This window comes from Pseudoalteromonas sp. ND6B (assembly GCF_000764215.1).
GTDB classification, from domain to species: Bacteria; Pseudomonadota; Gammaproteobacteria; order Enterobacterales; family Alteromonadaceae; genus Pseudoalteromonas; species Pseudoalteromonas tetraodonis.
In genome coordinates, this window is sequence record NZ_JQFL01000062.1 from 1 (window position 1) to 56,868 (window position 56,868).

Annotated in this window: 48 protein-coding genes; 29 read left to right on the plus strand and 19 right to left on the minus strand. The window is 40.5% G+C overall.

Annotation, left to right across the window (positions count from 1 at the left end; genetic code table 11):
• The first annotated feature begins 269 nt into the window (after positions 1-269).
• From pdhR to ND6B_RS04670, 9 genes are all read left to right on the plus strand, one after another.
• Positions 270-1,019, plus strand: coding sequence for a pyruvate dehydrogenase complex transcriptional repressor PdhR (gene pdhR, locus ND6B_RS04710; protein WP_008114937.1), 750 nt, complete (start codon positions 270-272; stop codon positions 1,017-1,019).
• 84 nt (positions 1,020-1,103) lie between these two features.
• Positions 1,104-3,770, plus strand: coding sequence for a pyruvate dehydrogenase (acetyl-transferring), homodimeric type (aceE, locus tag ND6B_RS04705; protein WP_033103965.1), 2,667 nt, complete (start codon positions 1,104-1,106; stop codon positions 3,768-3,770).
• A 10-nt stretch (positions 3,771-3,780) separates the two neighbouring features.
• The gene (gene aceF, locus ND6B_RS04700; protein WP_033103966.1) at positions 3,781-5,691 is read left to right on the plus strand and encodes a pyruvate dehydrogenase complex dihydrolipoyllysine-residue acetyltransferase; all 1,911 of its coding nucleotides are present in this window, start codon (positions 3,781-3,783) and stop codon (positions 5,689-5,691) included.
• 163 nt (positions 5,692-5,854) lie between these two features.
• Positions 5,855-7,282 carry a dihydrolipoyl dehydrogenase gene (gene lpdA / locus ND6B_RS04695; protein WP_033103967.1) on the plus strand — a complete coding sequence of 476 codons (1,428 nt, stop codon included), beginning with the start codon at positions 5,855-5,857 and terminating at the stop codon, positions 7,280-7,282.
• A 338-nt stretch (positions 7,283-7,620) separates the two neighbouring features.
• Positions 7,621-8,307, plus strand: a complete 687-nt coding sequence (locus ND6B_RS04690) for a tRNA-uridine aminocarboxypropyltransferase (RefSeq protein WP_033103968.1) — start codon at positions 7,621-7,623, stop codon at positions 8,305-8,307.
• An 842-nt stretch (positions 8,308-9,149) separates the two neighbouring features.
• The gene (locus ND6B_RS04685; RefSeq protein WP_033103969.1) at positions 9,150-10,154 is read left to right on the plus strand and encodes an extracellular solute-binding protein; all 1,005 of its coding nucleotides are present in this window, start codon (positions 9,150-9,152) and stop codon (positions 10,152-10,154) included.
• Complete coding sequence (locus ND6B_RS04680; RefSeq protein WP_033103970.1) at positions 10,154-11,785, plus strand: ABC transporter permease; 1,632 nt, start codon at positions 10,154-10,156, stop codon at positions 11,783-11,785. Before ND6B_RS04685 ends, ND6B_RS04680 begins: the two co-directional genes overlap by 1 nt.
• A complete protein-coding gene (locus tag ND6B_RS04675; RefSeq protein WP_033103971.1) occupies positions 11,786-12,838 on the plus strand; it encodes an ABC transporter ATP-binding protein in 1,053 nt (350 codons plus the stop codon).
• A gap of 39 nt (positions 12,839-12,877) precedes the next feature.
• Complete coding sequence (locus ND6B_RS04670; RefSeq protein WP_013465923.1) at positions 12,878-13,777, plus strand: Dyp-type peroxidase; 900 nt, start codon at positions 12,878-12,880, stop codon at positions 13,775-13,777.
• 57 nt (positions 13,778-13,834) lie between these two features.
• Here the strand turns inward: ND6B_RS04670 and argR are convergent, their stop codons facing one another.
• A complete protein-coding gene (argR, locus tag ND6B_RS04665) occupies positions 13,835-14,302 on the minus strand; it encodes a transcriptional regulator ArgR (protein ID WP_008114955.1) in 468 nt (155 codons plus the stop codon).
• 215 nt (positions 14,303-14,517) lie between these two features.
• Here argR and mdh point away from each other — a divergent pair, with 215 nt between their 5' ends.
• Complete coding sequence (gene mdh, locus ND6B_RS04660) at positions 14,518-15,450, plus strand: malate dehydrogenase (protein WP_013465922.1); 933 nt, start codon at positions 14,518-14,520, stop codon at positions 15,448-15,450.
• Between the two features lie 75 nt (positions 15,451-15,525).
• Here mdh and ispB read toward each other — a convergent pair whose 3' ends face one another.
• Complete coding sequence (gene ispB / locus ND6B_RS04655; protein WP_033103972.1) at positions 15,526-16,497, minus strand: octaprenyl diphosphate synthase; 972 nt, start codon at positions 16,495-16,497, stop codon at positions 15,526-15,528.
• Between the two features lie 423 nt (positions 16,498-16,920).
• On the opposite strand from ispB, the gene rplU reads away from it, so the two are divergent.
• From rplU to ND6B_RS04620, 7 genes are all read left to right on the plus strand, one after another.
• Positions 16,921-17,232 (plus strand): 50S ribosomal protein L21, encoded by a 312-nt coding sequence (gene rplU, locus ND6B_RS04650; protein WP_004587921.1) that lies wholly within the window; start codon positions 16,921-16,923, stop codon positions 17,230-17,232.
• 16 nt (positions 17,233-17,248) lie between these two features.
• Entirely contained in the window at positions 17,249-17,506 is a 258-nt protein-coding gene (rpmA, locus tag ND6B_RS04645) for a 50S ribosomal protein L27 (protein WP_008114963.1), read from the plus strand.
• 154 nt (positions 17,507-17,660) lie between these two features.
• Positions 17,661-18,812, plus strand: a complete 1,152-nt coding sequence (gene cgtA / locus ND6B_RS04640) for an Obg family GTPase CgtA (RefSeq protein WP_013465920.1) — start codon at positions 17,661-17,663, stop codon at positions 18,810-18,812.
• Between the two features lie 71 nt (positions 18,813-18,883).
• Positions 18,884-19,375, plus strand: coding sequence for a type 3 dihydrofolate reductase (gene folA / locus ND6B_RS04635; protein ID WP_024601745.1), 492 nt, complete (start codon positions 18,884-18,886; stop codon positions 19,373-19,375).
• An 82-nt stretch (positions 19,376-19,457) separates the two neighbouring features.
• Positions 19,458-19,832, plus strand: coding sequence for a DUF3718 domain-containing protein (locus ND6B_RS04630; RefSeq protein WP_013465918.1), 375 nt, complete (start codon positions 19,458-19,460; stop codon positions 19,830-19,832).
• A 183-nt stretch (positions 19,833-20,015) separates the two neighbouring features.
• Positions 20,016-21,956, plus strand: a complete 1,941-nt coding sequence (locus ND6B_RS04625) for a methyl-accepting chemotaxis protein (protein WP_013465917.1) — start codon at positions 20,016-20,018, stop codon at positions 21,954-21,956.
• A 74-nt stretch (positions 21,957-22,030) separates the two neighbouring features.
• Positions 22,031-22,504 (plus strand): peroxiredoxin, encoded by a 474-nt coding sequence (locus ND6B_RS04620; protein WP_013465916.1) that lies wholly within the window; start codon positions 22,031-22,033, stop codon positions 22,502-22,504.
• A 73-nt stretch (positions 22,505-22,577) separates the two neighbouring features.
• On the opposite strand, the gene ND6B_RS04615 is transcribed toward ND6B_RS04620, so the two are convergent.
• Positions 22,578-24,707: a S8 family peptidase gene (locus ND6B_RS04615; protein WP_033103974.1), complete on the minus strand. Its 2,130-nt coding sequence runs from the start codon at positions 24,705-24,707 to the stop codon at positions 22,578-22,580.
• Between the two features lie 307 nt (positions 24,708-25,014).
• On the opposite strand from ND6B_RS04615, the gene ND6B_RS04610 reads away from it, so the two are divergent.
• The gene (locus ND6B_RS04610; RefSeq protein WP_008113243.1) at positions 25,015-26,199 is read left to right on the plus strand and encodes an NAD(P)/FAD-dependent oxidoreductase; all 1,185 of its coding nucleotides are present in this window, start codon (positions 25,015-25,017) and stop codon (positions 26,197-26,199) included.
• A 62-nt stretch (positions 26,200-26,261) separates the two neighbouring features.
• Here the strand turns inward: ND6B_RS04610 and ND6B_RS04605 are convergent, their stop codons facing one another.
• The 5 genes from ND6B_RS04605 to coaBC form a co-directional block, all read right to left on the minus strand.
• Positions 26,262-27,185, minus strand: a complete 924-nt coding sequence (locus ND6B_RS04605) for a Fic family protein (RefSeq protein WP_051686706.1) — start codon at positions 27,183-27,185, stop codon at positions 26,262-26,264.
• A gap of 175 nt (positions 27,186-27,360) precedes the next feature.
• Positions 27,361-28,437 (minus strand): GGDEF domain-containing protein, encoded by a 1,077-nt coding sequence (locus ND6B_RS04600; RefSeq protein WP_033103976.1) that lies wholly within the window; start codon positions 28,435-28,437, stop codon positions 27,361-27,363.
• 248 nt (positions 28,438-28,685) lie between these two features.
• Positions 28,686-31,433 (minus strand): S9 family peptidase, encoded by a 2,748-nt coding sequence (locus ND6B_RS04595; protein ID WP_033103977.1) that lies wholly within the window; start codon positions 31,431-31,433, stop codon positions 28,686-28,688.
• Positions 31,434-31,827: 394 nt separating this feature from the next.
• Positions 31,828-32,415, minus strand: coding sequence for a nucleoid occlusion factor SlmA (gene slmA, locus ND6B_RS04590; protein ID WP_008113236.1), 588 nt, complete (start codon positions 32,413-32,415; stop codon positions 31,828-31,830).
• 224 nt (positions 32,416-32,639) lie between these two features.
• On the minus strand, positions 32,640-33,833 hold the full coding sequence (gene coaBC, locus ND6B_RS04585; RefSeq protein WP_033103978.1) for a bifunctional phosphopantothenoylcysteine decarboxylase/phosphopantothenate--cysteine ligase CoaBC: 1,194 nt from the start codon (positions 33,831-33,833) through the stop codon (positions 32,640-32,642).
• Positions 33,834-33,974: 141 nt separating this feature from the next.
• Between coaBC and radC the strand changes: the two genes are divergently transcribed.
• The 3 genes from radC (at position 33,975) to rpmG (ending at position 35,327) form a co-directional block, all read left to right on the plus strand.
• On the plus strand, positions 33,975-34,649 hold the full coding sequence (radC, locus tag ND6B_RS04580; protein WP_008464109.1) for a RadC family protein: 675 nt from the start codon (positions 33,975-33,977) through the stop codon (positions 34,647-34,649).
• A gap of 274 nt (positions 34,650-34,923) precedes the next feature.
• Positions 34,924-35,160 (plus strand): 50S ribosomal protein L28, encoded by a 237-nt coding sequence (rpmB, locus tag ND6B_RS04575; protein WP_008464111.1) that lies wholly within the window; start codon positions 34,924-34,926, stop codon positions 35,158-35,160.
• Positions 35,161-35,171: 11 nt separating this feature from the next.
• On the plus strand, positions 35,172-35,327 hold the full coding sequence (gene rpmG / locus ND6B_RS04570; RefSeq protein ID WP_004587947.1) for a 50S ribosomal protein L33: 156 nt from the start codon (positions 35,172-35,174) through the stop codon (positions 35,325-35,327).
• A 452-nt stretch (positions 35,328-35,779) separates the two neighbouring features.
• Here the strand turns inward: rpmG and ND6B_RS04565 are convergent, their stop codons facing one another.
• The 7 genes from ND6B_RS04565 to lptD form a co-directional block, all read right to left on the minus strand.
• Positions 35,780-37,795, minus strand: coding sequence for a methyl-accepting chemotaxis protein (locus ND6B_RS04565; RefSeq protein WP_033103979.1), 2,016 nt, complete (start codon positions 37,793-37,795; stop codon positions 35,780-35,782).
• 304 nt (positions 37,796-38,099) lie between these two features.
• Entirely contained in the window at positions 38,100-38,918 is an 819-nt protein-coding gene (locus ND6B_RS04560) for a symmetrical bis(5'-nucleosyl)-tetraphosphatase (protein WP_033103980.1), read from the minus strand.
• Positions 38,919-38,933: 15 nt separating this feature from the next.
• Positions 38,934-39,323, minus strand: a complete 390-nt coding sequence (apaG, locus tag ND6B_RS04555) for a Co2+/Mg2+ efflux protein ApaG (protein ID WP_033103981.1) — start codon at positions 39,321-39,323, stop codon at positions 38,934-38,936.
• On the minus strand, positions 39,307-40,113 hold the full coding sequence (gene rsmA, locus ND6B_RS04550) for a 16S rRNA (adenine(1518)-N(6)/adenine(1519)-N(6))-dimethyltransferase RsmA (RefSeq protein ID WP_008113221.1): 807 nt from the start codon (positions 40,111-40,113) through the stop codon (positions 39,307-39,309). Before rsmA ends, apaG begins: the two co-directional genes overlap by 17 nt.
• Positions 40,110-41,102, minus strand: a complete 993-nt coding sequence (pdxA, locus tag ND6B_RS04545) for a 4-hydroxythreonine-4-phosphate dehydrogenase PdxA (RefSeq protein ID WP_033103982.1) — start codon at positions 41,100-41,102, stop codon at positions 40,110-40,112. The genes rsmA and pdxA overlap by 4 nt, the downstream gene beginning before the upstream one ends.
• Before the next feature lie 2 nt (positions 41,103-41,104).
• Complete coding sequence (gene surA / locus ND6B_RS04540) at positions 41,105-42,400, minus strand: peptidylprolyl isomerase SurA (RefSeq protein WP_008464120.1); 1,296 nt, start codon at positions 42,398-42,400, stop codon at positions 41,105-41,107.
• Positions 42,401-42,496: 96 nt separating this feature from the next.
• Positions 42,497-44,743 carry an LPS assembly protein LptD gene (gene lptD, locus ND6B_RS04535; protein WP_033103983.1) on the minus strand — a complete coding sequence of 749 codons (2,247 nt, stop codon included), beginning with the start codon at positions 44,741-44,743 and terminating at the stop codon, positions 42,497-42,499.
• Positions 44,744-44,837: 94 nt separating this feature from the next.
• Between lptD and ND6B_RS04530 the strand changes: the two genes are divergently transcribed.
• From ND6B_RS04530 to djlA, 3 genes are read left to right on the plus strand one after another with little or no spacing between them, the layout of a single operon-like run.
• Complete coding sequence (locus ND6B_RS04530; protein WP_033103984.1) at positions 44,838-45,839, plus strand: aminoglycoside phosphotransferase family protein; 1,002 nt, start codon at positions 44,838-44,840, stop codon at positions 45,837-45,839.
• Positions 45,836-46,492: an N-acetylmuramate alpha-1-phosphate uridylyltransferase MurU gene (gene murU / locus ND6B_RS04525; protein ID WP_033103985.1), complete on the plus strand. Its 657-nt coding sequence runs from the start codon at positions 45,836-45,838 to the stop codon at positions 46,490-46,492. Before ND6B_RS04530 ends, murU begins: the two co-directional genes overlap by 4 nt.
• 33 nt (positions 46,493-46,525) lie before the next feature.
• On the plus strand, positions 46,526-47,383 hold the full coding sequence (gene djlA, locus ND6B_RS04520; protein WP_033103986.1) for a co-chaperone DjlA: 858 nt from the start codon (positions 46,526-46,528) through the stop codon (positions 47,381-47,383).
• Here djlA and ND6B_RS04515 read toward each other — a convergent pair.
• Together ND6B_RS04515 and rluA are read right to left on the minus strand one after the other, a co-directional pair.
• Positions 47,366-48,295, minus strand: a complete 930-nt coding sequence (locus tag ND6B_RS04515; RefSeq protein WP_033103987.1) for a DUF3530 family protein — start codon at positions 48,293-48,295, stop codon at positions 47,366-47,368. The genes djlA and ND6B_RS04515 overlap by 18 nt on opposite strands.
• Positions 48,296-48,388: 93 nt before the next feature.
• Positions 48,389-49,042: a bifunctional tRNA pseudouridine(32) synthase/23S rRNA pseudouridine(746) synthase RluA gene (rluA, locus tag ND6B_RS04510; RefSeq protein ID WP_081844637.1), complete on the minus strand. Its 654-nt coding sequence runs from the start codon at positions 49,040-49,042 to the stop codon at positions 48,389-48,391.
• A gap of 136 nt (positions 49,043-49,178) precedes the next feature.
• On the opposite strand from rluA, the gene ND6B_RS04505 reads away from it, so the two are divergent.
• Both ND6B_RS04505 and ND6B_RS04500 read left to right on the plus strand, forming a co-directional pair.
• Positions 49,179-49,406, plus strand: coding sequence for a ribbon-helix-helix domain-containing protein (locus ND6B_RS04505; protein WP_033103989.1), 228 nt, complete (start codon positions 49,179-49,181; stop codon positions 49,404-49,406).
• Entirely contained in the window at positions 49,406-49,693 is a 288-nt protein-coding gene (locus ND6B_RS04500; RefSeq protein ID WP_033103990.1) for a type II toxin-antitoxin system RelE/ParE family toxin, read from the plus strand. The genes ND6B_RS04505 and ND6B_RS04500 overlap by 1 nt, the downstream gene beginning before the upstream one ends.
• Positions 49,694-49,880: 187 nt before the next feature.
• Here the strand turns inward: ND6B_RS04500 and rapA are convergent, their stop codons facing one another.
• Positions 49,881-52,775: an RNA polymerase-associated protein RapA gene (gene rapA / locus ND6B_RS04495; protein WP_033103991.1), complete on the minus strand. Its 2,895-nt coding sequence runs from the start codon at positions 52,773-52,775 to the stop codon at positions 49,881-49,883.
• A gap of 299 nt (positions 52,776-53,074) precedes the next feature.
• On the opposite strand from rapA, the gene ND6B_RS04490 reads away from it, so the two are divergent.
• The 3 genes from ND6B_RS04490 to ND6B_RS0119400 all read left to right on the plus strand — a co-directional run bounded on the left by ND6B_RS04490 (position 53,075) and on the right by ND6B_RS0119400 (position 56,274).
• Positions 53,075-54,436, plus strand: a complete 1,362-nt coding sequence (locus ND6B_RS04490) for a PhoH family protein (protein WP_033103992.1) — start codon at positions 53,075-53,077, stop codon at positions 54,434-54,436.
• Positions 54,433-55,815, plus strand: coding sequence for a PhoH family protein (locus ND6B_RS04485; RefSeq protein WP_008464132.1), 1,383 nt, complete (start codon positions 54,433-54,435; stop codon positions 55,813-55,815). Before ND6B_RS04490 ends, ND6B_RS04485 begins: the two co-directional genes overlap by 4 nt.
• A gap of 192 nt (positions 55,816-56,007) precedes the next feature.
• Positions 56,008-56,274 (plus strand): hypothetical protein, encoded by a 267-nt coding sequence (locus ND6B_RS0119400; protein WP_235420561.1) that lies wholly within the window; start codon positions 56,008-56,010, stop codon positions 56,272-56,274.
• Positions 56,275-56,277: 3 nt separating this feature from the next.
• On the opposite strand, the gene ND6B_RS04480 is transcribed toward ND6B_RS0119400, so the two are convergent.
• A partial coding sequence (locus ND6B_RS04480) for an IS982 family transposase (RefSeq protein ID WP_033103245.1) occupies positions 56,278-56,868 on the minus strand: 591 nt, incomplete at its 5' end.

Below are 56,868 nucleotides of genomic sequence, written 5' to 3' on the forward strand. Positions count from 1 at the left end.
TCCGAAAACCCAAATTAGCTGGTCTGACCATTTGTTTTTCATCTTATTAACCTTTCTTTATCCTCTTCATTCTGTGTATTATTTGAACTTTGTTTAAATTAACTTACGCTGGCCTTAGGGCTTTAAAACTGCTGTAAATTGACAGTAATTACGGTTTTTGATAACGTATGGCAAAATTTGGTATGACCAATTTACCTTTTGGTCAGGTCATTCAGTTAAAAGCCTTATTTAATGGGCTGTTAGCATTTATACAACGCGGACGTTGATTGATGTCTTTAAAAATTAAAGCGGCAAAATTATCTGATGTTATTTTACAACAACTTGAGAACATGATTCTTGAGGGGTCGTTAGCACCAGGAGAAAAGTTACCACCGGAGCGTGAACTCGCTAAGCAGTTTGAAGTGTCGCGTCCGTCGTTGCGTGAAGCCATTCAAAAGCTTGAGGCAAAAGGGCTCGTAACCCGTCGTCAAGGTGGTGGAACGTATGTAAAAAATCAATTGGAAGAGGGGCTGACTGATCCGTTGTTTGATTTGATCAGTAAACACCCCGAATCGCAATTTGATTTATTAGAATTTCGTCATGCGCTAGAGGGAATTGCGGCTTATTACGCAGCACTTCGCGGAACAAGCAACGATTTTGCAAAAGTAAAACAGAGCTTTGATCAGATTGCATTAGCTAAAGATGAATTAAAGCAAAAAGCCAAAGCGATTAATGACTTTCATTTTTGCATTGCTGAGGCGTCTCATAACGTAGTGTTACTGCATTTAGTAAGAGGGATGCAAAGCTTACTTGAGCAAAATGTTTTACAAAATTTAACGGTGTTACTTAAAAAGTCAGATATAAGCAGCCAATTAGCTGAGCATAGACGCTTATTAATGGATGCAGTGATTGACGGTAATCCTGAACAAGCTCGCTTAGCGAGTAATGCGCATTTAGCCTATATTGAAGAAGCATTGCTTGAAGCGGGTAAAGAGCACTCGCGAATTGAACGTAGTTTAAGACGCACCAAACAAAATTAAGCAAGTACATTCACTGTTAACTTGAGTTAACAGTGAAGTATTCAATACATAAAATTAGTATTTTAAACATAAGGAAACCTCCATATGTCTGAAGTCAATAAAATTGACGTAGACGCGCTAGAAACACAAGAGTGGTTACAAGCTCTTGAATCAGTTGTGCGCGAAGAAGGTGTTGAACGAGCTCAGTTTTTACTTGAGCAAGTGTTAGAGCAAGCCCGTTTAGACGGTGTTGATATGCCAACAGGCATTAACACAAACTACGTTAATACGATTCCGGTTGATCAAGAACCTGCCTACCCTGGTGATGTAAATCTTGAGCGCCGTATTCGTTCAATTATTCGTTGGAACGCGATTATGATTGTATTGCGTGCATCGAAAAAAGATCTCGACTTAGGCGGCCATATGGCGTCTTACCAATCGTCTGCTGCATTTTATGAAGTATGTTTTAACCATTTCTTTAAAGCGCCAAATGATGTTGATGGTGGTGATTTAGTTTATTACCAAGGTCATATTTCTCCGGGTATTTATGCGCGTGCATTTGTTGAAGGGCGTTTAAGTGCCGAACAGCTTGATAATTTCCGTCAGGAAGTAGATGGTAAAGGCTTACCTTCTTACCCTCACCCTAAATTAATGCCAGAGTTTTGGCAGTTCCCAACGGTATCTATGGGCTTAGGTCCAATTTCTTCAATTTACCAAGCGCGTTTCTTAAAGTACTTAGATGGCCGTGGATTAAAAGACACTAAAAACCAACGTGTATATGCGTTTTTAGGTGATGGTGAAATGGATGAGCCAGAATCACGTGGTGCTATTTCTTTTGCTGCCCGTGAAAAGCTAGATAACCTATGTTACTTAGTTAACTGTAACCTACAGCGCTTAGACGGCCCAGTAATGGGGAACGGTAAAATCATTCAAGAGCTAGAAGGGCTATTTAAAGGCGCTGGCTGGAATGTTATTAAACTTGTTTGGGGCAGCGGTTGGGATATTCTGCTTGCTAAAGACACCACAGGTAAATTACTACAGTTAATGAACGAAACTGTTGATGGTGATTACCAAACATATAAAGCAAAAGATGGCGCGTACGTACGTGAACATTTCTTTGGTCGTTACCCAGAAACAGCGGCACTTGTTGCTGATATGACGGATGACGAAATTTTTGCGCTTAAGCGTGGTGGTCACGAATCTTCAAAACTTTATGCCGCATTTAAAAAGGCAGAAGAGACGAAAGGTCGTCCAACAGTGATCCTAGCTAAAACTGTAAAAGGTTACGGCATGGGTGAAGCAGCTGAAGGTAAAAACATTGCGCACCAAGTTAAGAAAATGGATATGTCGCATGTGGCTCACTTACGCTCACGCTTAGGCTTAGATGACTTAGTATCAGAAGAGCAACTAAAAGAGCTACCTTACTTAGAGCTTGAAAAAGATTCACCTGAGTACAAGTATCTACATGCTCGTCGTGATGCATTACAAGGTTACACGCCAACGCGTATCGCTAAGTTCTCTGAAAAGTTACAGTTGCCAGAAGTTGACGCATTCAAGCCATTACTTGAAGAACAAAAGCGTGATATTTCAACGACTATGGGCTTTGTACGTGCTCTTAATATTTTATTAAAAGATAAAGGCATTGGTAAAAACATTGTGCCTATTATTGCCGATGAAGCTCGTACCTTTGGTATGGAAGGTTTATTCCGTCAAATCGGTATTTACAACCCACACGGCCAAAACTACACGCCTCAAGACCGTGACATCGTTTCTTACTACAAAGAAGCAACGTCAGGGCAAGTACTACAAGAAGGTATTAATGAGCTAGGTGCAATGTCGTCATGGGTTGCTGCTGCAACATCTTACAGCACCAACGACTTACCGATGATCCCATTCTACATTTACTACTCTATGTTTGGTTTCCAACGTGTTGGTGACATGGCGTGGATGGCAGGAGATCAACAAGCACGTGGCTTCTTATTAGGTGCTACAGCGGGTCGTACAACGCTAAATGGCGAAGGCTTACAGCACGAAGATGGCCACAGCCACATTCTTGCAAACACGGTACCTAACTGTATTTCTTACGATCCTACTTATGCATTTGAAGTAGCGGTTATCGTGCAAGACGGTATTCGTCGTATGTACGGTGAAGATCAAGAAAACATTTACTACTACCTAACGTTAATGAACGAAAACTACCATCAGCCAGCAATGCCAGAAGGCGCTGAAGAAGGTATTCGTAAAGGTATCTACAAGCTAGAAAGCTACGAAGGTAAAAAAGCCAACGTACAGCTATTAAGCTCAGGTACTATCATGACTGAAGTGCGTAAAGCTGCGGCAATTTTAAGCGAAGAGTTTGGTATTGCGTCTGATGTTTACTCAGTAACTTCATTCAATGAACTTACGCGTGATGGACAAGATGTTGAACGTTTCAACATGCTTAACCCAGAAAGCGAGCAAAAAACGCCATACATCACTAGCGTATTAAACGATTCAGTAACTGTTGCTGCAACGGATTACATGAAAAACTACGCAGAACAAGCGCGTTCATTTATTCCAAGCAATAACTACAAAGTATTGGGTACAGATGGTTACGGTCGTTCAGACAGCCGTGAAAACCTACGTCGTCACTTTGAAGTTAACGCAAGCTACGTGGTAGTTGCGACATTATCTGAACTTGCTAAACGTGGTGAAGTTGAAAAGTCAGTGGTTGTTGAAGCAATTAAAAAATTCAACATCGACACTAACAAACTAAATCCACTGTACGCATAAGAGGTTTGCAATGAGTATTGAAATTAAAGTACCTGATATCGGTGGCGATGAAGTAGAAGTAACCGAAATACTAGTGAGCGTTGGCGATAAAGTTGAAGTTGACCAATCACTATTAAGTGTTGAAGGTGATAAAGCTGCGATGGAAGTACCTGCTGAACAAGCCGGTACGGTAAAAGAAATTAAAGTAAATGTGGGTGACACTGTTACCACAGGCACTTTAGTGTTCATCTTTGAAGGTGAAGCGCAAGACTCTGCTGCTGACTCTAAAGAAGTTGAAAAAAACGAGGAAGCAGCACCTGCTGCGTCATCGGCTTCATCAACTAAAGAAGTCACTGTGCCAGATATTGGTGATGACGAAGTTGAAGTAACTGAAATTATGGTTGCAGTTGGTGATAGCGTAGAAGAAGAGCAATCTATCTTAAACGTTGAAGGCGACAAAGCGGCAATGGAAGTACCAGCACCCTTTGCCGGTACAGTAAAAGAAATTAAAGTAAATACTGGTGACAAAGTGAAAACGGGTTCATTAGTATTTGTTTTTGAAGTGTCAGGTGGTGATAACCAAAGTGCCCCTGCAGCTGATTCAAAAGCACAAGAGAAGCCTGCTGAACAAGCATCGGCATCAAGCACTAAAGAAGTTAGCGTGCCTGATATTGGTGATGACGAAGTTGAAGTAACAGAAGTTATGGTTGCGGTTGGCGATAGCGTAGAAGAAGAGCAATCTATCTTAAACGTTGAGGGCGATAAAGCTGCTATGGAAGTACCGGCGCCGTTTGCTGGTACTGTAAAAGAAATTAAAGTAGCGACTGGCGATAAAGTTAAAACGGGTTCCCTGATTTTTGTATTTGAAGTGGCGGGTAGTGCACCAAGTGACGCGCCTGCAAAACAAGACGAGCCAAAGGCTGAATCTAAGCCAGCGGCTCAAGCAGAGTCAAAACCAACTGCTGCGCCTGAAAAAGCAAGTGCCGAAAGCTTTGAAAACAACAGCGCTTATGCTCATGCATCGCCAGTTGTTCGTCGTTTAGCACGTGAGTTTGGTATTAACCTTGCGAACGTAAAAGGCACAGGTCGTAAAAACCGTGTTGTTAAAGAAGACGTGCAAAACTATGTTAAGCAACTGGTTAAGCAAGTTGAATCTGGTCAAGTACCTGCAGCTAAAGGCAATGCCGGTGGCGGTGAGCTTGGATTAATTCCGTGGCCAAAAGTTGATTTTGCTAAGTTTGGTGAAATTGAAGAGAAAAAACTCTCTCGTATTCAAAAGCTATCAGGTAAAAACTTACACCGTAACTGGGTGCAAATCCCCCATGTTACCCAGTTTGATGAAGCGGATATCACGAGCCTTGAGCAGTTCCGTAAAGAGCAAAACGCGCTTAACGAGAAGAAAAAGCTAGGTGTTAAAATTACGCCACTCGTGTTTGTAATGAAAGCAGCAGCTAAAGCATTAGCTGAGTTCCCAACATTTAACTCGTCGTTATCTGAAGATGGTGAAAGCTTAATCCTTAAAAAGTACATTAATATTGGTGTAGCGGTTGATACGCCTAATGGCTTGGTTGTGCCAGTATTTAAAGATGTTGATAAAAAAGGCATTATTGAACTCTCTCGTGAACTAATGGAAGTATCTGTTAAAGCACGTGATGGCAAGTTAAGTTCATCAGATATGCAAGGTGGTTGTTTTACTATTTCAAGCCTAGGTGGTATTGGTGGTACGGCATTTACGCCGATTGTGAATGCACCTGAGGTGGCAATTTTAGGTGTGTCTAAATCTGAAATGAAGCCTAAGTGGAATGGTAAAGAGTTTGAGCCTAAGCTAATGGTTCCACTTTCAATGTCTTACGACCATAGAGTGATTGACGGTGCACTTGCTGCACGCTTTACTGTTACTCTTGCAAGTTACATGAGTGATATACGCCAGTTAGTGATGTGATCACTACAGAGTGAGTAAAATCAAATCCCAGCCAGTTGTTTTTAGCTGGGATTTTTATCATTTGCAATGATACAATATTTGCACAAATGCCCTTTTCTGCCTTGCAGAAACATGGCAGTTAAATTTTGGGGCTGTGTCCCGTTCAAACAATAAAGGTAATAGCATGAGCAACGAATTAAAAACTCAAGTTGTTGTACTAGGCGGTGGTCCTGGTGGTTACTCTGCGGCTTTTCGCGCTGCTGACTTGGGCTTAGAAGTTACATTAGTAGAATCTCGCGAGACATTAGGCGGTGTATGTCTTAATGTTGGTTGTATTCCTTCTAAAGCACTTTTACACGTAGCTAAAGTGATTGATGATGCTGCAGAAATGTCATCTCACGGCGTTACTTTTGGCGCACCAAAAATTGACTTAGATGAAGTTCGTTCTTGGAAAGAGTCTGTTGTTAGCCAGCTTACAGGTGGCTTAGACGGCATGGCTAAAATGCGTAAAGTAAAAGTTGTATCTGGTTACGGTAAATTTACTGGTAGCAATACTTTAGACGTTGAAGGCGCTGACGGTAAAACAACCATTACCTTTGATAACGCAATTATTGCTGCGGGTTCTAAACCTGTAAACTTACCTTTCATCCCAGAAGATGATCGCGTTATTGATTCAACGGGCGCGCTTGAACTTAAAGATGTTCCTGAAAAACTACTTGTTTTAGGTGGTGGTATTATTGGTCTAGAAATGGGTACGGTTTACCGTGCACTAGGTTCTGCAATTGATGTTGTAGAATTTGCAGACCAACTTGTTCCTGCTGCTGATAAAGACATCATTAAAATTTACCAAAAGCATGTTAAAGACAAGTTTAACGTGATGCTTTCAACTAAAGTAACTGGCGTTGAAGCAAAAGACGACGGATTATATGTTACTTTTGAAGGCAAAAATGCACCAGCAGAGCCAGTACGTTACGACAAAGTACTTGTTGCTGTAGGTCGTACACCAAATGGTAACATGTTAGACGCTGATAAAGCGGGTGTGAATGTTGATGAGCGTGGTTTTATTAACGTTGATAAGCAATTACGTACTAACGTAGAACATATTTTTGCAATTGGTGACTTAGTGGGTCAGCCTATGCTTGCGCATAAAGCGGTTCATGAAGGTCATGTTGCTGCTGAAGTTATCTCTGGTCAAAAACATTACTTTGATCCTAAGTGTATTCCTTCAATTGCTTACACTGACCCTGAAATTGCATGGGCGGGTGTAACTGAAAAAGAAGCCAAAGAGCAAGGTTTAAGCATTGAAACAGCAGTATTCCCTTGGGCTGCATCGGGTCGTGCAATTGCCTCATCACGTACTGAAGGTTCTACTAAGCTTATTTTTGATAAAGAGAGCGGCCGTATTATCGGTGGTGCTATGATTGGTATTAACGCAGGCGAAATGCTGGGCGAAATCGGTCTAGGTATTGAAATGGGTGCAGATGGTGAAGACCTAGCGCTAACAATTCATGCTCACCCAACATTGAACGAATCAATCGGCCTTGCAGCTGAAATTTTTGAAGGTTCAATCACTGATTTACCAAACAAAAAAGCAGTTAAAAAGAAGAAGTAATTTCTTTTAGTTAATCGCGATAAAAAACCCAAGCCTCGGCTTGGGTTTTTTGTTTTTATAGTCGTCAGCCGTCAGCCGTCAGCCGTCAGCCGTCAGCCGTCAGCCGTCAGCCGTCAGTAAAGACAAGCTCCCTTGACACTTAAGTTAATATGAGCAAAATTTTGTAGCTGATAGCTGATAGCTGATAGCTGATAGCTGATAGCTGATAGCTGATAGCTGATAGCTGATAGCTGATAGCTGATAGCTGATAGCTGATAGCTGATAGCTGATAGCTGATATCTATTCCCTTTTATTTTAGCTACAATGCGCAGCCATCAATTTATAGGTAATAAACCACAGTGACTCAAGGTTTCAAAAATTCAGTTTTAGCATTACGTGCCCAGCAAATAAGTGAATCTCGACGCGAGTTTAATGCCCGAGGCGGTAAGATGGACCGCTGTGAGCAATGCTTAATTGCCAAGCATTACTGTATTTGTGAGGGCGCTGAGTACGCAAGTTGCGACGCTGCGGTTTGTTTACTGATGTATCATAATGAAAGTTTTAAACCGTCTAATACAGGGCGTTTAATTGCTGAAATAGTCCCTGACAATTATGCGTTTCGTTGGGATAGAACCTCCCCAGATCCTGCATTATTAGCTTTATTGAATAATGATAAATATCAGCCTTTTGTGATTTTTCCTGCAGAAGATGTTGAAACAGATAGAGTAGTAACGCAAGTAGAGCCTGTTGCAGGTAAAACGCCTTTATTTATATTTTTAGATGGTACATGGCGTGAAGCTAAAAAAATGATCCGCAAAAGTCCTTATCTAGATAATTTGCCCGTGCTTTCTATTACCGCACAAAAGCTCTCAGATTACCGATTACGTGTAGCACCCCATGCTCACCAGTTAGGTACGGCAGAAGTGGCTATTATGGTATTGGCATTGGCTGGTGAGGTTGATGCGAGCACTAAATTAGAACAGCATTTTATCAAATTTCGCGACGCCTATTTACTCGGTAAGCGCAACAAAGGCAGGCCGGAATAAAGTACGGGATGTTGATACGAAAAAGCTGGATTTAATGCTTGTTCATAGTTTGAATGTATATAATCTTGGCTGACCGCTGATTTTCAGGCAAAAGAAAAGCGCGAACCATCTCTAGTCGCGCTTGCGGAATCTTCTAACTTTGTTGCATCCTGCAATTGAACCTAATCAACTCCAATTTTTACGATCCGTGTTATTACAATATTACTTTCTAGTTCTATGTAATATAGGCTATCCGGGCCTGTCTCCATAAATCCCTAAAACATCCTGTAAGGTAAAATCTATTACCAATCCTTATTGCACATCCGAGTGCATTCCTTTTGCTACCATTCCGTTGTGTTGCCCTAAGGCCTGTCCGTTTTATTCCCTATCCTTTAGCAACAACTTTTCCGTGTTGTTATCCATTACGCATCATCCTGATGCTATCCCTTATGCAACATTCCATTGCGATACTCATCCTGAGCCTGTCCTTAAATCCCTGTTATCCTAAAAACCAAACCTTGGTATTCGAGTAGTTAGTCCGTTTCCATTTACTCGGTAAGCGTCGTTGCTTATTTATGGGTTAATTATAGAGAGTGATTTGCAGTAAATGTAGGATAAAACCGCTTATGGTTTTGGTTCTTACAAATGAAATATTTTTAAATTATATAAAATACAATAACTTGCTATGTTTTTGTGGTGTTATACAGAGTGTTTTTACTCATTAGCTGTCATAAGCGTAAGAGATGTCTTACAAGGGTTTTCTTTTTTGGGCGTATTTATCACGAAGTGATTATATAAAGTGTGCACTTTTTAGTTCATCGCGGTAAAATTAATGATAATAATTATTAGTTAGGTAAGACAATATGAAAAAAACACTCGCGCTTGTTGTTGGGTTAATTGCCTCAGCACCGGCTGTTGCAACCGATGTTGTGAATATTTACTCATTTCGACAACCTTTTTTAATTAAACCTATTTTAGATGATTTTACACAGCAAACAGGCATTAAAACTAATGTTGTGTTTGCTAAAAAAGGCCTAATCGAGCGTGTTAAGCGTGAAGGCAAACACAGTAAAGCCGATTTAGTTTTAACCTCAAACTTTAGTGCTTTAATTCAATTAGAAGAGCTAAATCTTACGCAAACCATAGAAAGCGAGCTGGTTAATAATAATGTCCCGGCGGCATTTCGTGATGGCGATGGTCAGTGGGTAGCGCTCACTAAGCGCGTGCGTAATGTTTACTCTTCAAAAGAGCGTTTAGGCGCATTGCCTAACCTTACCTACGAAGCGCTTGCTGAGCCGCAATACAAAGGACAAATTTGTACTCGCTCTGGCAAACACCCATATAACTTAGGCCTTGTAGCTTCTATGATCGCTCATCATGGTGAAGTACAGACGAAAACATGGCTTGAGGGTGTAAAAGCTAATTTAGCGCGTAAACCTCAAGGTAACGATCGAGCGCAAGTTAAAGCGGTTAAAGAAGGTTTATGTAATTTAGCCTTAGGTAATAGTTATTACTTGGGCAAAATGCTGCAAGATGAAGCACAAAAACCATGGGCTGAAGCCGTTCATATTAACTTTCCAAATCAAACTGACCGAGGATCACATATAAATGTATCGGGTGCGGTTATTACTAAGTATGCTAAAAACCCTGAAAATGCCTTGAAACTCATAGAGTATATGACAGACAATAAGGCGCAAAATATGTATGCCTCGCTCAATATGGAGTATCCGGTTAAGCCAGGTGTGAAACTTTCTAGTTTGGTTGCATCATGGGGAAGCTTTAAGGGAGACAGCTTACCGCTTGATGAAATTAGCAAATATCGTCCGTTAGCACTTAAGCTAATTGATGAGGTGAAGTTCGATCTTTAATGACTTATAAATTTCAGCTGTCAAAATGGCAGCTTATTGCGTGGTCGACGGGGTTATTGCTGTCGACCCCGTTGTTTTTCCTACTATTAGAATCTTTACAAGGCGACTCAGAGGTATTTACCCACCTGTGGAATACCGTACTGTGGGACTATATAAGTAATACCGTATTACTGGTTTTAGGTGTAGGGTTACTTAGCTGCTTTATTGCGTTACCACTGGGTTGGCTCACCGCTTATTGCCGTTTTCCTGGTAAAAAACAATTTGAATGGGCATTGATGCTGCCTCTTGCCATGCCTACTTATATTATTGCTTATGTGTACACCGATTTACTCGACTATGCGGGGCCGGTACAAATAACTCTAAGAGAGTGGTTTGGTTGGCAGTCGCCAAGTGACTACTGGTTTTTTGATATACGCACCTTACCAGGGGCAATTGTTATGATTGCGCTGGTACTCTACCCGTATTTATATTTAATTTTTAAAACTGCACTGCGAGAACAATCTTTTAAGTTAGTCCAAGCCAGTCAGTTAATGGGGCTAAATGCATGGAAAAGCTTTTTTAAAGTCAGCCTTGTATTATCCCGTGGTGCCATTGTAGCGGCACTTGCTTTGATCAGCATGGAAACCATGGCTGATTTTGCCACCGTAAGCTATTTTGCTGTCAGTACATTAACCACTGCCGTATACGATACCTGGTTTGGCTATTATTCATTAACTGCAGCAGCAAAAATTTCAGGGGTGATGTTGTTATTGCTGTTCTTAGCATTGATCACCGAGCGTTTTAGCCGTCGTAACCAAGCGGTATTTGAGCGTCAATCGAGCGTGAACAGCGAGGCGCTTTATATCCTCAAAGGCAAGTCTGCGTGGCTAGCAACGGGGTTTTGTAGCTTTATTTTAATTATTTCGTTTATTATTCCGATGGTTGTATTGCTCAAATATGCAGTTATGTATTTTGATCAAGCGTGGAATAGTGAGTTTTTTAGCTATGCATGGCAAAGTTTAAAAGTGGCGGCTGTAGTAAGTGTGGTGACTATTATACTGAGTGTTTTAGTGGTGTTTTATCAGCGCATTTCTAAACAAACAAATCCATTAATACCCGGGCGTTTGGCCAGTACGGGCTATGCGTTACCCGGCACAGTATTAGCGATAGCGGTATTGTTGCCACTCACCCTATTAGAAAATACTATCAACCGCACTTTAGTTCCTTATGATTTAGATATTGGTTTATTACTTACTGGCAGCTTACTCACTATTATTTTTGCTTATATAGTGCGGTTTTACGCCGTTGCACACGGAGCTATTGAGTCGAGCTTTTCACGCATTAGTCCCTCCCTTGATATGGCAAGCCAGTCAATGGGAAAAAGCCAAGGGCGCACATTACGCTTAGTGCACTTACCTTTATTACGCCGAGGCTTATTAACCGCCGGTTTATTGGTCTTTATCGAGTGTATGAAAGAGCTACCCGCAGCTTTGTTGTTAAGGCCTTTTGATTTTGAAAGCTTAGCAACTCATGTGTTTCAGTATGTAAGCGATGAACAATTAGAGCTGGCCTCTATATCGGCTTTGTTTATTGTGGTGGTGGGGTTTATTCCGTTATATTTTATTAACCGTTCAATGGAGCAACGTAGCTAAATGAGTAGTTTGATTTTACAAGGCGTGAGCTATGCATATAACGGGACTAAGGTGATAGATAATTTAGATTTAACCTTAGGTAAAGACGAAATAGTGTGTTTGCTCGGAGCCAGTGGCTGCGGTAAAACCACCACACTAAAAGCCATTGCAGGATTAATTGAAGCCAAACAAGGGCAGGTATTTATTGATGGTAAGCTAGTCAGTGATGCTAATACGTTTGTTTCACCTGAGCACCGTAATATTGGCATGATGTTTCAAGACTATGCGTTATTTCCGCATTTAACGGTGGCTAATAATATTGCGTTTGGGCTAAGCGGCATGAGCAAAGCAGATAAACACGCACGCGTAAGTGAAATGCTAAAGCTGGTACACTTGGTAGGCTGCGCCGATAGATTCCCTCATCAACTCTCTGGTGGGCAACAGCAGCGAGTAGCGATTGCACGCGCATTAGCATATAAACCTAGCTTACTGTTACTTGACGAGCCATTTTCTAATATTGATACCCAAGTACGATTTGAGTTAATTGCCGACATTAGGCGCATTATTAAGGCGCAGCAAGTATCGGCTGTGTTTGTTACTCACTCAAAAGAAGAGGCGTTTGCTTTTTCAGATACACTTGCGGTTATGCACCAAGGCAAAATTGCGCAGCAAGGTACGCCAGAACAGCTTTTTGCTAAACCACGTTCAAAGGAGGTTGCAGAGTTTCTGGGTCAGGGCATATACTTAAGCGCAACCGTATTAACCGCCACTGAATATCAAACGCAGTTTGGGGTGGTTGAATCAATACAGCCACAGCAGCATGGCGTGGCCGATAAGGGCGTTATTTATGTGCGTCCGCATCAACTTGAACTTGTTAGTAATAACGATACTCAACAGCAACCTGAGCGGGTTAGTATATTAAGTAGTCGCTTTATTGGCTCTGCTTATGTATACACTGTGGTTATTGCTGAGCAAGAAATAGAAGTTGCAGCCCAGTATGGCCAGTCATTTGAAATTAATGAACAGGTTATAATAAAAATAAAACCGCACACGGTGAATTTTTTTGAATCGTAATTAATCGCTGTGTTTTGCTCTAAAAAGTAAGGAATAACAATGGCGCAAGCGCAATCAGGGATTTGTGCTGAAGCAAACTTACACGGTTTGCACTTATTTTTTAATGTACTTGATGGTCACGACGAATCACTTCGCGCTAAGCTTAAAAAAGTGAGCGATATTGAAGATGAGTTTAGTGATCAATTCTCTGAATCTATGCTTTCTTGTATGGTCGCCATTGGCGCGCAATATTGGCCACACATTCTGCCTGATTATATGCCAAGTGAGCTGCAAAGCTTTCCTAATATCACCCATAGCGATTTTGTGATGAGTGCAAGGCCATGCGATTTATTTGTGCAAATCCGCTCAGACAGAGAAGATGTAAACCACCTGTTTGCATTGCAAATATTAAAACTTTTCAACCCTGATGTTGAGCTGGTGGAGCAAATTCGTAATTTTCGCTTTTTAGATGGCCGTGATTTTAATGGTTTTATTTATGCCGGTGATACCCCGCATGGTCGTCAAAAACGGGTAACGGCCCTCGTTAATAAGCCTGATAGCTTTGAAGATCAAGGCAGCTATATTCATGTGCAGCGCTATAAGCATGACTTAACGTTATGGCAGCACTTGTCGTTGCAAGAACAAGAACAAATAATGGGGCGTACTCGTCTCGACAATACCCTAATAAGCCCCGCACTTGAGAGCAGCCATGCAACCCGAAGTGAATTAAAAGATGAACAGGGGCAAGCATTATTACTAAATCAAAGTATGCCTTATGGCGACGTGTATGAGCAGGGGATGTTAATGATTACGTGCTCGGCTAAAGGGGATGCGTTCGAGAAAGTACTCAATAGCCGATTAGGGCAGGGGGAGTATTACGACCATTGGCTTGATTTTACTCAAGCAGATATGGGCTCTGCGTTTTTTGCACCCTCAGTGCGATTTCTAAAGCAGCTATAAAACGAGCCAGTAACGGCTACGTATCAGTATAGCCGTAACAGTGATAACCAAACGAGTTTAAACCGTATCAAACAAAATACGCACACGCTCTAATGTGAGGTCTATTTCTGATACTTTCGCTGGCGCAATAAAAATAGTGTCATCGCCGGCAATTGTTCCTAATACGCCATCTGCTTTACCTAATGAATCAAGTAAACGGGCAATTAGCTGCGCAGCGCCTGGGCTGGTGCGAATAATAATCATCATTTCGTTATGCATAATGTCAATAACTAACTGGCGTAATGGGCTCTTAGCGGTTGGTACCCCCATTTCGGCGGGTAAACAGTATACCATTTCTTGTTTTGCATTACGGGTGCGTACCGCGCCAAACTTACTTAACATCCGCGACACTTTACTTTGGCTAATATTATCAAAGCCTTGTTCTTTTAATGCGTCAACTATTTCGCCTTGTGAGCCAAAATTCTCTTCTTTTAAAAGTGCTTTAAAGGCTTTTACCAATGCTTCTTGTTTGTCTTGTGGTTGCATAGTGTCTAATTAGTTATGTTGTCGATACTGCAAATTCTACACAAAAATGCATATTTATGCAGCAGTTGTTTAGGTTTTGCTGCGTTTAAACAGCAAACTTTACAACTATGGTCGAAAATATAGCTAAAATAGGCAGGATAAATTTGTTTTTAGTCGCTAATTTCTTTATCTTATAAACCACAAATATTTCCTTCCTCAAATCACGGAGAATTCCAATGAAAGTTGCTGTATTAGGTGCTGCAGGTGGTATCGGTCAAGCGTTGTCTTTATTATTAAAAACAGGCTTACCAGCTGGTTCAGAATTATCACTATATGATGTTGCGCCAGTAGTTCCTGGTGTTGCTGTTGACCTTTCTCATATCCCAACAGATGTAAAAGTTGAAGGTTTTGGTGCAGATGCACTAGATAAAGCATTAACAGGTTGTGATATTGTTTTAATCCCAGCGGGTATGCCACGTAAGCCAGGTATGGATCGTGCTGATTTATTTAATGTTAACGCTGGTATCATTAAAACATTAGCAGAAGGCATTGTTGCTAACTGTCCTAAAGCGCTTGTAGGTATTATCACTAATCCAGTTAATGGAACTGTACCTATTGTTGCTGAAGTATTCAAAAAAGCAGGTACTTACGATGCTAAGCGTGTATTTGGTATTACAACTTTAGATGTGATCCGTTCTGAAGCGTTTATTGCTGAACTTAAAGGCGTAGACGTAGCAAGTGTTAAAGTTCCAGTGATTGGTGGCCACTCAGGCACAACCATTCTACCGTTACTTTCTCAAGTTGAAGGTGTTACTTTCACTGATGAAGAAGTGGCTACACTAACTCCTCGTATCCAAAATGCAGGTACTGAAGTAGTTAATGCTAAAGCGGGCGGTGGTTCTGCAACATTATCTATGGGTGCTGCAGCAGCACGTTTTTGTATGTCTTTAGTTAAAGGCTTACAAGGTGAAGACGTTGTAGATTATGCATACGTTGCTGTTGAAAATGGCGATGCAGAGTACTTTGCACACCCAGTACGTTTAGGCAAAAATGGCGTAGAAGAAATTCTTTCTTACGGCACTTTAAGCGCATTTGAAGAGCAAGCTAAAAATGACATGCTTGAAACGCTGAAAAAAGATATCAAAGAAGGTGTTGATTTTATGGCGTAATAGCCAAAATTAACCCATAAAAAAGCCTGCATTTGCAGGCTTTTTTATTGCTCGGAATTATCTACACAGTATTACTTAGTGGTCGCGGTCAACCGCTATTCTAGCTAAGCTAATTAGTGCTTGCTTGTAACTCGACTCAGCTAAGCAATCTAAACAGGCAATTGCTTTATTAGCTTCTTGCTCGGCTTTTTCCATTGTGAACTCAAGGGCATTGGTATGTTTGAGCGCAGCCAGTATCTCGTTAAGGTGCTCCATACCATTACAGTGCTCAATAGCGTCTCTTATTAACTGTGTTTGATGCTCACTACCGTGTTGCATTGCATATATAAGAGGTAACGTCGGCTTACCTTCAGCTAAATCGTCGCCAATGTTTTTACCAAGTTGGTCGGCATCAGCGTTGTAATCTAAAACATCATCCACTAACTGAAAAGCAGTACCTAAATGCATGCCATACAAATTAAGTGCCTCTAGTACAGTATCGTCTTGCTCAGTAATAATGGCCGCAAGACCCGTCGCTGCTTCAAATAGCTTGGCGGTTTTAGAATAAATAACCTGCATATAACTGGCTTCAGTGGTATCAGGGTCGTTGCAGTTCATTAATTGCAGCACTTCACCTTCAGCAATAATGTTGGTTGCATCAGCCAGTACTTGCATTATTTGCATTTTACCAAGACCCACCATTAGCTGAAACGAGCGGGTGTAAATAAAATCACCCACCAGTACGCTAGCAGCATTACCAAACTCAGCATTTGCTGTAGGTGTGCCACGGCGCAAATTAGATTCATCTACAACATCATCATGTAAAAGCGTTGCGGTATGAATAAATTCAATGATAGTTGCTAGCGTAATGTGATCTTTGCCTTGGTAACCTAGCGCTTTAGCCGCCAAAATAGCCAACATAGGGCGAACGCGTTTGCCACCGCTGTTAACAATATACAAACCAAGTTGATTAACTAACGCCACATCTGAGCGCATTTGCGCATGTATTAGTTGATTGACGTCATTCATATCGCTTTCGATTAACGCCTGGATAGCTTTTATATCCATTGATCTCCGAGCCAATTTTAATGTGTGAACGGCGCAGATTGTACAACAAAAAATGCATTAGCTCGATATTTTGTGATGATTCCTTAAAAAAACACCCTTAAGTAGGTTAAATGATCTATTAACCTTGTGAATAATTGATTAAACATCCTGGTTTAATTTTGAATCACCCCTGGCGGTTAATTGAACTACATAGGCTCGCTTTGCTATTGCTAATTTATTTTCTGTAACCGTTAAAAAGCGCTTGGCAAAGGGGGATTTTAATATAAAATAGGGGAAATATTGAATTGCTCTCAATGCAGCTACTTTTTATTCATTTAATTACAAAAAGAGGCTTGCTAGTTTTTACGCATTAGCGTAAACTTCGCGCCCTATTGAAGAATATTTTAGTTGCGTCGATTTGAGGGCGCACAGACGGAGTTAATTATGTACGCGGTTTTCCAAAGTGGTGGTAAACAGCACCGTGTGACTGAAGGTCAAACAATTCGTCTTGAGAAATTAGACGTTGAAACTGGTGCAGCAGTTGAATTTGATTCAGTACTTTTAGTTGCTGATGGTGAGAAGATCGAGATTGGTGTACCGTTCGTAAACGGTGGTAAAGTAACAGCTGAGGTTGTTTCACACGGTCGCGGTGAGAAGATTAAGGTTGTTAAATTTAGACGCCGTAAGCATTCTCGTAAGCAAATGGGCCATCGTCAATGGTTCACAGAAGTTAAAATCACTGGCATTAGCGCTTAATTAGAGGTACTTAGAAATGGCACATAAAAAAGCAGCTGGTAGTACTCGTAACGGTCGCGATTCAGAAAGCAAACGCCTAGGTGTTAAGCGTTTTGGTGGCGAATCAGTTCTAGCGGGTAGCATCATTGTTCGTCAGCGTGGAACTCGTTTCCACCCAGGCGCAAACGTAGGTATCGGTAAAGACCACACTATCTTCGCAAAAGCAGATGGTAAAGTTCAGTTTGAACAAAAAGGTCCTTTAAACCGTAAATACGTAACTATCGTAGCTGAGTAATCAGTAAGGTAGTTAAAAAACCCCGCCTTTGCGGGGTTTTTTGTTTTAAGCATGTTTAAATATATACCCAAGTGTTTTTATGCTCAGTGTGCTCTATAGGCCACTTAGGTATATAATAGAGTTATTAACAAGCCAATCCCTAAAGTGAGTAATCATGAAGTTTGTAGATGAAGTAGAAATTCGCGCAGAAGCTGGTGACGGTGGCAGCGGCATCGTGTCTTTTCGTCGTGAGAAATATGTTCCAGATGGTGGACCTGATGGCGGTGACGGTGGAGACGGTGGTAGTGTTTATCTACAAGCTGATGAAAACTTAAATACCCTTATTGACTATCAATTTGAGCGTTTTCACAGAGCAGAACGCGGTACAAACGGTCAAAGCCGTAATTGTACGGGTAAAAAAGGTGAAGACCTGATCGTTAAAGTGCCTGTTGGTACACGTATTATTGATGTTGATACACAGGAATCATTAGGGGATTTAACCCAAGATGGTCAACGAATTGTGGTTGCAAAAGGCGGTTTCCATGGCTTGGGGAATGCGCGTTTTAAATCAAGTACTAATCGTGCTCCACGTCAAAAAACACTTGGCACACCGGGTGAAGTACGTAACCTTAAGTTAGAGCTAATGCTACTGGCTGATGTCGGCTTACTAGGCTTACCAAATGCAGGTAAATCAACCTTTATCCGCAGTGTGTCAGCTGCAAAACCTAAAGTAGCTGATTATCCATTTACTACGCTGATTCCTAACTTAGGGGTTGTTCGTCCTGAAGCAAACAAATCATTTGTCATCGCTGATATTCCAGGTTTGATTGAAGGCGCGTCAGAGGGTGCGGGATTAGGTATTCGCTTCTTAAAGCATTTAGAGCGTTGTCGTGTGCTTTTACATATTATAGATGTAATGCCAGTTGATGGCTCTAACCCTGTTGATAATGCATTTGCAATCATCAACGAGCTACACCAGTACAGCCCTAAGCTTGCTGAAAAGCCACGCTGGTTAGTATTTAATAAAATTGATTTATTGCCTGAAGATGAAGCCAAAGCCTTATGTGAGCAAATTGCAGAAGAGTTGGGTGAGTCTGAAAATATTTACAGTATTGCTGCAATTAATAAATTAAATACGCAGCCATTAATTCACGACATCATGACGCTACTTGATAACATGCCTAAAGAGAAGTTTGTTGAAGTGGCAGACGAAGAGGTTGAATTTAAGTGGGATACCTACCATCAAAAAGCCACTAAAGGCGATGATGATGACTGGGATGATTGGGATGAAGATGATTACGACGTAGAAGTTGTCTACGAGCGTTAATAATTGTTTATATTTAAAAGGAGCTAACGCTCCTTTTTCTTTGATTAATAATAAAGTATTGGGTATTTAGTGTGATAATTTCAATGATTGCAGCAATGGCAAATAACCGTGTCATTGGCTTAGATAATAAAATGCCATGGCATTTACCTGGTGACCTTCAGCACTTTAAAAAAGTAACCTCTGGTAAACCCGTTATTATGGGGCGCAAAACATTTGAATCAATAGGCCGACCGTTACCTGGGCGACGTAATATTATTATTACTCGTAATAAAGACTATCACGCATCAGGAATTGAAACAGTAACCACACCAGAAGCTGCACTTGAGCTTGTTAATGATGTTGCAGAGGTGATGATAATTGGTGGCGGAAACATCTACCAGCAGTTTTTAGCGCAGGCGCAGCGCTTGTATTTAACCTTTATAGACTTAGATGTTGAAGGGGATACACAATTTCCTGATTATAAAAGTGTTGCAAACTGGCAAATTGAAGATGAAATGTTGATGACGCCCGATGATAAAAATAAATATAGTTATAAGTTCGTAACTTTGAATAAAGTTTCTTAACATTATTGCGAAAATCTGAGCGTGTTGGTACAATATTAAACAGTCGAGTACGAAAAAAGTATTAATATAGGGTGTCCAATCAATGATTAAATTACCAAAGCTAGTTGTAATTGCTGCTATTGCAGCGGGTTCGTTCGCTTATACTGCGCCTGTAAGCGCTGATGATCAGTTAGCTGTTTCAGTCTGTGAATACATTGCCGCTGATGATAAAAATCGTCTGCGTAGCAAACTAAAAAGTTCACGTGTGAAAGTACGTAATATCTATGATGCAGTTTTCTGTAATGGTAACAACTTATTGCGTCACGCTGTTGCAAGTAATGCGGTTGATACGGGTGAGTACATTGTTAAAAACTTATCAAAAAGCTCACTTGAAGATGGCGCAGATATCGCTTGGGCTGAGGCAAATCATGCTGGTTCAGCTTTAATCCCTATTATTAAAGACCGCGCAGGCCTTTAATTAAAAGCTTAATTTAAAAAAACCGCGTTTATACGCGGTTTTTTATTAGTTACTTAAAACATCCTTCTATTGAGTCTTTATCTATCTCTCAATACACCTGACTATTACCCTAATTAAGTCTTTTACATAAAAATGTCATAAAAATTCAATACTCTGTATGAATGTCACTTTTGAGATATGTTTATGCGTGTATCATTTTTTACCCGTCTTTTAGCTATTTTATTAACGTTAGCCAGTGTGTTGCTCGCCGCTACCTTGTTATGGGCAAGTCATACATTACTAAAAATTCAACAACAAGATATTGCTTATAGCCAATTAAAAAATACCATAATGGTCGATCTTGCTGGCCTTTTAGAAGACTACTTGGCACGAGGCAATAGCCAATACCTGACGCAATCTTCAGCTTTAATTGAGCAACTTAAAGCGCAGCAGCTAACTGTACTTCCCTCTGAGTTAGAAGTGCGCCTTTCAACACAGCTATTTTCACTAAATAAAGACATTAACGGTAAATACAGAGCACTAGGAAAGCTCTCAGGTAACGAAACTGCGCTTTTAGACAATGCTCTGAGACAAATGGCGGGCTCAGCGTCATCGCTTATAAATTATGTACAAAAAGCATCAACTCAAAGTAGTCATGCTCTAAGCTACAATAAGTTGGCGAGTGATTATTATAGTGAAGTGGTTAATTTATCTTTATCGACCTATCAACTGCTAAATGATTACCAGCCTGAAATTGAAAAAAGCCTGCAACAAAGCGTAAAAAATTTAAACTTACTCGCTGCAAAAATTGCACAGTTGCCTAATTTAGGAGTGATGACTGAGGTTGATGAATTTGCTTTATTTGTAGATGAGGAGCCAGAGGATTTGGCTGCTGATATAAAAGCGGAGTTGGTTAGTTGGCCTAAGCGCTATTTACGTGATTTAAGCAGTACTTTATCGCAAGCAAAGCAGCGTAATTCTGGAACGAATGAGTTACGTAAACAAATTAGCGTGTTATCAAAAACAGTGATTGAGGCAGAGCAAACATTAAAAGCGCAGCAAGATACCGTTAAACAACAAGTATTTTGGGTGTTTGGAATTGCAATAGGTGGTTTAGTAATATTAGCTTTTGGTGTATATTGGGTGCAACGTAAACAGGTTTTACAGCCTTTGCGGCAACTGCGAGATGGGTTTGCATTTTTAATCGAAAGTAATGAGTTAAAAAATATTACAGTGAATAATCCTAAAACAGAGGTTGGTGAAATAGCGCAGTATTTTAACCAGTTAATTGAGCGCCAGCGTCTGGAGGCGCAAGAAAGAGCGAGTATGCTTGGTGTCGTTAGTGACTTCATGGAGCAAATGAGTGAGCATTTAGAAAAAATAGGGTCAAAAAGCGCGACTAGCTACGAACAAGTTGTTAAAAATGAAAGTTTACTAGTAAATATTCAACACATAGGTGAGCAGGTTAATCATATTAACGCTCAAGCTGCTGAAAATGCTCAAAGTACTTATGAGGCAATGCAGCAAAGTGTTGGTTTTGCTAAAAATATGCTTAATGCGAGTTCTGATACACAGCAACGTATTGAACAAGGTATGCACAGTGTGCAAGAGTTACTGAGCGGCGTACAAGGAGTGAGTAATATAATAACGGTTATTCGCACCATAGCTGAACAAACCAATTTATTAGCACTGAACGCTGCAATAGAATCAGCAAGGGCCGGTGAGCAAGGCCGAGGTTTTGCGGTGGTTGCTGATGAAGTAAGGCAATTAGCCATGCAAACCCAAGGTTCGTTAAAAGAGATTAACGATCAGCTGGCGTTATTAAGTGAGAACTCTCAAATGGTCTATTCACAAATTAATGCGTTAACTGAGGATGCACAGCTACAAACCGAAAATGCCCAAGAGCTTCAAGCAAACTCTGAAGGGGTCGCAAATAATGCTCAGCAGGCAAACACAGTTGCAGTTGAAGCAATGGAGCTTGCAAAACAGCAAAGCAATTTCCTTAGTGACTTTACCCAATCAATGCATAATATGAAAAGCCAAGTAAATGAGTCGAGTGAGTTGGTGTCTGATATTCGCTCGCAGCTAGAGCTGCAAATGGCAACAATTAGAAAGGGATTGGGTTTAGACAGTGATGCAGTTTAATCGCGGTATAAACTCGAAACCGTAAATATTAACCTGTATGCTAAAAGTCTACGTAATTACCCAAAGGATTTAACATGATTGAACAAGGTCAAACAATACCCGCAGTTAGTCTATCTAAGCTAACCGATGACGGTATGCAAACACTGACAAGCAATGAATTATTTGCAGATAAAAAAGTCGTGTTATTTGCAGTGCCAGGCGCTTTTACACCAACGTGTTCGAATGCTCATTTACCTGGATATATCGCGCTAGCCGATAAAATTAAGGCTAAAGGTATTAACGCTATCTATTGTGTATCGGTAAATGATGCATTTGTGATGAAAGCGTGGGGTGAGTCACAAAATGCAGAGCATATAGATATGCTTGCAGACGGTGATGCTAGTTTTACCCGTGCTTTAGGGCTTGAAAAAGATACCGCAGGCTTTGGTGGAATACGCTCAAAACGATACGCGATGGTTGTTGATAATGGTGTTGTTACTGGTCTATTTGTAGAACAAGACAAAGAGTTTGTAATAAGCAGTGCTGAAGCTGTTTTAGCAACGCTTTAACACTGACGACTTTAATCAGAGAATAAAAAGCCGATACAGTGTATCGGCTTTTTTTATCTAAAGAGAGGATGTTTTATGGCTGGTATTGACCGCTTAGCGTTAAACCAGAGAATGTTTGATACGCATTAACACTTAAGTGCCATGTTCCCGCTTGAGGATTACTAAAAGTACAAGTTTCGGCGTTACCATTTTTATATGGACGACAATCATAGCTTGAGCTTGTTGGCTGGCTACCAAATTTTACAAATAAGTCTGCATCACCGGTGCCGCCTGACGTTGTAACAGTAAAGTTTGCCATACCCGCCGGTACATCTAGCGTGTAATGTTTCCACTGACCTGCATTTGCTGTGATATCAGACACTGTGCCGCCACCTGCTTGAGGTGTACCTGAACCACCACCTGTTGAACCACCCGTAATGTTACCGACTAAACTCACGCCACTGTAGGCTGAATAACCACGCAGCATTACATGGTAAGTGCCGGCTGTTGGACTATCAATAGAACATTCTTCACTGTTTCCACCTTTATATGGACGACAATCATAAGTGGTTGAGGTTGGTTTACTACCTGCACGTACATACAAGTCAGCATCCCCTGTGCCACCACTCATAGTGAAAGTAACATTGGTTGCACCACTTGGTACTGTCATAGTGTAAAAGTCTTGTGCACTTGCCGCACCGCTTAAACCGGTTTTGACTTCTCCATCAACAAGTTCGTTATCACCCGTTGTTGGCGGTGTACCACCAGATGCTGCAGCAACCGCAGCGGCCGCATCAACAATACCTGTACCACAGCTGGTACACGTGGCAGAGAATGGACGAGTGGTTGTTTTTAAAATACTTTCTATTTCATCAGGAGTCGCGTTTGGTTTTGCTTGTTTGATCAGTGCAGCAACACCCGCAACATGAGGAGCCGCCATTGAGGTGCCTTGCGAAAAGCCATAACTGTCGCTTGATGGTGTTGTTGAACCCGAATTGTAAGTTGATAACACACCTTCAGAATCATTGGCAAAGCTTTGCGCGCCACCCGGTGCTGCCACATCAATATTACTTCCATAATTTGAGTAATAAGCGCGGCCACCATTACGGCCAACTGATGCAACATTAACAACACCATTACAGTTACCTGGGTTGTAGTTTGCAGAATTATCGTTATCGTTACCTGCAGCAATAACAACAACTGTGCCGTTGTTACGAGCGGTATTAATGGCATTTTGCGTGGTTGAACTACATGCACCCGCACCACCTAAACTCATGTTAATTACATCGGCTGGATTAGCATTTGCTGATGTACCCGATACATTACCACCTGAGGCCCAAATGATACCGTCAGCAATATCTGAGGTTAAACCGCCACATTTACCCAACACACGCACTGGTACTACTTTGGCGTCATAAGCAACACCAGCAACGCCTTCACCGTTATTCGTTACTGCAGCGACAGTGCCTGCAACGTGAGTACCATGCCAACTAGAGCCTTGTGCACCGTTATTACCACATTCACCAGCTGCAACCGCATCCCCTGGATCGCGAGCATCGTTGTCACGGCCATTGCCATCATTGGCGACTGATAGATTAGAGATCATATCGTAGCCTGGTAAAATATTAGCGTTTAAATCAGCGTGAGGGCGGTAGCCCGTATCAAGCACAGCGACAACCACACCACTGCCTGTTGCCGTATCCCAAGCTGTTGGTAAGTTAAGTCCACCGGCTTGCTCATAGTAATGCCATTGATCGCCATAACGCGGGTCATTTGGTGTCGCAAATGGTTTTAGCATTTGATCGACTTCAATATATTCAACATTACCCGAATTAACCATTTCCTGCATGAACTGCTGGGCCTCTTCAGCGTTTAGTTTTTTATCGGCACGCATTACGTGATGGTTATTGAGTGCCATTGCGCGAACATACTTGGCTTTAACTTTGCCTTTTTTTGAGGTGAAGTTTTTTACAAAGCTTTGCGCTTTTTTATTCATCATTGCTGGTGATACATCAGCGGTTGAGGTACTCATCATATCGTTGTTATTCTTATATTTAATGATGAATTGAGTCTCAAAACCACCTTGATTTTGTAACTTAGCTGAGGTTTCTGCCATTGAAGGTGCGATTGCTTGCGCTGGGTTTGCCATGCTTGAGCTGGCAGCAAAGAGTGTACTTATTGTTAGCGCAACAGCGCATTTTTTAAATGAATTATTAGAAGTCATAATTACCCTTAGTGTTATTATTATTTGTGGATATCCACAAAGCGGGTACAAAGGTAAATGATCTGTTAACCATTTTGAAATATTAAATACGCATGTATCTATTTCATTTAGTTATAACCGCGTATTCAGTGAGCTTTCAATTGTTTTGTATTTAATTTTTTATTTGTTGCGATCCTAATGTATTAGATTTTTTCGGTGTTTTTTATCATTAATTGGCCTTTGTTGATAAATTAAAAACAATGTAACAACTATCTGGTTATTATCGAAACTTTGTTATAATCCACCAAAGTTTTTAAGAGATAACTAAATGACTCACGTTGATGTAATTGTGATCGGTGCAGGTGCAGCAGGTTTAATGTGTGCAGCGCAAGCAGGGTATCGCGGCCGAAGCGTTACAGTGCTTGATATGGGTAAAAAGCCAGGACGTAAAATTTTAATTAGTGGCGGCGGGCGTTGTAACTTTACTAACGAAAATGCGAGCCCTAATAACTATTTATGCGCAAATCCTCATTTTGTAAAATCGTGCTTAAGTCGTTATACGCAGCATGACTTTGTAGAGCTTGTAGACCGACATGGTTTGGCGTATCACCATAAAACATTGGGGCAATTATTCTGTGACAATAGCGCACAGGACATTGTTGATATTTTACTTACCGAGTGTGAGTGGGCGGGTGTTACTATTAAACTACGTAACGAAGTGTTAAATGTTGCTAAAACAGCAATGGGTTACAGTGTCACAACTGAGCAAGAAACACTTACTTGTGAGTCGTTAGTCGTTGCATCTGGTGGTTTAACTATGCCTAAGCTTGGTGCTACGCCAATAGGTTATAAAATTGCAGACCAATTTGGTTTAAAGGTTTTGCCGACGATGGCTGCTTTAGTTCCCTTTACCTTACATCAACACGATAAAGACCGTTTTGAAGGGCTTTCGGGTATTAGTATTTCTTGTGAAGTTACAAGCGAAGATGGCACTGTATTTAAAGAGAATATTTTATTTACTCATCGCGGCTTATCCGGGCCTGCCATATTACAAATAAGCTCATTTTGGCGAGCAGGTCAGGCGGTAACGATCAATTTACTACCTGAACTCGATTTAAAGCAACAGTTAGCTGACTGGCGAGAAACGCAAGCGCAAAAATCGTTAAAAAATAGCCTTGCCACTATCCTACCTAAGCGTTTTGTTGAAATACTCCATGACAGTAAAGCTATTCCTGATTGCAATATTAACCAGCTAACGCATGGCCAAATAGATGCACTCGCTGACTATATTCATGCGTGGCAAATTAAGCCAAATGGTACCGAAGGTTACAGAACCGCAGAAGTGACTTTAGGTGGTGTAGATACCGACGAGCTAAGCTCAAAAACATTTGAGGCTAAAAAAGCCAAAGGTTTATATTTTATTGGCGAAGTAACCGATGTAACGGGTTGGCTTGGAGGTTATAATTTTCAATACGCATGGAGCTGTGGATTCGCCGCTGGGCAATACGCATAAAAAAATAGCTCACCACAGCTTATTAAACCTGCCACTTTAGCTCTGAAGTGGCATTTTTATTTCTAATTTTTAAGTCTATATTGCTGCATTTTGCTATTCGGTTTTTCGGGAATGGTCATTTCGATTATGCCTGCCTCAATCGCAGGCTTTAAGTAGCGCTCTCTAAAATGTTTTCGATCTTTTAATCCTAGCTGATTTTGTAGCTCTTGTCGGTTTAACGGCCTTTCGCTTTGGTTAAATACATTGATTAAAGCGATGACTTGGGGGGCTTGCAGATTTATATCTAAAGTCTCTTCAACTTGAGGGGCTTGTTGTGGGGTTTGGTTTTTTGTTATTGATTTTAAATCACTTTTTAAAACGTTTAATGCTGAAAGTAATGTCTCTAACATGTACTCGATAAACACGGATGAGTCACCGATTTTGGTACTTAGGTTAATGCTTTCAACGTATTGTTGGCGTGTTGTCGCGATTAGGTTATGAATGTTTAGCAATGAAAATAGCGTATGCCACTGCGATAATTGCTTAGTTTGCCACACACACGCTATTTCAGTATTACCCTGTGCAAAAGGTTGAATAAACTGTAATTCATAATGACATACTGCACTACTGATTAAAGGGTGATGCGCGGTTGTTTTAAACCACGCAAATAACTCCTCTACCATTTGTGGTACTCTCATTGCTTGTGGTGCCATTTGCAAACCACTTTTTAATGCTAGACTTTGCTGCCTATAACTGCCTGACTTTTCACTTTGATCTTTCATTAAGCTGCGATGTAAGCATAACAAGTTGTCTGGGTTTGATAAGTCAGATGCTGTGTATTGAAACTCAGGGTTTTTCATTTGTACAGAGGTGAGTTTTTGTTGCTTATAGTGCTCAAGGGTTGCTGGTGAATATAAGGCACTGATTTTACCTAAAGCTTCACTAATATTTGCAATGCTGTGAGTCATACTGGCTGAAATCGAAAATGGGGGAGTGGTATTGCTCATTTCGTTATAGAGGATAGAGGTTATGTAAATCAGGGCGTTAGAATACGCGAACTAAGCATAAAAGTCAGTTTTGATGGTTTTTTAGTATGCCCTTTTATTTTTTTAGTAGTTCTTTATGGTTGGTTTTGTGAGTGTTTATTAATTAATTGGGTATCTCACTCAACTATAAAGGGCTCTATGAAGTTGCTATTGTTAGTTCAATGTCTCTAAAATACACTGAATTACGACCATTGTTTTTAGCTTTGTATAGCGCGCTATCTGCACGTTCTAATACGCTAAGAACCGAATCGTTAGGATGGATTAATGCTAGCCCTATACTTATAGTTAGTGGAATGTTGGCAATGGGAACAGCGTAAATACATTCTTTTAGTTGATTTGCCTGCGCTATGGCCTCGGTTAAGGAGGTGTTGGGTAAAATAATTGAAAACTCTTCACCGCCCCAGCGCGCTATTACTGAATGACCTGGCATTTTGCTTTTAACTATATTTGCAAATTCACTTAAAACACGGTCACCTACTATATGACCATGAGTGTCGTTAATTTTTTTAAAGTGATCGATATCACAAATAAGTAAACAGTTAGTGGTTTTTATTTTTTTAGAGTTGGTTATTAGTTGTGATAGCTCGTAATCAAATTTTTGCCTATTAAAAAGCCCTGTCAGTTTATCTGTTTCAGCAAGGTGTTGGATTTCTATATTGCGCATTGTTAAATGGTCATAAGCAGAAAAGCGAGTTTTTTCATAAAACCTGAAGATTAAGATATGGGCAATACAGACCTCTATGATATTAAATAAAGAGCCCAGACCTATAGTCACAGTTAGCTGCTGTTGTTTATAAGTTAAATAAGCGCAAATACAAAAGGCAATGCCGCTAAAGATGCTCCCCCAATTTCTGCCGACGAGAAAAAATGCAAAAGGAGGGATAAGTGTTGCCCAAAATAAAGAGTGGGCAAGGCCACCTACAGAGACAACAAATGTCATTATTAAACTAGCTACCATAATAGTGACTGCCCATGCTGCAGCATGCACATTCGCCGTTTTACTAAACCAAAGATAAATTGCTAGTGTTATAAGCAAGCCAAATGCGTCAATGGCTGCAATATCGTAGCTATCAAAGTAGAACAAATTGAGTAGAGTTAAAATTAAAAAGTAGCAGGTTGCTGTTAATAATGAATGAGCGATTAAGCGTGTGCGCCAAAAATCTTTATGATCTTTTGGATACTGTGGTAGCCCTTTGTACCAAAAATCTAGCATTCTCCACTTCTCTTTAGTTTTTATATTTTTATTGATTATTACCTATAACCCAGCTTTATTATAGTGCTGAGTAAAATCACTCTACAAATAAATATTTATAAAAAATAGCGTATTTTTGTGTTCAAACGAAAGCTCAATGTTTGCTATGAAGATTTTGGTCTAAGTTTTGGTTGGTAAATTATTTGATGTTAAAAGCTAAAAACCCCATAGCCTATCAGTGTATGGGGTTTTTAGCTTCGAGAGAGGGGTTATTCTTCTACAAACGCTTCACCTTCGTTCATCCACTTAGCGGCTGGCTTGCCTTTTAAGTAATGATCAAAGTACTGCATCATGCGTACGGAGAAATCTACCTGATTAGGGAATTGCTTTAAGTGATGCGGTTCACCTTCATATTGTAAAAATGTGGCGTCTTTACCCGCACGGCGCAGCGCTAAATAATATTGTACGCCTTCATGCCATGGCACAGCATCATCTTTGTCGCCAAACATAATCAGAATAGGGGTATTTACTTTATCGGCAAAAAAGACTGGCGAGTTTTCAATATAAAGCTCTGGGGCTTCAAATAAGCTTTTACCAATACGGCTTTGCCCTGTTTCATACTGAAATTGGCGAGCAAGCCCTGATTTTAAGCGAATGCCACTGTAGGCGCTGGTCATGTTAGACACTGGCGCACCCGATACCACAGCTTTAAACATATCAGTTTCGGTGATCATAAACGCGCTTTGATAACCCGCCCATGAGTGGCCTTGTAACCCTATTTTATTAGGATCGGCAATGCCTAAATCAATCAGCTTTTGGGTGGCGTTGATCATGGTTTGCGTTGACGACTTACCTGGGTGACCTATTTCAAAGCGAATATCAGGTAAAAAGATGGCGTAGCCATTTGATGTAAACATTGGGAAGTTAGGGCGATGATTTAATTCCATTTTAGGGAAGTCGTACATACGCTGGCTCATATAGCGGTAAAAGTACACCACAACCGGTACTTTATCGCCTTTTTTGTAGCCCGCCGGTTTGATTAATACCCCTTTTAAATCTTCTCCATCAAAGCCTTTATAGCTTATAAGTTCAGGTTCTTGGCCCCACGCGAAGTTATTAACTTGTGGATTTAAGTTCGTGACCTTTTGTGGCTTATTAAAGCTAAAGTCAGTTTGGTAAATATCAGGGAATTGCTGATAGGTTTGCTCAGTAAATAAGTATTTATCGGCATTTTTGGCTTTTTTAATTACATCAAAGCGTTTATTGCCTGTGAGTACTTTAGTAACGTTAAGCGTTGTTAAATTAAGTTTAGCAACTTCTCTTTGCTTACTTTGTAAGTTAATTGCAGAGAGCAGCAGCGTATCCTTACTGTTAAAGCCCACTTGGCTTTTATCAAGTGTGATCACTCTGTACTGAGTATTACTTTGTTTACCATTAGTTAAGCGTTTGGCTTGCTTGGTATTTACATTAAACGACCAAATATCGTATTTGCTATAAACCAGTATTTCGCTGCTATCGTTAAGCCAGCCAGCAAAGCCATAGCCAGGCTGCTTAGATGGGTAATCGTGTTTGTCATCGGCAAAGGTGGCGTTAACTGCTTTGCTGAGTACGCTCACTTTGTTATTGCCTAAGTTTTTAAGCTGTACTTGGTTATTATCAAAGTAAGCAGCAAACTGACCATTAGGCGCAAGGCTTGGTCTAAATGGGTAGTCGTTAATAATAGGGGTTTGTTTACCCGTTTTTATATCAACAGCAAAGTAGTCAGCAAAAAAACCGCCATACATTACTTTTTCAAGATGAGCTAAATTTGAGTAACCTAATAATGAATCCGCGCGTTCAGTATTAAGTGCGACCTCAGGCATATTTGGTGTGCTTAACTGCACAACTTGTTGCGAGTTTACATGGTATACCGCCGTGTAATGTCGATTTTTATTATTTTCATTCCATTGCTGCTCTTCGCGAGGTTTAATTTGCGCATCGTTGTTGTGCCATACATTTAACCCTTTTTGGTCGCGAATAACCTCAAAGTCATACAGTGACGACTCATCGGTATATTCCTTTTGTTTAACTTTTTCAGCAAGTTTTGGGCGGTTTTCAAAGTACAAGCGTGTACCATCTTCGGCCCACGTTAATGTCGCGGTTTTACCCATTAACCATTCTGGGTTAGGTGAATGCACAGTGGTAAGCGTCTCGTTTTGCCAAAGCGTTAATTCGTACTGGCGGCGGCGCTTATCATCGTTCACATAGTTACCTAAGGTAAATGCAACACTCTTATTGATTGGATGCCAAGCTATTTTGCTGGCAACCACACCCGGCTCATCAATTAATGCCGTGCTGGTGAAGTCATCGAGTGAAAACAAAGTAATTTGATTATTGTTACCATCCACATAGCTTTGGCTCACTAATAGCTGATCGCTGGTGGCGCTAATATCATAGGTGAAGGCACTTTCAAGAGTATGGGTGCGCTTATCATTTAAGTTGATGATAACCAGCGGGTAGCTTTTATCTTTTTTGTCAGCAGTGATAGCGCTATTGTTGTCGGAGGTTTTATCATCCGCGTCGGTGCTTTCATTTTTGCGATAGGCAAGCCATTGGCCGTTATTAGCAAGTACGTAGTCTTTTACGTCATTAAAACGTTGTTGCTCACCAGTTTGGGTATTCACTAATACTAAATTGTTTTTTAAGTCACTTTTTTTCTTTGTGGTTTCTTTTTCAAGTAGGGTAGGCACTTGAGTGAATGCAACCCAGTTCGCCATTTTGTTAATTGTAGGGCGAGTGCCTCGCTCTACTTCAGCAATAAGCTTGTTGTTATTTAGCGAGTAGACTTGCCCTGTGGCATTGCCGCGATAAGGGGTTGCACTAAAAGAGAGAATTTGACCATTTTCAGAGAGCTGCGTACCTTTTGCAGATTTAAAATCAAATACATCTTTAAATTCTAGTGGCTTATTTGCTAAGGCACTGGCGCTCGTTAAGCTTGCAATAAGTGCGCTGCCTATAAGAGTGAGTTGTGTTTTCATTATAGATTCTCGTTTTTTAACATTATTTTATTGTAACGAGTTTTAATAACAATTCGAGTAGATACGATAAGTGGTAGCAGGGCAGAGATGAGAGGTTAAAAATGAATGGTAAAAGGTAAAAGGTAAAAGGTAAAAGGTAAAAGGTAAAAGGTAAAACTTTCGGGCTACGGGATGCGAGGTGCTATGTATCCGTAAAAAGTTAGGGAAGCGGACGTTTAATTGTGGTTTTTAATTTTTTTACTTTCTGCTCTGTGTTCAAATTTATTTTTAAGTCTAATTTATAAAAAGAACACAGAGTTTATGTGGACTTAGTGATAGGCGAAGGTTAAAGAGTTTAATTTAATAACCTTGCTAGCAAGATTATCATATTACCTAAAACCTAAAACCTAAAACCTTATAACCAAATTTTTTGTAATTCTGGCCATTGTTTTTCAAATTGTTCACTTGGGCGAGCACTAAAATTACTGCGCACAAACTGATTCATTTTACCTTCAACGTAGGCAAGCAGAAAGTTAGCTAGGGTTAACTCATCGCTTTGGAAGTTTTTACCTTCACGTAGCTTACGCTCTCTAAGAATTTGTTTGAATTGGGTTTCTAGCTTTTCAAATAAGCCTTGTACACGTTCGCGAAGTCGTTCCTGCTCACCTTGTAGGGCGTCGCCTGTTAATATACGAGTAATGCCAGGGTTTTTCTCAGCAAATGTTAGCAGCAGTAATAGGGTGTTATATACGCGTGCTTTGCTTTCTTTTTCGTTATCTAAAATAAGATTAATACGTGATAGCAGGGTGTCTTCAATAAATTCAATTAACCCTTCAAACATTCGCGCTTTGCTAGGAAAATGACGATAAAGAGCCGCTTCAGAAACGCCAACTTCTGCGGCAAGTTTGGCTGTTGTAATTCGCTGGCCTGGGCTGGTTTCTAACATTTGTGCGAGTGCTTGCAGTATTTGCTCTTTGCGATTACTTTTTTTTGTCGCAGGCATGAACATTCCTTTTTTAATAGTTATTTTTTCTACATCAATGTGCGATAACACAGCTACCGGCCTAGTGCTGCTACAGGCAGTAACCAGTGAGGCGGTATTTTCACGTGTTACGGTGAAGCTCTGGTACTGCGCAAGCATTAAACTATATTAGCGAGATAAAATTACACTAAAAGGTCACAAGGCGTCATCATGTTAATGTTTTATTCAGTTTGTTTCCAGCCTTTTTATAATCGTTTGGCAAGCTGTTCGATCACTTTGATAGCTATTTCTGTTTTGCTGGTCTCAGGTAAATCGAGTTGTTCATTTTGCCAGTAAAGAGTGAGTGCGTTACGCTCTGAATTAAAGCCCAAATCACTTTGCGATACGTCGTTAGCACAAATCATATCGAGGTTTTTATTGGCTAGTTTCCCTTTAGCGTAATTAGCAACATTTTGCGTTTCTGCTGCAAAGCCGACAGTGTAAGGGCGGCTTTGTGTAAGGTTTGCCACCGCTGCTATAACGTCTGGGTTCTTAACTAAGCTAAGAGTGAGTTCATCACCTTGTTTTTTCATCTTTTGTGTGGCGATATTTGCTGCACGGTAATCGGCTACAGCAGCGCAGCCAATAAAGGCGTCTGATTGAGGAGCGTAATTGAGTGACTCTTGCAATAGTTGCTCAGCACTTTCTATATTAATTAAATTAACCCCTTGCGGTGCGGTAATGGTTACCGGGCCTGAAATTAAGTTAACTTGTGCGCCAAATGATAAAGCAGCTTGTGCTAGTGCATAGCCCATTTTTCCTGAGCTGTGGTTTGATATAAAACGCACCGGATCGAGAGGTTCTCGGGTTGGACCTGCGGTAATAGTAATGGTTTTACCCGCTAAGAGTTGTGGTTGCGCAGGTTCAGTGCATAAACTCACTAATTCATGCGGTTCAAGCATTCGCCCTGCACCTACATCACCACAGGCTTGCTCACCCTTACCAGGTCCCCAAACAGCAACGCCACGCGCCTTTAAAGTGGCTATATTAGCTTGCGTTGCAAGGTGTGCGTACATTTGCTGATTCATTGCCGGCGCTATGGCTACTTTTGCAGGGGTTGCGAGCAATAACGTAGTGAGTAGGTCATCAGCAATGCCTGCGGCCATTTTTGCAATAATATTGCTGGTGGCAGGGGCAACTAAAATTAAATCAGCCCATTTGGCAAATTCAATATGTCCCATTGCAGCTTCTGCTGATGGGTCGAGTAATGAGTCAGACACCATTTCACCACTGACTGCTTGCATCGTTAGCGGGGTAATAAAATGCTTTGCTGATTCAGTCATTACAACTTTAACGTCACAACCATGGTCTTTTAAACGTCTTACGAGTTCGGCACATTTATAGGCTGCAATTCCACCGCTAATTCCCAGCACTATTTTTTTATTTGTTAAATTAATCATGGTTGTTCATCAATTTTATAAAATATGCTGGCTAAAATAACAAATCTTGAGCGTGACAGCTAAGATAAAATGCGTTTTATCGCGCTAATTTTTAATTTTGCATTACAGTTATATGATACTGACCGCTTTCAAGGATGAACGATGCAATTAACCTCTCTGCCTAATTCACTCAGACCGCGAGAAAAGCTGCTAGAAAAAGGCGCAAAGGCACTCTCTGATGCTGAACTATTGGCTATATTTTTACGTACTGGTTTACCCGGTATGAATGCGATAGAGCTGGCACAGCACCTGCTCAATGAAAATAAAACCCTGCATAATTTGTTTAATGCCAGCATAGATGAATTTTGTGCGCAAAAAGGGCTAGGAACAGCTAAATATGTACAGCTACAAGCGGTACTTGAACTGAGTCAACGCTATATGCAAGAAGGCTTTGTTCGCGATGCCGTTTTTAACTCCCCTCAAGCTGTATACGACTATTTAACCTTGCAAATGCGAGGGCTGCAGCAGGAGGTGTTTATGGTGTTGTATCTTGATAGCCAAAATCGTTTATTGAAAGATGAAATCTTATTTTATGGTACGATTAACGCAGCCAGTGTGTATCCCCGTGAAGTAGTCAAAGCAGCGTTAAAAAATAATGCGGCAGCGGTTATTTTCTCACATAATCACCCCAGTGGTATTGCAGAACCGAGTCAGGCCGATAAGTTAATTACCAATAAATTGTGCCAAGCACTGCAATTAGTCGACATAAATGTGTTGGATCATATTATTATTGGTGGTGAAAATTGTGTTTCGTTTGCTGAACGGGGACTTATTTAAGTTTATCGCTCGCAGATATGTGCTAAAAATGAGCGGTTTAGTGTGTTTTGGCAAATTAGTTTAATTTAAATGCAGTTTTTACTTTCCCTAAGGGCATTCGATCTTTATAATTAGCCGCTATAAAATTTACACATGAGCTGGTTGGATAAGATCAGTATTTGATCTTTGCCTGTAAAAGCTGTATAAAGAGCGCCCTTCGATTTATCTCTAGGGCACAAATACATGGCCTTAGGGAAAAATTAAGCTCGAGCGAAGTTATTGGAGATATATAGACATGTCTAAAGTATGTCAAGTTACAGGTAAGCGTCCAGCGGTTGGTAACCACCGTTCACACGCGAGAAACGCGACTAAACGTCGTTTCCTACCTAACCTACAAACACACCGTTTTTGGGTTGAAAGTGAAAAACGTTTTGTAACATTACGCACTACTACTAAAGGTATGCGTATTATCGATAAAAAAGGCATTGACACGGTTCTTACAGAAATCCGTGCTCGTGGCGAAAAAGTTTAAGGAACTGAATTATGCGCGATAAGATCCGTTTAGTTTCAACTGCTGGTACTGGTTTTTTCTACACTACCGACAAGAACAAGCGTAACATGCCTGAAAAAATGGAAATCAAAAAGTTCGATCCTAAGGCTCGTAAACATGTGATTTTCAAAGAAGCTAAAATCAAGTAATTTAGTTTTCTTTCAGAAATGTAAAAACCCAGCTTATGCTGGGTTTTTTGTTTTTAAATCCACTCTATTAGCCACCGAAAATATACCTACCGTAATTATGTCCATCTAATACCAATTCGCAATCATACTTAATTATTTTACGGGGCTAAACGTTTCGCTATCTGCGTTAAAAAAATCTCATTTAGAACAACTAAATAGCAAATTTTTTTCCTTGCTATCAACACGTTTTTTCATCCTCAAAATAGACCACTTAATTAAGCGAATGGGTATAACCAAAGAAAACATAAGGAGTATGGGCATTAAATGACTTTACAGACTAAGCAGTTGAGTGTTGTGTATTTAGAGTGAGATTGTGGGGCGTGTAAGCATACCTAATGAGGAAGTGGGTGTTTTACTATGACTTACTAGGGTGTGAGCTGTAAGTAGCCCTAGGGCTACTTACAGTGCGATATTTATACTTTAAAGTTCTCTACTGATATTCTTAGTTCTTCGGCTAACTTAGCCACTTCTGAACTTGAAATATTAGTTTGTACAGCACCTTCTGCTGTTTGCTCGGCAATAGCAACAATAGATTCTAAGCGTTCACTGATCTCTTGTGATACTTGTTGTTGCTCTTGTGCTGCTGTTGATATCTCTTCACTGACATTGTGCGCTTGTGATACCGCAAGGGTAATTGAATCCAGCGCACTATTGGCTAAATCACTTTGTTCAACACACGAAACAGCACGTTCTTTACCTTTTTCCATGGCTTTAACTGCTTCTTCAGCGCCAGACTGTAGTGATTCAATCATAGATTGAATTTCTTGGGTCGACTCTTGCGTTTTACTTGCAAGTGATCTTACTTCATCAGCTACCACGGCAAACCCTCTACCGTATTCTCCGGCACGCGCTGCCTCGATGGCCGCATTAAGTGCAAGTAAGTTAGTTTGTTCTGCAATGCCACGAATAACGTCTAAAATACTACCAATTGATGCGCTATCTTTGTGTAGTTTATTAATAACACTTGATGCTTCATCGACTTCGTAAGCGAGTTGTTCAATGGTTGCTTTGTTTTGATTTGAAATGCCTTTAACACGCTCCGCTTCTTTATCGGCATTTTTAATTTCGCTCAGTGCTTGTTGTGCACTATTACTCACTGTTTGTGATGTGCTGCTCATTTCAGTGGTTGCGGTTGCTGCTTGCTCTACTTGCGCTTGCTGATTACTGATTGCTTTGCTTGATTCACCGGTAATTGTTGAGGTTTGCTCAGAAGCAGCTGCAAGTTGTGTTGAACGTGAAATAATACCGGTGATTAAGCTACGTAAGCTATCAATTAAGGTATTACAACTTTTCGATAACTCACCAAATTCATCTTTTGCGCTGTCATCTAAGCGTTGAGTCATATCACCACTGGCAACAATATCTAGAATACGATTTACTTCCGCTAATGGCTTAGTAATACGGTTAACCGTAATGATGGCTACAAGCACAGCGATAATAGTCGCAATGATCATACCTATCCATGTCCATAAATTAGCTGAGTTTACGTCACTACGTACGCCTTCTTGTAATGTAAATGCAACGCCACTGGCTTGTAATACTAATTCGTCAATTTGGCTAAGCGCTGTTTTAGTCGCTTTTTCAGACTCTGCTAATTCACGCTCGGTTGTGCTTATTGCGTCAATAAGGCGTTTTTTATTAGCTGAAAGGCTATCGTTACCTAAAATATTGCTCTCTAGGGTATCTACATAACCCTTTAAGTCATTAAACAAGCTGCTGTGACTTTGCTCTATCGCCGGCTTTATTAATGAAACGGTACGAACGACTTCTTCAAAGTAATACACTTGCTCGTTTTTGATAATATCGAGCGTGTTAAGCGTTTTAACGGTTAGCATGTCGGTGCTGCTGGTAACCACGGACATAAAGTTATTTTCTAGATTATTAGCTGCTTGATAAGCGCGTGGGTGATTATCCTCTAAATCATCAATATCAATAATATCAAGCACCATAGAGTTTGCATCTTCTGCCGCAAGCTCAACGGTTTCTAATTGAGCTTTGAGCTTTTTGTTAAGCACTAGCTGGGTGTTTTTATCTTTAAGCAGGCTGTTTATGATATTTGAAAAGCTCTGGTAGGTTTTTTCAACTTCAAGGCTGCTTTTGTTTAACTGTGGATCGTCTTTAACAACTTGTTGTAGTTCGCGGTGCAATTTATTAAATATTTGTTTTTGCTCTTCTATTTGCGCTTTTAACGTGGCGAGTTCTTGAGCCGATGTTATATGGAAACTAGCTTGAGCGGCTTTACTCATCAAAATAAATTCAGCTTGTAACTGAGCGCTCTTGTTTAATGCAGGAAGCGATAGCTGATTAACTTTTTGAGTTGAACGATCTATATTTGCTATTTTTATTAAAGAGTTACCGCCAATAATTAAAAGTAATAAAGTGATAAATATAAAACCACCCCAAATACGTTGACTCACTGTTAGATTCATATGGTTTTCCATTCAAAAATACGTCTATTAAAACTTATCGGCGCTTTCAACAATAAGTTAAGTAATTAAAAATAATTAATTTTTACTGTTAATAGTTAGTTGCTAAATTTACCGCAAAACTTAATTACAAACTAAGTCTTTTATTAAAGATAAAAAATAATGTAGGCAATAACACTCGTTTACTGTCTATGTTTAACTCAATTATAAGAGCATTGCTATTTTTTACACATTATTGTGAATGTTTTGTAATTATACAATTTAACATCCACTCTTAAACTTAACAGATGTATTAACTTTTTTCAGTTTATTTAGACAAAAGTTGTGATTTTTCTGAAAATTTTTGCTTACTTTGCAGTTCTATTAGTGTCATTGAGCCACCCCATACGCAACCCGTGTCTAGAGCATAAAGGTGGTTGTAGGGCGTTTTGCCTTCAAGTGCTGCCCAGTGTCCAAAAATTAGGTCATGTTGAGCGTTCATAATGGCAGGGTGAGAAAACCAAGGAATTAGTGATGATGAATTTGTTGTTGCTTCTTTTGCATTAAAATCGAGCAAATTATCAGGCGTAATAAAGCGCATGCGAGTGAAATAATTAACGATGTAACGAAATTTAGCAGCATCATCAAGTTGCTCCGTCCATTTTAGCGGGTGAGGCTGATACATGTTTTTTAAGAAGAACTTAGCGTTATCAGCACCATAGCATTGCTGCGCAAATTGAGCGTGCTTAATGGCTTGCTCGCACGACCAATCAGGGTTAAGGCCTGCATGAGAGATAAAACAATTATATTGTTCTAAATAAAGCGCTAAAGGCTGAGTTTGTAAAAACGCGATGTAGTGGGGCAGTTTACTACTGTTAAACAGTGCAGTGAGTTTGTCTTTGGGGTTAGGTGTAACGTTGTTTAAATAACAGGCAATCATGTGTAAGTCATGATTGCCTAATGTGACGCTAACGCTGTCTTGATGTTGATAAATATAATCAAGGCACGCTTTAGAGTCTGGGCCGCGAGCGACAATATCACCCACTAAATATAAGTGATCTTTGCTAGGGTTAAAGTCGACTTGCTTTAATAATAAACTAAATTCGTCAAAGCAGCCTTGTAAATCACCTATTGCGTAGTCGGCCATTGTTACCTGTTTTTATCAGTGTAGGATATTAGGGCAGGCTAAGCGGAATACGTTTATGGGTGCTTTAAATTCAGCACCAAACTCGTTACGTAAAGTGTAATGTCCCTGCATGGTGCCTACCGGTGTATCTATTATTGCACCACTGGTATATTTGTAGCTTTCACCTGGGGCTATATCTGGGGTTTCACCCACCACACCTTCGCCTTGCACTTCTACTTCTTTGCCATTGGCATCAGTAATTAGCCAATAACGGCTAAGTAGCTTTGCACTGCATAAACTGTGGTTTTTTATAGTAACGGAGTAGGCGAACACAAACTTATCTAGTTCAGGTTGCGATTGCTCTTCTACATAAAACGTTTCAATAGATACCTTTACAGGTGATCCTATATTACTGCTTGTTGTCATAAATCCAGTTAGCTATATCAATAAATTGTTGTAACGACAGGCTCTCAGCACGCAAAGTAATATCAATGCCAATGCTGGTTAATTCGTCAGCGGTTAGAAGGTTGCCAAGGCTGTTACGCAACGTTTTACGGCGCTGATTAAACGCTTCTAAACAAACGGTGTTTAATATTTTAACGCTTTTAGCGGTGCGCTGCTGTGCCTTTTTAGGGATTAAGCGAATAACCGCAGAATCGACTTTAGGTGCCGGTTTAAAGCACTCAGGCGGTACCTCTACCACAGGCATCGCATGACAATAATACTGAGTCATCACACTCAAGCGACCAAAGGTTTTACTACCTGGGCCTGCTACCATGCGCTTTACCACTTCTTTTTGCAGCATAAAGTGCATGTGCTCAATATGATCGGCAAATTCAAACAGGTGAAACAACAAAGGCGTTGAAATGTTGTACGGCAGGTTGCCGAATACTTTTAGCTTTTTGTCATCTTTAACCAGGCTTGCAAAATCAAACTTCATTGCATCGCCTTGGTTTACGGTTAATTTTGGCCCTAAAAATGGGTGTTCAATTAAACGCTGGGCTAAATCTTTATCTAGCTCAACAACCGTTAAATGGCCACTTAAATCGGCAACAGGCTCGGTAATAGCGCCTAGACCTGGGCCAATTTCTACTAAATTATCTTGCGGTTTAGGATCGATAGCGGTGACGATTTTGTCAATGATTGACTCATCGAATAAAAAGTTTTGGCCAAAACGTTTACGGGCGCGGTGTCCTAAGTGTACTTTATCGGTCATTGATTCTGTGCTTTTTCATGGGCGAGCTTAATTGCTTCGCGGATCGCTAATTCAAAACTGCCAACATCAGCATCGCCTGTACCGGCTAAATCAAGCGCAGTACCGTGGTCGACTGAAGTGCGGATAAATGGAAGGCCAAGAGTTATATTCACTGACTTACCAAATCCTTTGTATTTTAGCACAGGTAATCCCTGATCGTGATACATAGCCAGTACTGCATCGGCTTCATTTAGGTATTTATCTTGAAATAATGTATCTGCTGGTAAAGGACCGATTAAGTTCATCCCTTCAGCTCTTAGTATGTCAAGTGTAGGCGTTATCGTGTCGATTTCTTCGCGGCCTAAATGGCCATCTTCACCAGCGTGCGGGTTTAAGCCACAGACTAAAATACGCGGTTGCTCAATACCAAACTTGGTTTTTAAGTCATGATTAAGAATATTAGCCACTTTAACCAGTCGCTCTTGGGTAATAGCACGAGCAACATAAGCAAGCGGGATATGCGTTGTTACTAATGCAACTCGCAGCCCTTCGGTAGCCAATAACATAACAACATCAGCGGTGCCCGACTGTTGAGCAAAGTACTCAGTGTGGCCACTAAAAGAAATACCGGCTTGGTTAATAATACCTTTATGAACAGGGCCAGTAACAACGGCATCAAAAGTGCCGTCCATATTCTTCTCACTGGCGATACGCAGTGTATCTAGTACGTATTGACCGTTTGCGTCATTTAGCACACCCAGTTCAACTGACTCGGCTAAATCAATCTGTTTTATATATAAGCTGCCAGCCGCTGTAGGCATGGCTTCGGCGCTTTCATCAAATTCAATTAACTTAATGTTTAAACCTAAATGTTTAGCGCGTTGTTTTAGTAGCGATGCATCTGCAATTGCTACTAGCTGTGCATCCCAGCTGTGCTGTGCCAGTTTTAATAGCAAGTCAGGGCCAATGCCTGCAGGTTCTCCGGGGGTTACCGCAATTCTTAAGGTCATAATTATTCGTCTATTGGGAAAATTTCAACATGGGCTTGTTCGCGCATTTCTTGCTGCCAGTTAAAGCTTTCTTCTTTAAATTTACGATTAAACAACATGCCATGTGCACGATTACGTTTAGCTTGCTCGGTCTTATCTGCAACACGTTTATCTAGTAACTGCACAATGTGCCAGCCAAATTGACTTCTAAATGGTTCGCTGATTTCGTTTTTATCAAGTGATAGTAACGTATCTCTAAACGCAGGCACGTAGGTGGTTGGATCAGTCCAATCGTATTGACCACCTTTAAGTGCTGAACCGGGGTCTTGTGAGTATTCTTTAGCAAGTTCTGCAAAGTCAGCATCGCCGGCGCGTAAATCTTTAACAAAGCCTGCTAGCATAGTGCGTGCTTTTTCTTCACTTAAAATGATTGAAGGCTTAATAAGAATATGACGAGATTTAACTTCGGTGGTTTCAACTACTTGGCGGCCACGTACGTCTTGTACTTTAATGATGTGGAAACCCGCACCGGAACGAAGTGGACCAATAATCGCATCTTTCTTTTTACCTTTTACAGCTTCTGCAAATAACGATGGCATTTCGTTAATACCCATCCAGCCTAATTGGCCGCCCTCAAGGGCCTTTGAGCCACTTGATGATGAAATGGCAATACGCTTAAATTCTTGGCCATCTTGCAGCAGTTCAATAACTTTGTCTGCGCGTGTTTTTGCTGAGCTTACGTCGTCTGCACTTGCACCACTTGGAATATCGATAAGAATATGACCAATATCATATTCTTCGGCATTTTGTCCTTGGCTATCCATAATTTTTAGTAAGTTATCAATTTCTTGGTCGCTTACATATATACGGCGGTCTACGTTTGCACGCGTAACTTGTTGCGTGGTTATCTCTTTACGAATTTCTTCGCGGTAAGCTTGAAAGCTCTCACCCGACGCTTCAATAGTACGACGCAAATCAGCAATTGTACCGCCTTGCTCTTTAGCCATGTTGGCAAGGGTTTGGTCAAGCTGGCTATCTGAAATTTCTAAGCCCATACGCTCAGCCATCTGCATCATCAAGGTTTGATTTACTAAACGCTCAATCGCCTGAACACGCAGTGTTTCGTCTTTTGGCAGCTGTTGGTTTTGTTCTTCTGCTTGTTTTTTTACGCGATCAACAATGGTGTCTACTTCACTTTTTAAAATAACGCCTTGGTTTACAATACCAATTACTTTATCTATTTCGACAGGGGCGGCAAATGCACTTTGGCATAAGCTGAACGTTAAAACTGCTGATGTTAATAATTTTTTTAAATTCATATTCTTTTTACTACTCTTACTAATAGTACTGTTGTAATGCTAAATACGGCTAAATTGATATAGTTATTTGTAAATTTTTACTATAAATAAAGCAGTTTAGTCATTAAGAAAATACGGCCTACGATAACCAAAAATACCTTGTTGTAATAATTTTTGAGCATCGTAACGGCTTTTACTACCAAGCCCTTTTAATACAAAATTCAAACGAATACTCGAATCAAAAGTGGCTTGGGGTTGCCCAATTGACTGATTTAAATCAGTTTCAATTTGGCGATGGCCAGTAATTTGGAACGCCCAACAGCACGATTCATACTGTAATCCACTAAATACTTCAATACTGCGGTTATTATCAAGATCGCGATGGTAACTTGCAATAAATTGCCACTCGTCACTGATAGGGATGCTTGTAAATAAGCCCGCTTGCTCGATTGTATTTCCTGAGACATCATTTGCATAGCGATGGTTCAATTGAACCAGCTGATTATCGTCACCTTTGTAGTCTAAGGTTAAATTTGACTGGATAATTTGCTTGCCATCCGTGTCGTACTGAATACCACCCGATAAATACCAGCGGCGGTGCCAATGTAACATGGTTTGCGCTGCAAACAAGGCATTGTAGTTACTATCGCTATTAAGCCCTTGCTCTGTAGGCTTGGCTGAATCACTTAAATAAAATATTTGGCCTGCGCTGAAGTTAAATACTTCTTCATTTTTCTTATCAAATAAACGCGTTGTAGCCCCGAGCGTAAATTGATTAGCTGCGGCAATTCGGTCAACACTTGAAAAACGCGCATCCCTGAATAAACCAAAAAAGTCATCTTGTAACTTGGTGGTATCGTATAAGCCAATGTCAGACTGATCTTTATTAGGCGTATATAAATACTGAATTTGTGGCTCTAGAGTTTGAATACCATCGTCGATAAAAATTGAGGTGTCGCGCTCAAAGTTAAGCTGAGAATATAAGCGCACTTTTGGCAAAGTACGCGAAACATTATCGCTATACTGTGTACCCTGTAAATCACCGTCTTGTTTATAGTTAGTTTGCAATAAGCTCACTTCAGATAAAAACGACCATGCATACTCTTTGTAATCAAAGCGTGCTTTAGGCTCTATATGCACACGAGTGGCTTGGTCAATTACCGCAGAGCTGTTAGTAAAATGGCTCAGCTCGCCTGAAACACTAAAATCGAAATAATCAATTTTCCACGGGGTGGTTTGGGTAAAGCTAATTTGTGGTAACGCCGTGTATGATTCTAAGTGGTCACCGAGTACTTCAAAGTTTTGCACTTTTATATCAGTACGCCACATTTCGCCCATATGGGTTAGCGAGCCGGTACGATAAAGCTGCGTATCGGTTTTACTGGCATAAGCGGAGTTTAAATCAGTTAGGTAGTTGTCATCACTAACATTGGTAATATCAATACTGGCTCGCCAGTCTTCACCAATATAACTTTTTTGTTGCCAATGAAACAAAAAACGCTCGTTAAGCTCAGGCTCTGAGTCATCTTGATTTAAATATTCTACAGCCACTAAACCTTGGTGCTCTGGGGTTAAATATCTAAATTCAGTTTGTAATTGTAGCCCCTTACGTGACATATAACGCGGGGTAATAGTGGCATCATAATTAGGGGCAATATTCCAATAATAAGGCGTAATCGTTTCTAACCCATAGCGATCTGAACTTGAAAAGCTGGGCGTTAATAAGCCTGACTTACGGCGCTCATCGAGTGGGAAAGTAAAATAAGGTAAATAGAGTACTGGCGTATCTAAAATACGTAGCACGGCATTGTAGGTTTCGCCCCAGCCTTCTTCACGTGATAAGTTTATTTCATCGGCTTCAATAGCCCACACAGGCGTATTACCTGGGCACGCAGTAAAGCTTGCATTCATCAGCATTAAGCCAGACTTATCGATGGTGAGCTTTTCCGCGCCGCCTTTGCCTTGTTGTTGTGTTAGGCTGTATTGTGCGCCTAATAAACTAAATGCTGAGTTATTTAAATCGGCATTTAAGCCCGAACTTTGTACGTGGCTTACATAATCGCGATAGGTAATTGGGCCAGTGGCATTAAGTAGGCCACGTTGTTTATCAATCAGTGCTGATTGTGCGGACAAACTCATGTTAACGGTGTTAATATCAACATTGCCAGTAAATTCAGCGCTTTGTGTGCCTAAAAGCTCAACGTCATCAGCGCTGATATCAACCGTTCCAAGCTCAAGGCCAGCAAGCGGTTGCCAAGCTCTGGTTTGCATTGAAGTGCCACAAAAATTGTGTGTCAGTTCAGTTTCGGCAAGCGATGGTGCGCTCAGTACGCTTAGCATCAAAATGCCCCAGGTTTTGCTCATTTATCGACCTTTATGCTCTGTGATTAGTTACAAGCTATACATAATAAAGGAAAACAATGGCAAAGTAATTAGTGAAAAATAGATAGCTTATAAAATGACACGCTTTGAGAGTTTACAACAGTTTATTAATACTCACTTTAGTGAGCGATCCTATGCGCTTAATGCAATAACCGCCGATGCCAGTTTTCGCCGTTATTATAGGTTAAACGCTGAAAATAAAAACTTTATTGTGATGGACTCCGATCCAAAAAAAGTTAACAACGTCCCTTATATTGCATTAAACAAGGTGTTTTCTGAGCAGGGGTTTTTATTACCACGTATTATTAATAGCGACGAGCAGCAAGGTTTTTTTATTCTAAGTGATTTAGGTAGCACCCATTTAGCTGACTTGCTTGATGATGCGAATCGCAGCGAGTATTACCAGCAACTGATCAGTTTAAGTGCCAAGTGGGCAAAAACTCCAGCCGCGCCGTCAATGAATCCGTATGACCGTGATTTTATTGCACTTGAACTGGATATTTTTAAAAATTGGCTGGTTAATGATTTTATTAGCGCAGAGCTCAGCGCTGAGCAGCAACAGACTTGGCAAACAAGCACAGCGCTGCTAATAAATACACTGCTTGAGCAACCTACAGTCACAATGCACCGGGATTATCACAGTCGTAACATTATGCGCTGCGAGCAGCAATGGGCGATTATTGATTATCAAGACGCGGTACAAGGCCCATTATGTTACGACTTAGTCTCACTTTTAAGAGACTGCTACTTTAAATTGCCTAAAGACGAGCTGAATCATTTACTTGAGTTTGGTTACGACGAATTTAAACGCCAAGGTTTAATAACTAACGAGTCATTTGCAGAATTTAAATATTGGTTTGATTTAACGGGTTTACAACGCCATTTAAAAGCGGCGGGTATTTTTTGTCGTTTATATTTGCGTGATGGTAAACAAGGTTACTTAGCAAATATACTCCCTACACTTGAATACGTAATAGAGGTGGCGGCACAATACCCTGAGCTTAGCGACTTATCGGCTTTGATAAAAACTAGCGTGGTGCCAAAGGTGCAACAGCGGTTAAAAGAGGAACAACCATGAAGGCGATGATATTAGCCGCTGGGCGCGGTAAACGTATGATGCCGCTCACCGCAGAGTTACCTAAGCCTATGTTATGTGTAGCGGGAAAACCACTGATTGAGCATCATATTATGCGCCTAAAGGCTGCAGGTATTACTCAAATAATAATTAACCTTGCGTGGCAAGGAGATAAAATAAAAACCTATTTTGCAGATGGGCGCGCGTGGGGCGTGACTATAACCTATAGCCAAGAAGTGACGGGCGGGCTTGAAACCGCAGGCGGTATTATTCAAGCACTTCCCTTATTAGGGGAGTCATTTATTGTGATCAATGGCGATGTTTACAGCGACTATGATGTCAGTGCATTAATGCAGCTACATTTACAGCCTAAAGAGGCGCACATTGTATTGGTTGAAAACCCTGCGCATAATCCTGATGGCGACTTTATACTGAGCCACTTACCGACAAGTAGCCAGCGGTATACCTTTTCAGGGATAGGGCGCTATCAAGCTGATTTTTTTGAGGGGCTAGCCCCAGGCATTCGGCCATTAGGCCCTTTGCTACGTGAAAAATTAAATGAACATTTAGTCTCCACTGAACTCTATATTGGCCAATGGGACGATGTAGGCACACCAGAGCGCTTATCGGCTCTTAACCAACAACTAGCGCCATAAGCTAAATATAAAACATTAGAGGTAAGTTTTAAAATGTGGGGAAAAATTCTCGGTTTCTGTTTTGGTTTTATGTTTGGCAAAATATTTGGTGCCATTTTAGGCTTATACCTAGGCCATATGTTTGATAAAAGCCTAAAAAAAGACTTTGATAAAGCTGGCGGCTTTTCTAACCTTTTTAAAGGCGATGATGTTAACGAACGCCAAGCGTTGTTTTTTTCGAGTTGCTTTGCGGTAATGGGACATATTGCCAAGTCGAATGGCCGTGTTAGCGAAACCCACATTAAAGCAGCGACGCTGTTTATGGATGAAATGGGCTTAAAAGGCGAAGAGCGCCGTGAAGCGCAGCAGGCGTTTCAATCGGGTAAAGACAGCGACTTTTCTCTCAAAGACACGGTTTATGACTTTAAAGAACGTTTTGCTAAACGTTACGATTTACTGCAGTTATTTTTAGAAATTCAAATTCAAATGGCGTTTTCTGATGGCGTGCTTGCCGCACAAGAAAAGCAATTATTACAAGAAGTAAGCAAGCAGCTAGGTGTGTCTAAAGCACACTTTGCCTTTGTATTAAAACGTTATCAAGCAGAGTTTAACTTTAGGCAGCAACAACAGCGTTTTAAACAGCAGCAAAGTCAAAGTAGCAGCTACCGCGAAGGTTCAGGGCATCATGTACCACCAAGTAATGATATGAACCGTTCGCAGGCGTTGGCTTTATTAGGGTTAAATAAAGACGCATCGCAACGCGATATTAAATTAGCCTACCGTAAGCTCATGGCTCAGCACCATCCTGATAAGCTCGTATCGCAAGGTTTACCTAAGCATATGATGGAAGTCGCGGTTAAAAAAAGCCAAGATATTCAAGCTGCTTACGAGTATTTAAAAAAGGCGGCGTAAAAACCCGTCTATTTCTTTGCTTAGACGCGCATGTTGCTGCGGCGCATCGCGTAATCCAAACAACTGACGTTGGCGATAATCAAACTTTGCATTTCGATTAACCCAACGCTGACGGTTTTTAAGGTTCATTAAGATATCATTACTGTCTGTAGCAAAATAAATATCCAACAAAGCGGGGGTGACCAAGGATGTTATTTGGCTTAACTTTGCATTACGTTTTGTATTAGGAAGGTAGCTACTTAAACTAATGAAGGCGCTTATTTTTGAGTCTGAAAATTCAGCGTAGTGCTCCAACAACACCCCAGCACTGGTGCCTTGTGCAATAACAACAATATTCTCAGACTCCATCGCAGCTTGTTGGTATAAAGCGTCGTAGCGAGCGACTAGTTTTAATTTATAGTTATCTACCACTTCAGTATTTACTTGTTCAACATAGTCAGCATGATGGGGCTGTTTTTGTGTACTGGTGTCTGGCTTAGTATTTGCGTTGGCTGTTTCATTATTTTTGCCCACAGGATCATTAATCGTTTTTGCTGCATCATCTTGAGCTGCTTGCCAATCAATATCAGGAACTGTCATCGCATAAGAAGTATACCCTTGATTATTCAGCTCTTTACGTAAGAAATTCATGCCTGCATTGTTTGTCGGCGTTGATTGCCAATCAGGAATGAGTATGACTACCCCTCTAAAGTCCGCACTCATATATTCACTGTATAAAGTTAAAAACTCAGTATCACCAGCTAAAATAGGCTTTACTTCATCACTTTGGGCTAGGCGAGAGATATCCGCATCAATATTTTTTGAAAAGGGAGGAGGAGCGATATACTCAGCACTCAGCGCTTGGAAACTGATTAACGTACAGCCAAGCACAAGAGTAGTAATAATGGCTTTAAACATCTGCGTAATAAACATAAATAAGCTTTTAATTTAAATCTTATTTGTGTATCGGCATAGCACTCTTAAAGTTTAGCTATTTACAGTAAATAGCTAAAAGATTAATCCTTGTTAAAACTCGCTCTCAGCTTCAAAAGTAAGTACTTGCTCCGTTACAGGGTGTTTGAGTTGTAGCATTTGTGCATGTAGCTGTAGGCGAGGTGCCGCAGAAAGTGCGTCTTTGTGAGCATATAAACGATCGCCTAAAATAGGGTGGCCTAAGCTTAACATGTGCACGCGCAGCTGATGTGAGCGCCCTGTAATAGGAGTAAGCTCTACACGGGTTGCCTGTGCTTCACGTTCAAGGACTTTAAAATGAGTGAGCGAAGGTTTGCCATTGTCATGATCAACCATTTGCTTAGGACGATTCGGCCAATCACAAATAAGAGGTAAATCAACAGAGCCTGTTTCAGTTTCAAGTTGCCCGTAAACACGTGCAATATAACGTTTTTCTGTTTCGCGTTCTTGAAATTGCATACTTAAATGCCGATGAGCAGCTTTGTTCATTGCTAAGCAAAGTATGCCAGAGGTAGCCATATCTAAACGGTGAACAATTTTAGCACTAGGAAAAACACGGTTGACGCGATTTATTAAGCTATCGGCATGTTTTGGGTCTTTACCTGGGACGGTGAGTAATTCGCTAGGCTTATTTACAATAAGTAAATCATCATCTTGAAACAGTATAGTTAAATACGGGCTCATAGGGGGATTGTAGTTAACTAACACGGCAGACCTCAGTGATTTTGAAGTGCGCTATTTTAGTGGAGTGAGCGCAAAGGCTCAAGGGAAAAGGTAAAAGTTTAATTGCGTATTTTTTAGTCTGGTGTAAAATTACACCAGACTAACGTTTTGGAAATTCATTATGGCAAGACAAAGTATTTCACTTACTGAACAAAATGATTTATGGCTACGTAATCACGTTGAGAACATCGGTGATTACGCAAATAAAAGTGAATTGGTGAATGATTTAATTCGACGTGCAAGAAGGGCTGAAGCTATAAATAGTAAGCTTGCTAACGCAGAAAAAAGCGGTTTTAGTGCTCAATCTGCCGATGAAATGTTAGCAGAATTTAAAGCAAGCATTAAGTAGTGCGCACATTTAAACTTTCAAACGATGCCAAAGAAGACTTACGTCGTATTTATCAATATGGTTGCAAAGCATTTTCACAACAGCAAGCAGATATTTACTTTTACAGTTTCTTTTCTATGTTTGAAAAGCTAGCTGCAAATCCTTATTCTTACCAATCGGTTGATCATATTCGTACAGGCTATCGGCGTGCAGTTTGTGGCTCAGACAGTATTTATTACAGAATTTCAGCAACGGATGTTGAAATAATGGCTATTTTAGGCGGTCAAGATACTGATGAGTGGCTGTAATTAAATAAGTACTAATGAGTAATTGATAAAATTAAATACTATAAGCTTAGTATTTGAAATTTAGATGTACCTTATTGATATAAAAATAAAAGCGCGATATAAATATCGCGCTTTTTTCAATACACACGCTAGTTGATCTTTAACTAACGACTTACAGCTTACAGCTTATAGCTAACAGCTAGATTCTCTAGTGCGAAACCACAATCAAACGAATCGCATCGAGTTTTAACTGCGCTTTTTCAATATGTGCGGTTAGCTCATTGCGTTGTTTATCGTAAAAGGTAATTTCCTCTTGGCGAATGTTTGGATTAATTTGCTTCAGTGCAACTAATCGCTGTTGCTCTTCGCTTAACGATGTTTGCATTTTTACTAATGACTCAGCACGGATAACATCCAGCTTTTGTTGCGCCATGTCTTTTGCTGTGTTGATCATTGGATGAACCGCACTTTGTAATGCACCAGCTAATTTACTCGCCGTTTGACGACCTACCGCAGATAGTTGCTGATTAAAGCCATCAAAACCAACATTTTCACCTAAGTTATTACTGCTCTTATCGAGTAAAATACGAATTGGCGTAGGGGGTAAAAAGCGACCCACTTGCAGTACTTTTGGTGCCATGGCTTCGGCAACAAATATTAGCTCAACAAAAAAGGTGCCTGGTGGTAACTTTTTGTTTTTAAGTAACGCCACCGATGAACTACCAAAATCATCATCACAAATCATATCCATAGTGCCTTGCACCATAGGATGATCCCAACTAATAAAGTGCACATCTTCCTGAGAAAGCGCGGTATCACGGTCAAAGGTTACTGTCATACCATCGTCTTTTAGCGATGGAAACGAAGCGTTTAACATGTGCTCAGTGGGTTTTAAAATAATGGTGTTTTCACCTTTATCTTCTTGGCTTACACCAAAGGTGTCGAACACGTTGATCATGTAGCTTGGCAGTTCAAACTGGTTATCGAGCTTTTCAATGTCAGCTACAAGTGAATCAGCAGCACCCTGTCCCGATGAATGTAGCTCTAGTAAGCGATCTCGGCCACTTTCCATTTGTTTGCGTAATACTGCATTTTTCTGTGCTACTTGCTCAAGGAGTGGATCTAGCTCATCTTCATCACAATTATGAGCTGCAATGTACTCAAGTAAATCTTCGCTAAACTCTTTATACAGCAACTGCCCAGTGGTTGATGTGCTTTCAAACGCATCTAAGCCTTCGTTATACCAACGCAGTAGTACTTCTTGGGCCGTGTTTTCAAAATAAGGCACGTGAATGTTCACATCTTGTGTTTGCCCTATACGGTCTAATCGACCAATACGTTGCTCAAGTAAATCGGGGTTGAGTGGTAAATCAAATAACACTAAGTGATGTGAAAACTGGAAGTTACGACCTTCTGAACCAATTTCTGAACACAGTAATATTTGTGCGTTATCGTATTCATCGGCAAAGAATGCCGCAGCGCGGTCACGTTCAATAATCGACATACCTTCATGGAACACAGACGCTTTAATTGCTTCGCGTTCACGTAATATTTGCTCAAGGCTAATTGCTGTTTCGGCTTTAGCACAAATAAGAAGTACTTTTTCACGCTTGAGTGTTTTTAGCGTTTCAATTAACCAATCTACGCGAGGGTCAAATAATCCCCAACTTGCGCTTTCACCTTCAAATTCTTGAAATATTTTTTCTGGGAAAAGTGCACGTTGCGCACTGAGCTCGGCATTTTGAATGCCACTCATATTACCCAGTACGGTCATTGCTGTTTTGTATTGCTTAGGTAATGCCATTGGGTAGGCATGTAATTTACGGCTAGGGTAGCCATCAATGCCACTGCGGCTATTTCTAAATAATATGCGCCCAGTGCCATGGCGATCCAGTAACATATTGAGTATTTCTTTGCGTGCAGCAAGGTCGCCTTGTTGGGCTTTTTCAAGGATATCGGTGATATCTGTTTCTTTTAATAGCTCAATTAATGTGGCTTTTGCGCTGTCATCCAGTGCTTGTTCTTGTAATAACTGATTAGCAGCTTCGGCAACGTCTTTGTAGTTTGCTTCTTCTTCTTTAAACACGTCATAGTCGTAAAAACGATCTGGATCGAGCAGTTGTAAACGAGCAAAATGACTACGATGACCCAGTTGGTCTGGCGTAGCGGTAAGAAGAATTAGGCCTGGAATATCTTGGCTCAGCTCAGCCATACGTTGGTATTCGGCACTGGGTTTATTGTTGTTAATGCTTAAATGATGCGCTTCATCGATTACTAATAAATCCCAGTCGGCCAAAGTAGCTTGTTCAAACCAGCGTTTTTTCTTGGTTAAAAACTCAAGGCTAGTAAGTACCAGTTGCTCGGTATCAAATACATTGGGTGAATCAGCAAACGCTTCGTCGCAGCGTTCTTCATCAAAAATTGAAAAACGTAAATTAAAACGGCGTAGCATTTCTACTAACCATTGGTGTTGTAAGTTCTCAGGCACAACAATAAGTACACGGCTGGCACGACCGGTGATAATTTGTTGATGTAAAATCATGCCCGCTTCGATGGTTTTACCTAAGCCTACTTCATCAGACAGTAATACACGCGGTGCAAAACGTTTACCGACTTCTTGAGCAATATAAAGCTGATGCGGAATAAGATTAGCGCGTTGACCAATTAAGCCTTTAATAGGTGACTGCTGACGTTCAAACTGATGTAACCAAGTTTGATAGCGCAAAGTATACCGATCAAAACGGTCCACTTGGCCTGCAAATAAGCGGTCTTGCGGTTTATTGAACTTGATAAAGTGATCTAAAAAAGTTTCTTTTAATTGTGCTTTTTCACCGTTATCAATACGTTCACCGTGATAGCACAGTAATTCGCCTTGTACTTCAATTGACTCAACTTGTAATTCCCACTCCTCAACGCTTCGGATCACATCACCAGGATTAAATGCTACGCGGGTTACCGGAGCTTCTGCAGAAGAATAAACACGGTTTTCACCACTGGCAGGAAATAAAATGCTGACCTGGCGGCCATCAATGGCAACAACGGTGCCTAATCCTAAATCTGACTCTGTGTCACTTATCCAACGCTGACCTAAGGAAAAATTCATGTATGTCTCGTCTATGAAGAAAAAGGCGGCTATGTTACCTGTTAGATAACACCACTGCAAGGCGCTATTTGCCTGACTTTTAATTAATTTTATAAGTATGAATTATTACCAACCCTAAGCGCTCATTAGTGCGTCGATTTTGTGGAAAATTCAAACTAAATGATATTTGTCATAAAACAGACTTTTATGACAAATAGACTAAACTCAAAATATACCTAAGTAATTAATCAAGTTTATTAGTAACCACTGATTAGTTTATTGGGTATAGCATAAAAATCATAAAACGTAAGGAAAGTACTATGGGAAAAGCTTCAAATTTTGATAGTAAAATGTATGTGCTAGATACCAATGTATTACTTCACGAACCCCTCGCGTATTTGTCATTCCAAGAGCACCAAGTGGTTATCCCAATGACCGTATTGGAAGAACTTGATCATATAAAAGATAGAAAACACGATGTGAGCCGCGATGCGCGAGTGGCTATTCGTGGCCTTGATGGGGTGTTGAGTCAGGCAACTCCCGAACAAATGTTACAAGGTGTGGCGCTGCCAAGGAATAAACAAGGCGGATCGACAGGCAGCTTAATTATTGTAAACGACCATTTATTTGCCGATTCTATTTCTGGTTTGCCGGGCAATGAAAACGACCACCGTATTATTAATTGTGCGGTGCATTTACAAAACCAGCACAGCGATAAAAAAGTCATATTAGTAACTAAAGATATTAACATGCGCTTAAAAGCCAAAGGGGCGGGGCTTAAATATGTTGAAGACTATCGTACTGATCAGTTAATTGACGATATTGATTTACTCACCAGTGGTTATAAAAAAATTGAGGGCGATTTTTGGCAGCATGTCGGCGAGTGTAATACTGAGCAACACGGACGTGAAACAGTTCATCATATCCCTAAAGATTTAATTCCTGATGTGTTTTGTAATGAATATTTACTTGATGATGGCGATCAGTTTGCCGCTAGAGTTAAATCGTATGATGGTGAGCATATTACCATTAAAGATATTGGTGCAGAGCGATTGATGCATCAAAGTGCATGGGGAATAAAGCCAAAAAATATTTACCAAGCAATGGCCCTTGATGCCTTACTCGACACGTCTATTGAGCTTGTTATTTTAACCGGCCCAGCGGGATGTGGTAAAACCTTACTGGCACTTGCGTGTGCGCTGGAAATGGTGATTGAAAAAGGTATTTACGATAAAGTCATTGTAACCCGTAATACCCCTGAAATTGCAGAATCGATTGGCTTTTTACCTGGCACCGAGGAAGAGAAAATGGCGCCTTGGCTGGCTGCAATAACTGATACCTTAGAGGTGCTACATAAAGGAGATGAGAACCCTGTTTCAAGCCGTAATTACATTATGGAAAAAGCCAATGTTCAGTTTAAATCGGTGAACTTTATGCGTGGGCGAAGCATTCAAAATGCGGTGGTGATTTTACAACCCCGAATTGGAAAGATTTTAAAGTTTTTACCCCCTTGTTTTTATTGGCCTGTAGAAAAAGTAAAAAGAATTTCTCTAAACATGGATTTTTGTAACGACTTTAAGCATTCCCACAATAGCCAATCTTTACAGAGTATTTGTTATTTGGGATGTAAGTACAACACGCATTCTAGCAACGATGCAAACTTTTGGAGGGCTGCGTCATGAAAAGCTCTGTTGAAAACCGAAACCCTCGTGTTCTTGACACGTCTGCGTTGGTTCATGATCCAAAAAGTATCCTGTCATATCAAGATGATATTTACATCTGTCTAACAGTTCTAGAAGAATTAGATAACTTAAAAGAAAGAACTAACAAATCGGTTAGTGCTGATGCTCGTGTATGTATTCGTATGCTTGAAGATATAATAAATGGGCACAGTGCAGAAGAGATGGAAGCTGGTATTCCACTGCCTTCTACTGAAACAGCTAAACGAGGAAAACTGTTTATTGGAATTGATACCCAGCTCGATATGGCTAAAGAGTTAAAGCACGGTATTGGAAGTGACGCTGACAATAGAATAATTAACTATGCACTGTATCTTCAGAAGGACTTAGATAAAGACGTAGTAATTGTTAGCCGTGACATTAATATGCGCTTGAAAGCTCGAACCGTAGGGGTCATGGCAGAAGACGTTGCCGTAGATAATCAAATATCAGATATTGATCTTTTATACACAGGGGTACAAGCCTTTAAAGGAGATCTTTTTGATCGAATTAAATCAGACAAAGACTTCAAGGTTTCAGGAGAAGTTTATACTTTCCCAATAAGTCTATTTAATGATGAAGTTCAGCCAAACATGTATTGGTACGATGAAGCTGGACACATTGGGCGAATTTCAGAAGTAACAGATACTGAGGTATTCACAAAGTTATTGCCTCGTAAACAAGAAAAAGTATGGGGCATTTTGCCTAAAAATCAGCGTCAGGCAGTAGCTTTAAGCCAATTAACAGATCCATATTATGACTTAAATATCATCCTTGGCCCTGCTGGCTCCGGAAAAACTTTTTTAGCAGTTGCTTCGGCGCTGCATCAAGTATTGGAGTTAAAAAAGTACAAAAAAATCGTTGTGGTGCGCTCCAGAGACTTTATGGACGATGATCCGGGGTTTTTACCCGGTGACCTGACAGAGAAATCAATGCCGTTATTAGCAGGTATAACAGATGCGCTTATATCAATGCATTCAGGTGATAACAATGAAGGTAATATTAGTGCAACTGTTGAGCATGTGATCGAAAAAGCCAATATAGAATTTACTAGTATGGCTTACTTCCGAGGTCGTTCAATAGACGATGCTGTTTTAATCATTGATGAAGCTCAAAACATGACTAGAGCGCAAATTAAGGGCATGTTAAGCCGTGGTGGCAAAAATTGTCGCACAATCGTGTTGGGCAACTTAGCCCAGATTGATGATAAGTTTGTCACACCCGCATCTTCAGGTGCTAGCGCGGCTGTTAACGTGTATAGAAACTATGAAAAAGGCTCAGTATTGATATTTGATGAAGTAGAGCGTAGTAGCTTGGCTGAATTCACTGAAAAGAACATGTAGGCATCAAACTACAATTCACATTTCCTTATAATATTGCGACAATAGCCACTGCTTTTTGCAGTGGCTTTTCAGAGAAGCCCGTTCCCACGAAAACAGGACGAAATGGATTTACTCTGAACTAAAAGATTAAATATTCACAAAAACTGAGTGACATAGGTGCGTGGCCTAGCGTTGCCGTTTTTTGGTGTATTGATGTCTTTTAATAAAGAAGACCTGCTAGTAAATATAAAAAGGCAGGCAAAACGATTATCTAAATTATTAACTATTCCCCTTGGACAAGCCCAAGAAGCCCTAGCTATTTGTCTGTATGACTGTAACAGTTACAGCGATTTACTAGTAAAAATAAAAGCTGAATCCTTTGACAACCCATTGATAGCACTGTCTGCTCTCTCACCAAACTCGGAAATATTTTTAGTAAAAATATTAGCTAGCCACCTAGATAACCTCAGATCTGCATAAGAATTAAAGCCGAGTCACTTTAATACTCGGCTTTTTAGTCTGAAAGGTATAGGCAATTAATCCAGCCATTAAATTAACCATAAATGAGATGCAGCTGCGGTGCCTTGTATGGTCTATTTGAGCCATATTTTTCAGTTGGTCGAAAACTGTTTCAATGATAAAACGCTTTGATAACATCGCTCTATCCCAAGATGATATTGGCTGACGTTTCATATTACTTCGTTGACCTGTAATAAAATCAATGCCTTGCTCAGCAAGTTCCGCTTTTAGGTTTGCAGATACATAACCTTTATCAGCGTATAAACTACCTGTAACATTATCGACCATATCTAACACCGGCTGTCTATCATCAACATTCCCAGCTGTCACTTTTACTGCTAATAAACCACCTTCATCATTCATGATGAGGTGAAGTTTAAACCCATAAAACCAGCCCATTGTTCCTTTACCCCGCTTGGCTTTTCCCGCGAAAACTTGGTGGCGAGGAATACGCATGTTGTGACACACCTTGAGAGAAGTAGAATCGATAAATGCAATGCCTGTTGGTTTATCAAAGCGCTGCTTCAGATAGCTACACAGAGCAGGTAACGTGGC

Excerpts from the sequence above, each read along its gene's own strand:
- pdhR (WP_008114937.1), top strand. The coding sequence starts at position 270 with ATGTCTTTAAAAATTAAAGCGGCAAAATTATCTGATGTTATTTTACAA.
- aceE (WP_033103965.1), top strand. The coding sequence starts at position 1,104 with ATGTCTGAAGTCAATAAAATTGACGTAGACGCGCTAGAAACACAAGAG.
- aceF (WP_033103966.1), top strand. The coding sequence starts at position 3,781 with ATGAGTATTGAAATTAAAGTACCTGATATCGGTGGCGATGAAGTAGAA.
- lpdA (WP_033103967.1), top strand. The coding sequence starts at position 5,855 with ATGAGCAACGAATTAAAAACTCAAGTTGTTGTACTAGGCGGTGGTCCT.
- ND6B_RS04685 (WP_033103969.1), top strand. The coding sequence starts at position 9,150 with ATGAAAAAAACACTCGCGCTTGTTGTTGGGTTAATTGCCTCAGCACCG.
- ND6B_RS04680 (WP_033103970.1), top strand. The coding sequence starts at position 10,154 with ATGACTTATAAATTTCAGCTGTCAAAATGGCAGCTTATTGCGTGGTCG.
- ND6B_RS04675 (WP_033103971.1), top strand. The coding sequence starts at position 11,786 with ATGAGTAGTTTGATTTTACAAGGCGTGAGCTATGCATATAACGGGACT.
- ND6B_RS04670 (WP_013465923.1), top strand. The coding sequence starts at position 12,878 with ATGGCGCAAGCGCAATCAGGGATTTGTGCTGAAGCAAACTTACACGGT.
- argR (WP_008114955.1), bottom strand. The coding sequence starts at position 14,302 with ATGCAACCACAAGACAAACAAGAAGCATTGGTAAAAGCCTTTAAAGCA.
- mdh (WP_013465922.1), top strand. The coding sequence starts at position 14,518 with ATGAAAGTTGCTGTATTAGGTGCTGCAGGTGGTATCGGTCAAGCGTTG.
- ispB (WP_033103972.1), bottom strand. The coding sequence starts at position 16,497 with ATGGATATAAAAGCTATCCAGGCGTTAATCGAAAGCGATATGAATGAC.
- rplU (WP_004587921.1), top strand. The coding sequence starts at position 16,921 with ATGTACGCGGTTTTCCAAAGTGGTGGTAAACAGCACCGTGTGACTGAA.
- rpmA (WP_008114963.1), top strand. The coding sequence starts at position 17,249 with ATGGCACATAAAAAAGCAGCTGGTAGTACTCGTAACGGTCGCGATTCA.
- cgtA (WP_013465920.1), top strand. The coding sequence starts at position 17,661 with ATGAAGTTTGTAGATGAAGTAGAAATTCGCGCAGAAGCTGGTGACGGT.
- ND6B_RS04630 (WP_013465918.1), top strand. The coding sequence starts at position 19,458 with ATGATTAAATTACCAAAGCTAGTTGTAATTGCTGCTATTGCAGCGGGT.
- ND6B_RS04625 (WP_013465917.1), top strand. The coding sequence starts at position 20,016 with ATGCGTGTATCATTTTTTACCCGTCTTTTAGCTATTTTATTAACGTTA.
- ND6B_RS04620 (WP_013465916.1), top strand. The coding sequence starts at position 22,031 with ATGATTGAACAAGGTCAAACAATACCCGCAGTTAGTCTATCTAAGCTA.
- ND6B_RS04615 (WP_033103974.1), bottom strand. The coding sequence starts at position 24,707 with ATGACTTCTAATAATTCATTTAAAAAATGCGCTGTTGCGCTAACAATA.
- ND6B_RS04610 (WP_008113243.1), top strand. The coding sequence starts at position 25,015 with ATGACTCACGTTGATGTAATTGTGATCGGTGCAGGTGCAGCAGGTTTA.
- ND6B_RS04605 (WP_051686706.1), bottom strand. The coding sequence starts at position 27,185 with ATGAGCAATACCACTCCCCCATTTTCGATTTCAGCCAGTATGACTCAC.
- ND6B_RS04600 (WP_033103976.1), bottom strand. The coding sequence starts at position 28,437 with ATGCTAGATTTTTGGTACAAAGGGCTACCACAGTATCCAAAAGATCAT.
- ND6B_RS04595 (WP_033103977.1), bottom strand. The coding sequence starts at position 31,433 with ATGAAAACACAACTCACTCTTATAGGCAGCGCACTTATTGCAAGCTTA.
- slmA (WP_008113236.1), bottom strand. The coding sequence starts at position 32,415 with ATGCCTGCGACAAAAAAAAGTAATCGCAAAGAGCAAATACTGCAAGCA.
- coaBC (WP_033103978.1), bottom strand. The coding sequence starts at position 33,833 with ATGATTAATTTAACAAATAAAAAAATAGTGCTGGGAATTAGCGGTGGA.
- radC (WP_008464109.1), top strand. The coding sequence starts at position 33,975 with ATGCAATTAACCTCTCTGCCTAATTCACTCAGACCGCGAGAAAAGCTG.
- rpmB (WP_008464111.1), top strand. The coding sequence starts at position 34,924 with ATGTCTAAAGTATGTCAAGTTACAGGTAAGCGTCCAGCGGTTGGTAAC.
- rpmG (WP_004587947.1), top strand. The coding sequence starts at position 35,172 with ATGCGCGATAAGATCCGTTTAGTTTCAACTGCTGGTACTGGTTTTTTC.
- ND6B_RS04565 (WP_033103979.1), bottom strand. The coding sequence starts at position 37,795 with ATGAATCTAACAGTGAGTCAACGTATTTGGGGTGGTTTTATATTTATC.
- ND6B_RS04560 (WP_033103980.1), bottom strand. The coding sequence starts at position 38,918 with ATGGCCGACTACGCAATAGGTGATTTACAAGGCTGCTTTGACGAATTT.
- apaG (WP_033103981.1), bottom strand. The coding sequence starts at position 39,323 with ATGACAACAAGCAGTAATATAGGATCACCTGTAAAGGTATCTATTGAA.
- rsmA (WP_008113221.1), bottom strand. The coding sequence starts at position 40,113 with ATGACCGATAAAGTACACTTAGGACACCGCGCCCGTAAACGTTTTGGC.
- pdxA (WP_033103982.1), bottom strand. The coding sequence starts at position 41,102 with ATGACCTTAAGAATTGCGGTAACCCCCGGAGAACCTGCAGGCATTGGC.
- surA (WP_008464120.1), bottom strand. The coding sequence starts at position 42,400 with ATGAATTTAAAAAAATTATTAACATCAGCAGTTTTAACGTTCAGCTTA.
- lptD (WP_033103983.1), bottom strand. The coding sequence starts at position 44,743 with ATGAGCAAAACCTGGGGCATTTTGATGCTAAGCGTACTGAGCGCACCA.
- ND6B_RS04530 (WP_033103984.1), top strand. The coding sequence starts at position 44,838 with ATGACACGCTTTGAGAGTTTACAACAGTTTATTAATACTCACTTTAGT.
- murU (WP_033103985.1), top strand. The coding sequence starts at position 45,836 with ATGAAGGCGATGATATTAGCCGCTGGGCGCGGTAAACGTATGATGCCG.
- djlA (WP_033103986.1), top strand. The coding sequence starts at position 46,526 with ATGTGGGGAAAAATTCTCGGTTTCTGTTTTGGTTTTATGTTTGGCAAA.
- ND6B_RS04515 (WP_033103987.1), bottom strand. The coding sequence starts at position 48,295 with ATGTTTATTACGCAGATGTTTAAAGCCATTATTACTACTCTTGTGCTT.
- ND6B_RS04505 (WP_033103989.1), top strand. The coding sequence starts at position 49,179 with ATGGCAAGACAAAGTATTTCACTTACTGAACAAAATGATTTATGGCTA.
- rapA (WP_033103991.1), bottom strand. The coding sequence starts at position 52,775 with ATGAATTTTTCCTTAGGTCAGCGTTGGATAAGTGACACAGAGTCAGAT.
- ND6B_RS04490 (WP_033103992.1), top strand. The coding sequence starts at position 53,075 with ATGGGAAAAGCTTCAAATTTTGATAGTAAAATGTATGTGCTAGATACC.
- ND6B_RS04485 (WP_008464132.1), top strand. The coding sequence starts at position 54,433 with ATGAAAAGCTCTGTTGAAAACCGAAACCCTCGTGTTCTTGACACGTCT.
- ND6B_RS0119400 (WP_235420561.1), top strand. The coding sequence starts at position 56,008 with ATGTCTTTTAATAAAGAAGACCTGCTAGTAAATATAAAAAGGCAGGCA.